Origin of the sequence: Pseudomonas sp. PS01270, from assembly GCF_029959775.1 — a bacterium.
GTDB classification, from domain to species: domain Bacteria; phylum Pseudomonadota; class Gammaproteobacteria; order Pseudomonadales; family Pseudomonadaceae; genus Aquipseudomonas; species Aquipseudomonas atacamensis.
In genome coordinates this window covers 1-55298 of the sequence record NZ_JASCPT010000020.1, presented here as the reverse complement: position 1 = coordinate 55298, position 55298 = coordinate 1, and the positions used below count along the sequence as shown (strand labels likewise).

58 protein-coding genes are annotated in these 55298 nt (G+C 60.5%); 36 read left to right on the top strand and 22 right to left on the bottom strand.

Annotation, left to right across the window (positions count from 1 at the left end; genetic code table 11):
- Positions 1 to 76: 76 nt before the first annotated feature.
- From QMX86_RS09180 to QMX86_RS09170, 3 genes are all read right to left on the bottom strand, one after another.
- Positions 77 to 256: a hypothetical protein gene (locus tag QMX86_RS09180; RefSeq protein WP_217878588.1), complete on the bottom strand. Its 180-nt coding sequence runs from the start codon at positions 254 to 256 to the stop codon at positions 77 to 79.
- 157 nt (positions 257 to 413) lie between these two features.
- Positions 414 to 1634, bottom strand: coding sequence for a CaiB/BaiF CoA-transferase family protein (locus QMX86_RS09175; protein WP_282385813.1), 1221 nt, complete (start codon positions 1632 to 1634; stop codon positions 414 to 416).
- A 14-nt stretch (positions 1635 to 1648) separates the two neighbouring features.
- Positions 1649 to 2830: an acyl-CoA dehydrogenase gene (locus tag QMX86_RS09170; protein ID WP_073470760.1), complete on the bottom strand. Its 1182-nt coding sequence runs from the start codon at positions 2828 to 2830 to the stop codon at positions 1649 to 1651.
- A 157-nt stretch (positions 2831 to 2987) separates the two neighbouring features.
- Here QMX86_RS09170 and QMX86_RS09165 point away from each other — a divergent pair, with 157 nt between their 5' ends.
- The 10 genes from QMX86_RS09165 to QMX86_RS09120 all read left to right on the top strand — a co-directional run bounded on the left by QMX86_RS09165 (position 2988) and on the right by QMX86_RS09120 (position 12840).
- A complete protein-coding gene (locus QMX86_RS09165) occupies positions 2988 to 3887 on the top strand; it encodes a LysR family transcriptional regulator (RefSeq protein WP_122705361.1) in 900 nt (299 codons plus the stop codon).
- A gap of 434 nt (positions 3888 to 4321) precedes the next feature.
- Positions 4322 to 5443: a Re/Si-specific NAD(P)(+) transhydrogenase subunit alpha gene (locus QMX86_RS09160; protein ID WP_282385817.1), complete on the top strand. Its 1122-nt coding sequence runs from the start codon at positions 4322 to 4324 to the stop codon at positions 5441 to 5443.
- A 15-nt stretch (positions 5444 to 5458) separates the two neighbouring features.
- Positions 5459 to 5779, top strand: coding sequence for an NAD(P) transhydrogenase subunit alpha (locus tag QMX86_RS09155; protein WP_003220416.1), 321 nt, complete (start codon positions 5459 to 5461; stop codon positions 5777 to 5779).
- Positions 5779 to 7212, top strand: coding sequence for an NAD(P)(+) transhydrogenase (Re/Si-specific) subunit beta (locus tag QMX86_RS09150; protein WP_282385819.1), 1434 nt, complete (start codon positions 5779 to 5781; stop codon positions 7210 to 7212). The genes QMX86_RS09155 and QMX86_RS09150 overlap by 1 nt, the downstream gene beginning before the upstream one ends.
- A gap of 214 nt (positions 7213 to 7426) precedes the next feature.
- Positions 7427 to 8920: an acetyl-CoA hydrolase/transferase family protein gene (locus QMX86_RS09145; RefSeq protein WP_282385821.1), complete on the top strand. Its 1494-nt coding sequence runs from the start codon at positions 7427 to 7429 to the stop codon at positions 8918 to 8920.
- 321 nt (positions 8921 to 9241) lie between these two features.
- On the top strand, positions 9242 to 9457 hold the full coding sequence (locus QMX86_RS09140) for a DUF1127 domain-containing protein (protein ID WP_007911656.1): 216 nt from the start codon (positions 9242 to 9244) through the stop codon (positions 9455 to 9457).
- A gap of 333 nt (positions 9458 to 9790) precedes the next feature.
- The gene (locus QMX86_RS09135) at positions 9791 to 10108 is read left to right on the top strand and encodes a DUF2388 domain-containing protein (RefSeq protein WP_016772298.1); all 318 of its coding nucleotides are present in this window, start codon (positions 9791 to 9793) and stop codon (positions 10106 to 10108) included.
- Positions 10109 to 10216: 108 nt separating this feature from the next.
- Positions 10217 to 10534 (top strand): DUF2388 domain-containing protein, encoded by a 318-nt coding sequence (locus QMX86_RS09130; RefSeq protein ID WP_122603580.1) that lies wholly within the window; start codon positions 10217 to 10219, stop codon positions 10532 to 10534.
- A gap of 27 nt (positions 10535 to 10561) precedes the next feature.
- The gene (locus QMX86_RS09125; protein ID WP_016770769.1) at positions 10562 to 10882 is read left to right on the top strand and encodes a DUF2388 domain-containing protein; all 321 of its coding nucleotides are present in this window, start codon (positions 10562 to 10564) and stop codon (positions 10880 to 10882) included.
- Positions 10879 to 12840 carry a DUF4105 domain-containing protein gene (locus QMX86_RS09120; protein ID WP_282385825.1) on the top strand — a complete coding sequence of 654 codons (1962 nt, stop codon included), beginning with the start codon at positions 10879 to 10881 and terminating at the stop codon, positions 12838 to 12840. Before QMX86_RS09125 ends, QMX86_RS09120 begins: the two co-directional genes overlap by 4 nt.
- Before the next feature lie 56 nt (positions 12841 to 12896).
- Here QMX86_RS09120 and trpA read toward each other — a convergent pair whose 3' ends face one another.
- Both trpA and trpB read right to left on the bottom strand, forming a co-directional pair.
- Positions 12897 to 13706, bottom strand: a complete 810-nt coding sequence (trpA, locus tag QMX86_RS09115) for a tryptophan synthase subunit alpha (RefSeq protein WP_122748179.1) — start codon at positions 13704 to 13706, stop codon at positions 12897 to 12899.
- Positions 13706 to 14938: a tryptophan synthase subunit beta gene (gene trpB / locus QMX86_RS09110; protein ID WP_282385828.1), complete on the bottom strand. Its 1233-nt coding sequence runs from the start codon at positions 14936 to 14938 to the stop codon at positions 13706 to 13708. The genes trpA and trpB overlap by 1 nt, the downstream gene beginning before the upstream one ends.
- 113 nt (positions 14939 to 15051) lie before the next feature.
- On the opposite strand from trpB, the gene QMX86_RS09105 reads away from it, so the two are divergent.
- Complete coding sequence (locus QMX86_RS09105; RefSeq protein WP_282385829.1) at positions 15052 to 15969, top strand: LysR family transcriptional regulator; 918 nt, start codon at positions 15052 to 15054, stop codon at positions 15967 to 15969.
- On the opposite strand, the gene QMX86_RS09100 is transcribed toward QMX86_RS09105, so the two are convergent.
- Complete coding sequence (locus QMX86_RS09100; RefSeq protein WP_282385830.1) at positions 15942 to 16268, bottom strand: DUF883 family protein; 327 nt, start codon at positions 16266 to 16268, stop codon at positions 15942 to 15944. The genes QMX86_RS09105 and QMX86_RS09100 overlap by 28 nt on opposite strands.
- A gap of 166 nt (positions 16269 to 16434) precedes the next feature.
- Between QMX86_RS09100 and QMX86_RS09095 the strand changes: the two genes are divergently transcribed.
- Together QMX86_RS09095 and QMX86_RS09090 are read left to right on the top strand one after the other, a co-directional pair.
- Complete coding sequence (locus QMX86_RS09095; protein WP_016772305.1) at positions 16435 to 16650, top strand: dodecin; 216 nt, start codon at positions 16435 to 16437, stop codon at positions 16648 to 16650.
- A 129-nt stretch (positions 16651 to 16779) separates the two neighbouring features.
- The gene (locus tag QMX86_RS09090) at positions 16780 to 17004 is read left to right on the top strand and encodes a DUF1161 domain-containing protein (protein WP_071173980.1); all 225 of its coding nucleotides are present in this window, start codon (positions 16780 to 16782) and stop codon (positions 17002 to 17004) included.
- 172 nt (positions 17005 to 17176) lie between these two features.
- On the opposite strand, the gene QMX86_RS09085 is transcribed toward QMX86_RS09090, so the two are convergent.
- Positions 17177 to 18178, bottom strand: a complete 1002-nt coding sequence (locus tag QMX86_RS09085) for an LLM class flavin-dependent oxidoreductase (protein WP_071173979.1) — start codon at positions 18176 to 18178, stop codon at positions 17177 to 17179.
- 240 nt (positions 18179 to 18418) lie between these two features.
- Between QMX86_RS09085 and QMX86_RS09080 the strand changes: the two genes are divergently transcribed.
- Complete coding sequence (locus tag QMX86_RS09080; RefSeq protein WP_016772308.1) at positions 18419 to 18850, top strand: OsmC family protein; 432 nt, start codon at positions 18419 to 18421, stop codon at positions 18848 to 18850.
- Positions 18851 to 19090: 240 nt separating this feature from the next.
- Entirely contained in the window at positions 19091 to 19330 is a 240-nt protein-coding gene (locus tag QMX86_RS09075; protein WP_071173978.1) for a DUF1161 domain-containing protein, read from the top strand.
- Positions 19331 to 19337: 7 nt separating this feature from the next.
- On the opposite strand, the gene QMX86_RS09070 is transcribed toward QMX86_RS09075, so the two are convergent.
- Together QMX86_RS09070 and QMX86_RS09065 are read right to left on the bottom strand one after the other, a co-directional pair.
- Positions 19338 to 19757 (bottom strand): hypothetical protein, encoded by a 420-nt coding sequence (locus QMX86_RS09070; protein ID WP_016772310.1) that lies wholly within the window; start codon positions 19755 to 19757, stop codon positions 19338 to 19340.
- A 39-nt stretch (positions 19758 to 19796) separates the two neighbouring features.
- A complete protein-coding gene (locus QMX86_RS09065; RefSeq protein WP_110644707.1) occupies positions 19797 to 20219 on the bottom strand; it encodes a hypothetical protein in 423 nt (140 codons plus the stop codon).
- Between the two features lie 58 nt (positions 20220 to 20277).
- Here QMX86_RS09065 and QMX86_RS09060 point away from each other — a divergent pair, with 58 nt between their 5' ends.
- Positions 20278 to 21354 (top strand): aminopeptidase, encoded by a 1077-nt coding sequence (locus tag QMX86_RS09060; RefSeq protein WP_282387858.1) that lies wholly within the window; start codon positions 20278 to 20280, stop codon positions 21352 to 21354.
- 99 nt (positions 21355 to 21453) lie between these two features.
- Here QMX86_RS09060 and QMX86_RS09055 read toward each other — a convergent pair whose 3' ends face one another.
- Positions 21454 to 22104, bottom strand: a complete 651-nt coding sequence (locus QMX86_RS09055; RefSeq protein WP_282386184.1) for an HAD family hydrolase — start codon at positions 22102 to 22104, stop codon at positions 21454 to 21456.
- Positions 22105 to 22132: 28 nt separating this feature from the next.
- Positions 22133 to 22678, bottom strand: a complete 546-nt coding sequence (locus QMX86_RS09050) for a gamma carbonic anhydrase family protein (protein ID WP_282386183.1) — start codon at positions 22676 to 22678, stop codon at positions 22133 to 22135.
- A gap of 89 nt (positions 22679 to 22767) precedes the next feature.
- Here QMX86_RS09050 and prlC point away from each other — a divergent pair, with 89 nt between their 5' ends.
- The 3 genes from prlC to QMX86_RS09035 all read left to right on the top strand — a co-directional run bounded on the left by prlC (position 22768) and on the right by QMX86_RS09035 (position 27244).
- Positions 22768 to 24819 carry an oligopeptidase A gene (prlC, locus tag QMX86_RS09045; RefSeq protein ID WP_051600831.1) on the top strand — a complete coding sequence of 684 codons (2052 nt, stop codon included), beginning with the start codon at positions 22768 to 22770 and terminating at the stop codon, positions 24817 to 24819.
- Entirely contained in the window at positions 24816 to 25106 is a 291-nt protein-coding gene (locus QMX86_RS09040; RefSeq protein WP_016772316.1) for a YheV family putative zinc ribbon protein, read from the top strand. The genes prlC and QMX86_RS09040 overlap by 4 nt, the downstream gene beginning before the upstream one ends.
- Positions 25107 to 25219: 113 nt before the next feature.
- Positions 25220 to 27244, top strand: a complete 2025-nt coding sequence (locus QMX86_RS09035; RefSeq protein WP_282386182.1) for a M3 family metallopeptidase — start codon at positions 25220 to 25222, stop codon at positions 27242 to 27244.
- Between the two features lie 5 nt (positions 27245 to 27249).
- On the opposite strand, the gene QMX86_RS09030 is transcribed toward QMX86_RS09035, so the two are convergent.
- The gene (locus tag QMX86_RS09030) at positions 27250 to 27897 is read right to left on the bottom strand and encodes a tyrosine-protein phosphatase (protein WP_282386181.1); all 648 of its coding nucleotides are present in this window, start codon (positions 27895 to 27897) and stop codon (positions 27250 to 27252) included.
- A gap of 280 nt (positions 27898 to 28177) precedes the next feature.
- Between QMX86_RS09030 and QMX86_RS09025 the strand changes: the two genes are divergently transcribed.
- The 3 genes from QMX86_RS09025 to QMX86_RS09015 are packed head-to-tail and all read left to right on the top strand — an operon-like array spanning position 28178 to position 32022.
- On the top strand, positions 28178 to 28921 hold the full coding sequence (locus QMX86_RS09025) for a gluconate 2-dehydrogenase subunit 3 family protein (RefSeq protein ID WP_282386180.1): 744 nt from the start codon (positions 28178 to 28180) through the stop codon (positions 28919 to 28921).
- 2 nt (positions 28922 to 28923) lie between these two features.
- Entirely contained in the window at positions 28924 to 30708 is a 1785-nt protein-coding gene (locus tag QMX86_RS09020; RefSeq protein WP_071173972.1) for a GMC family oxidoreductase, read from the top strand.
- Between the two features lie 12 nt (positions 30709 to 30720).
- Positions 30721 to 32022, top strand: a complete 1302-nt coding sequence (locus tag QMX86_RS09015) for a cytochrome c (protein ID WP_110644696.1) — start codon at positions 30721 to 30723, stop codon at positions 32020 to 32022.
- Positions 32023 to 32080: 58 nt separating this feature from the next.
- Here the strand turns inward: QMX86_RS09015 and QMX86_RS09010 are convergent, their stop codons facing one another.
- The gene (locus QMX86_RS09010; RefSeq protein ID WP_095182282.1) at positions 32081 to 32356 is read right to left on the bottom strand and encodes a hypothetical protein; all 276 of its coding nucleotides are present in this window, start codon (positions 32354 to 32356) and stop codon (positions 32081 to 32083) included.
- Positions 32357 to 32627: 271 nt separating this feature from the next.
- Between QMX86_RS09010 and QMX86_RS09005 the strand changes: the two genes are divergently transcribed.
- The 3 genes from QMX86_RS09005 (at position 32628) to QMX86_RS08995 (ending at position 36270) form a co-directional block, all read left to right on the top strand.
- Positions 32628 to 33686, top strand: coding sequence for a PA0069 family radical SAM protein (locus tag QMX86_RS09005; RefSeq protein ID WP_282386179.1), 1059 nt, complete (start codon positions 32628 to 32630; stop codon positions 33684 to 33686).
- A gap of 238 nt (positions 33687 to 33924) precedes the next feature.
- Entirely contained in the window at positions 33925 to 34653 is a 729-nt protein-coding gene (locus QMX86_RS09000; RefSeq protein ID WP_016772323.1) for a carbonic anhydrase, read from the top strand.
- 90 nt (positions 34654 to 34743) lie between these two features.
- Positions 34744 to 36270 (top strand): SulP family inorganic anion transporter, encoded by a 1527-nt coding sequence (locus tag QMX86_RS08995; RefSeq protein WP_016772324.1) that lies wholly within the window; start codon positions 34744 to 34746, stop codon positions 36268 to 36270.
- A 136-nt stretch (positions 36271 to 36406) separates the two neighbouring features.
- Here QMX86_RS08995 and QMX86_RS08990 read toward each other — a convergent pair whose 3' ends face one another.
- Entirely contained in the window at positions 36407 to 37057 is a 651-nt protein-coding gene (locus tag QMX86_RS08990) for a hypothetical protein (RefSeq protein ID WP_016772325.1), read from the bottom strand.
- 370 nt (positions 37058 to 37427) lie between these two features.
- Between QMX86_RS08990 and coxB the strand changes: the two genes are divergently transcribed.
- The 4 genes from coxB to QMX86_RS08970 all read left to right on the top strand — a co-directional run bounded on the left by coxB (position 37428) and on the right by QMX86_RS08970 (position 41950).
- A complete protein-coding gene (coxB, locus tag QMX86_RS08985; RefSeq protein WP_016772326.1) occupies positions 37428 to 38555 on the top strand; it encodes a cytochrome c oxidase subunit II in 1128 nt (375 codons plus the stop codon).
- A gap of 82 nt (positions 38556 to 38637) precedes the next feature.
- Positions 38638 to 40224 carry a cytochrome c oxidase subunit I gene (gene ctaD / locus QMX86_RS08980; RefSeq protein WP_016772327.1) on the top strand — a complete coding sequence of 529 codons (1587 nt, stop codon included), beginning with the start codon at positions 38638 to 38640 and terminating at the stop codon, positions 40222 to 40224.
- Between the two features lie 261 nt (positions 40225 to 40485).
- Complete coding sequence (locus QMX86_RS08975) at positions 40486 to 41037, top strand: cytochrome c oxidase assembly protein (protein ID WP_016772328.1); 552 nt, start codon at positions 40486 to 40488, stop codon at positions 41035 to 41037.
- 25 nt (positions 41038 to 41062) lie between these two features.
- Positions 41063 to 41950 carry a cytochrome c oxidase subunit 3 gene (locus QMX86_RS08970; RefSeq protein ID WP_282385624.1) on the top strand — a complete coding sequence of 296 codons (888 nt, stop codon included), beginning with the start codon at positions 41063 to 41065 and terminating at the stop codon, positions 41948 to 41950.
- A 9-nt stretch (positions 41951 to 41959) separates the two neighbouring features.
- Here the strand turns inward: QMX86_RS08970 and QMX86_RS08965 are convergent, their stop codons facing one another.
- Positions 41960 to 42163: a twin transmembrane helix small protein gene (locus QMX86_RS08965; protein ID WP_016772330.1), complete on the bottom strand. Its 204-nt coding sequence runs from the start codon at positions 42161 to 42163 to the stop codon at positions 41960 to 41962.
- Positions 42164 to 42233: 70 nt separating this feature from the next.
- On the opposite strand from QMX86_RS08965, the gene QMX86_RS08960 reads away from it, so the two are divergent.
- The 5 genes from QMX86_RS08960 to QMX86_RS08940 are packed head-to-tail and all read left to right on the top strand — an operon-like array spanning position 42234 to position 46142.
- Positions 42234 to 42974, top strand: a complete 741-nt coding sequence (locus QMX86_RS08960; RefSeq protein WP_110599623.1) for an SURF1 family protein — start codon at positions 42234 to 42236, stop codon at positions 42972 to 42974.
- Positions 42940 to 43533, top strand: coding sequence for a hypothetical protein (locus tag QMX86_RS08955; protein ID WP_056791251.1), 594 nt, complete (start codon positions 42940 to 42942; stop codon positions 43531 to 43533). Before QMX86_RS08960 ends, QMX86_RS08955 begins: the two co-directional genes overlap by 35 nt.
- 10 nt (positions 43534 to 43543) lie before the next feature.
- Entirely contained in the window at positions 43544 to 44623 is a 1080-nt protein-coding gene (locus QMX86_RS08950) for a COX15/CtaA family protein (RefSeq protein WP_122705388.1), read from the top strand.
- Entirely contained in the window at positions 44611 to 45510 is a 900-nt protein-coding gene (gene cyoE / locus QMX86_RS08945; RefSeq protein ID WP_071173963.1) for a heme o synthase, read from the top strand. Before QMX86_RS08950 ends, cyoE begins: the two co-directional genes overlap by 13 nt.
- Complete coding sequence (locus tag QMX86_RS08940; RefSeq protein WP_282385621.1) at positions 45507 to 46142, top strand: SCO family protein; 636 nt, start codon at positions 45507 to 45509, stop codon at positions 46140 to 46142. The genes cyoE and QMX86_RS08940 overlap by 4 nt, the downstream gene beginning before the upstream one ends.
- Positions 46143 to 46422: 280 nt before the next feature.
- Here QMX86_RS08940 and QMX86_RS08935 read toward each other — a convergent pair whose 3' ends face one another.
- The 3 genes from QMX86_RS08935 to QMX86_RS08925 form a co-directional block, all read right to left on the bottom strand.
- Positions 46423 to 47193: a MetQ/NlpA family ABC transporter substrate-binding protein gene (locus tag QMX86_RS08935; RefSeq protein ID WP_282385619.1), complete on the bottom strand. Its 771-nt coding sequence runs from the start codon at positions 47191 to 47193 to the stop codon at positions 46423 to 46425.
- A gap of 64 nt (positions 47194 to 47257) precedes the next feature.
- A complete protein-coding gene (locus tag QMX86_RS08930; RefSeq protein WP_016772337.1) occupies positions 47258 to 47932 on the bottom strand; it encodes a methionine ABC transporter permease in 675 nt (224 codons plus the stop codon).
- Positions 47932 to 48939 (bottom strand): methionine ABC transporter ATP-binding protein, encoded by a 1008-nt coding sequence (locus QMX86_RS08925; protein WP_016772338.1) that lies wholly within the window; start codon positions 48937 to 48939, stop codon positions 47932 to 47934. Before QMX86_RS08925 ends, QMX86_RS08930 begins: the two co-directional genes overlap by 1 nt.
- 262 nt (positions 48940 to 49201) lie before the next feature.
- Here QMX86_RS08925 and katE point away from each other — a divergent pair, with 262 nt between their 5' ends.
- Entirely contained in the window at positions 49202 to 51343 is a 2142-nt protein-coding gene (gene katE / locus QMX86_RS08920; protein ID WP_024014993.1) for a catalase HPII, read from the top strand.
- A gap of 80 nt (positions 51344 to 51423) precedes the next feature.
- On the opposite strand, the gene QMX86_RS08915 is transcribed toward katE, so the two are convergent.
- From QMX86_RS08915 to QMX86_RS08900, 4 genes are read right to left on the bottom strand one after another with little or no spacing between them, the layout of a single operon-like run.
- Positions 51424 to 52137 carry a PA5502 family lipoprotein gene (locus tag QMX86_RS08915; protein ID WP_110644680.1) on the bottom strand — a complete coding sequence of 238 codons (714 nt, stop codon included), beginning with the start codon at positions 52135 to 52137 and terminating at the stop codon, positions 51424 to 51426.
- A gap of 37 nt (positions 52138 to 52174) precedes the next feature.
- On the bottom strand, positions 52175 to 52963 hold the full coding sequence (znuB, locus tag QMX86_RS08910) for a zinc ABC transporter permease subunit ZnuB (protein ID WP_016772340.1): 789 nt from the start codon (positions 52961 to 52963) through the stop codon (positions 52175 to 52177).
- Positions 52956 to 53741 carry a zinc ABC transporter ATP-binding protein ZnuC gene (gene znuC, locus QMX86_RS08905; RefSeq protein ID WP_024014991.1) on the bottom strand — a complete coding sequence of 262 codons (786 nt, stop codon included), beginning with the start codon at positions 53739 to 53741 and terminating at the stop codon, positions 52956 to 52958. The genes znuB and znuC overlap by 8 nt, the downstream gene beginning before the upstream one ends.
- Positions 53741 to 54223 (bottom strand): Fur family transcriptional regulator, encoded by a 483-nt coding sequence (locus QMX86_RS08900; protein WP_024014990.1) that lies wholly within the window; start codon positions 54221 to 54223, stop codon positions 53741 to 53743. The genes znuC and QMX86_RS08900 overlap by 1 nt, the downstream gene beginning before the upstream one ends.
- A gap of 66 nt (positions 54224 to 54289) precedes the next feature.
- Here QMX86_RS08900 and QMX86_RS08895 point away from each other — a divergent pair, with 66 nt between their 5' ends.
- Positions 54290 to 55210, top strand: coding sequence for a zinc ABC transporter substrate-binding protein (locus tag QMX86_RS08895; protein WP_197889873.1), 921 nt, complete (start codon positions 54290 to 54292; stop codon positions 55208 to 55210).
- Positions 55211 to 55298 lie beyond the last annotated feature (88 nt).

The window sequence follows — 55298 nt, the reverse complement described above, 5'->3', positions numbered from 1 at the left end:
GCTGTCAAGTGATTATTTTCAGAAGTTTTCGAAGAATTCTTCAACAACTTCAACCACTTGCGCTTCCGATCTCTCGTTAGCGGGAGGCGAATTCTACAGCGTTAATCGCTGCTGTCAACACCTCTTTTTCTCCGCTTTCGACCGAGAAGATCGAACCGTTAAAAGAGCTACACATCACTGCCCTTTCAACTCCTTCCAGGCTTCGATGATCTGAAGCAAGCCGCTGTCGAAAACTGCGTAACTCTTTGAATTTCAAGGAGTTTTCCGTTTCGACTGCGCCGGAAGTGGGGCGAATTATAGACCTCTGGAATCTGCCGTCAACCGTTATTTTCGCTTTTCTTTCAATAACTTGCGTATTGGTTAAAAAACATTCAATCAGATGAGAAAAGAGCTTCTTCTATATAGAAGAAGACTTAAAGGACGCCTTCCTCCTTCAACATAGCCACCGCGCCTGCCCCCAGACCCAGCACCCGCTGCAGAACCTCTAATGTGTGCTCACCTAATAAAGGAGGCGCATGACGATATTCAACGGGCGTCTCCGACAATCGAATCGGGCTGGCCACCTGGGGCACCATCCCCGCCAATGCATGAGGCAGTTCGATCGCCAGACCGCGCGCCTTCACTTGTGGATCCTCAAACACTTGCGACAAATCATTGATCGGCCCACAAGGCACGCCCGCCTGTTCCAGTTGTGCAACCCACTCGGCAGTCGTCTTGAAGACCGTAGCTTGGCGGATCAACGGGATCAGCACCGCGCGGTTCGCTACCCGCAGCTTGTTGGTCGCGAAGCGCGGATCATCCGCCCACTGCGGTTGGCCAGCCACCTCTGCGAACTTGCGGAACTGCCCGTCATTACCCACGGTAAGAATGAAGTCACCATCCGCCGTAGGAAAGTCCTGATAAGGCACGATGTTGGGATGCGCATTTCCCAGACGCTTTGGCGCATTGCCGGTGGTCAGGTAGTTCATCGCCTGGTTCGCCAGACACGCGACCTGTACATCCAGCAACGCCATATCGATGTGCTGGCCGCCACCGTCGTGATCGCGATGAGCCAATGCCGCGAGGATCGCCACCGTCGAATACAGCCCGGTGAGAATATCCGTCAGCGCCACGCCCACTTTCACCGGGCCAGCGCCTTCATCTCCTTCAGGTCGACCAGTCAGACTCATCAAGCCGCCAAGGCCCTGAATCATGAAGTCATACCCTGCGCGCTTGGCGTAAGGGCCGGTCTGGCCGAAGCCGGTGATGGAGCAATAGATCAGATTCGGGTTGAGCGCCTTCAGCGACTCATAATCCAGACCATAGGCCGCCAGACCACCTACTTTGAAATTCTCAACCAGAATGTCCGACTTTGTCGCCAGGTCGCGCACCAGCTTCTGCCCTTCAGGGCGGGTGAAGTCGATGGTGACCGATTGCTTGTTGCGGTTTGCCGAGAGGTAATAAGCCGCTTCCGACGTGTTCTCGCCGTAAGCGTCTTTAAGGAAGGGCGGACCCCAGGCGCGGGTATCATCACCATTGCCCGGGCGCTCGACCTTGATCACTTCGGCGCCAAGATCGGCGAGGATTTGCCCGGCCCAAGGCCCGGCCAGCACTCGCGATAAATCCAGTACCCGTAGATGCGACAGCGCGCCCATGGTCCGCCCTCCTATTAATAGAACGCCTGCAGACCGGTTTGTGCACGCCCGAGGATCAGCGCGTGAACGTCATGGGTACCTTCATAGGTATTCACCACTTCCAGGTTGACGAGGTGACGGGCCACGCCGAACTCATCGGAGATGCCGTTACCACCGAGCATGTCGCGCGCCATCCGCGCGATATCCAGCGACTTGCCGCAGGAGTTACGCTTCATGATCGAAGTGATTTCAACGGCGGCGGTCCCCTCGTCCTTCATCCGGCCCAAGCGCAGGCAGCCTTGCAGTGCCAGGGTGATCTCGGTCTGCATGTCGGCGAGTTTCTTCTGTACCAGTTGCGTCGCGGCCAACGGACGACCGAACTGCTGTCGGTCCAGAGTGTATTGGCGCGCGGTGTGCCAGCAGAACTCGGCGGCGCCCAGTGCGCCCCAGGAAATGCCGTAGCGTGCGGAGTTGAGGCAGGTGAAAGGACCTTTCAGGCCACGGACATCCGGGAAGATGTTTTCTTCCGGCACGAACACGTTGTCCATGACGATCTCACCGGTGATCGAAGCGCGCAGGCCGACCTTGCCGTGAATCGCCGGAGCGCTCAGACCTTTCCAGCCTTTCTCCAGAACGAAGCCACGGATATCGCCGGCATCGTCCTTGGCCCATACCACGAATACGTCAGCGATCGGGCTGTTGGTGATCCACATTTTCGCGCCGGTCAGGCTGTAGCCGCCATCGACCTTGCGAGCCCGGCTAATCATCGCGCCCGGATCGGAACCGTGGTTCGGCTCGGTCAGACCAAAGCAACCGATCCATTCGCCGGAAGCCAGCTTCGGCAGGTACTTCTGTTTCTGTGCTTCGGTACCGAATTCGTTGATCGGCACCATCACCAGCGAGGATTGCACACTCATCATCGAGCGATAACCGGAGTCGACGCGCTCGACCTCACGCGCGATCAAGCCATAACTGACGTAATTCAGACCGCTGCCACCGTATTGCTCGGGAATGGTCGCGCCGAGCAGGCCGACTTCACCCATCTCGCGGAAGATCGCGGGGTCGGTGTTTTCATGCCGGAAAGCTTCGAGCACACGCGGCGCCAGACTCTGTTGAGCGAACTGGGCGGCGGTGTCGCGGATCATCCGCTCTTCTTCGGTGAGCTGTTGATCCAGCAGCAGGGGATCGATCCAATTGAAACTAGCTTTACCGCCCATGAGTGTGCCCTCGTAATCGGGTGAATTAACGTGGCATTGATCCTAGGCGCGGTTCGCCATCGCGGCAAACGAGGATTTCGCATCCTGTTGTGCTAATTTCTCACTCCGAAACGCCGCGAATTGCCTTTTATGCGGCGCATTAGTGAGGTTGACGTACATGCGCAGGAAGATCCCCAGCACCGCCGCACTGATCAGCTTCGAAGCAGCCGCCCGCCATGAGAGCTTTACCCGGGCCGCTGAAGAGCTGTCGCTCACCCAGGGTGCCATTTGCCGACAGATCGCCAGCCTTGAGGAATTCCTCAGCGTGGAGTTGTTCCGGCGCTCGCGACGTGGGGTGAAGCTGACGGAAGCGGGACTTTCATACAGTCGCCGGGTGGCGACTCAGCTCGATGCAGTGGAGCGCGACACCCTCTCGGTGATGGGCCAGCAGGGCACCAACGTCATCGAGCTCGCCGTCGTCCCGACCTTCGGCACGCAATGGCTCCTGCCACGGCTCAAGGATTTCCAGCTCAAGCACCCGGAAGTGACCGTCAACCTGACCAACCGCACTCGGCCATTCCTGTTTGCCGACACCGAATTCGATGCCGCGATTTACTTCGGCGACGCCGACTGGTCGGGTACCGAATCCCACAGGTTGATGGGCGAAAATCCGATGCCGGTGTGCAGCCCCGCCCTACTCGGCGATCGCAAGCAACTGACAGCGCAAGCCATCGCCGAGCTACCGCTGCTGCAGCAGACCACCCGACCTTACGCCTGGCGCCAATGGTTCAACTCGCAGCAACTGAATATCCCTCGCGACATGACAGGCCCACGCTACGAGCTATTCTCCATGCTTGCCCAGGCAGCCATGCACGACATGGGCGTCGCGCTGATTCCGCCGTTTCTGATCCAGCGCGAGCTGGCAGAGAAACGGCTGATGGTTGCCAACCCTCAAGCGCTCTCCAGCATCAAGGCCTATTACCTGATGATTCCGGAGCGAAAGGTCGAATCGGCATCGCTGAAGGCATTTCGCGACTGGCTGGTAAATCAAGCGCAGAGCTACAGCCTAGAAGAATAAAGGCTCTGCGCAATACTTAACCCCGTAGTCAGAAAAACCAAAGCCCTACAGATATAACTATTTGTCGCTTCTGCGCAGACTGTATCCGAAAGTCGTACAGACGTCCCACAAGCTGCCAAACACGTGGCTTTCAGCCTCTAATGGCGACTCATTACTGCCTATTCACGCCACCGATGCGAATTTTTTTCAAATTCAGCCAGAATCCATGCAGGGCACGGCCTGCAAGGGGTTCAACTGGCCATCTGCGACATTCGGTCACGGCATGACTTGTAGTTAATTTTCCGTCACCCGTCATAATCCCTTGAAGGGCATAAAGTTCGCCTGCAAAATGCCGCGCCCCGCCTTGATTCGGCGGGATCGTGCTGATCGGCCGCCCCAGTCGCACCATCCGTAGTGCATGGGTTTACTCAATAAGATCACGCAGGAGATTTGACGTGCACATTGGTGTTCCTCTCGAAACCCAGACCGGTGAAACACGGGTTGCCGCAACCCCGGAAACCATCAAGAAGCTGATCAGCCAAGGCCATAAGGTCACTGTGCAACGCGGCGCTGGCGTCAAAGCCAGTATCGTCGACAGTGCCTATGAAGCGGCCGGCGCAAGCATTGGCAGCGCCAATGACGCGTTTGGCGCCGAGCTGATTCTCAAAGTGATCGCGCCAAGCGATGCCGAACTGACGCTGATCAAGCGCGGTGCGGTGCTGGTGGGCATGCTCAACCCATTCAACAACGAGACCATCGCGAAGATGGCCGAGTGCGGCATTACCGCGTTCGCCCTCGAAGCGGCGCCGCGTACCTCGCGGGCGCAGAGTCTTGATGTGCTGTCGTCGCAGGCGAATATCGCCGGCTACAAAGCGGTGTTGCTCGCGGCTCACTATTACCCACGCTTCATGCCGATGCTGATGACTGCTGCGGGCACCGTGAAAGCGGCGCGCGTGCTGATTCTCGGCGCGGGCGTGGCCGGTTTGCAGGCGATTGCCACAGCGAAACGTCTGGGTGCGGTGATCGAAGCCTCCGACGTGCGTCCAGCGGTGAAGGAACAGATCGAATCCCTCGGCGCGAAGTTCGTCGACGTGCCTTACGAGACCGATGAAGAGCGCGAATGTGCCGTCGGTGTCGGCGGTTACGCGCGGCCGATGCCGGCGAGCTGGATGCAGCGCCAGGCGCAGGCTGTGCACGAGCGCGCCAAGCAGGCCGATATCGTCATCACCACCGCACTGATTCCGGGCCGCAAAGCGCCGACGCTGCTCAGCGCCGAGACCGTGGCACAGATGAAACCGGGCTCGGTGGTCATCGACCTCGCCGCCGCCCAGGGTGGCAACTGCCCACTGACCGTCGCCGATCAGGTCGTTGTGGAAAACGGTGTGACCATCGTCGGCCCGACCAACCTCGCCGGTGAAGTCGCTGCCGATGCTTCGGCGCTGTACGCACGCAACCTGCTGGACTTCCTCAAGCTGGTGTTCACCAAGGAAGGCCAGTTCGACGTCAACCTCGAAGACGACATCGTCGCCGCGTGCCTGATGTGCCGCGACGGCCAAGTCATCCGCAAAAACGCCTAAGCAGGGATTCAGACGATGGAAGAGCTTATCTCCCCCGGTATCTACAACCTGATCATCTTCGTGCTGGCGATTTATGTCGGTTACCACGTGGTCTGGAACGTTACGCCTGCGCTGCACACGCCGTTGATGGCGGTGACCAATGCCATTTCCGCGATCGTGATCGTCGGTGCCATGCTCGCCGCTGCGCTGACCGTCACGCCGCTGGGCAAAACCATGGGCACGCTGGCCGTGGCACTGGCGGCAGTCAATGTGTTTGGTGGCTTCCTGGTCACCCGCCGCATGCTTGAAATGTTCAAGAAGAAAGCCCCGAAAGCAAAAGAAGAGGCGCCGAAGTAATGAGCATGAATCTCGTCACGACGCTCTACCTGATCGCGTCGATCTGCTTTATCCAGGCCCTCAAAGGCCTGTCGCACCCGACCACTTCGCGGCGCGGCAACCTGTTCGGCATGCTCGGCATGGCGTTGGCGATCCTCACCACCGTCGGCCTCATCTATAAGTTGGGCGCCGAGCTGGGCACTGCCGGTATCGGTTACGTGATCGTCGGCCTGCTGATCGGCGGTACCGCCGGCTCGATTATGGCCAAGCGCGTTGAAATGACCAAGATGCCGGAACTGGTAGCGTTCATGCACAGCATGATCGGCCTCGCGGCGGTGTTCATTGCAATTGCGGCGGTGGTCGAGCCGCAATCGCTGGGTATCGTTAAACAACTGGGCGATGCGATTCCGGCAGGCAACCGTCTGGAGCTGTTCCTCGGTGCGGCGATTGGTGCGATCACCTTCTCCGGCTCGGTGATTGCCTTCGGCAAGCTCTCGGGCAAATACAAGTTCCGTCTGTTCCAGGGCGCACCGGTACAGTTCGCCGGTCAGCACAAGCTCAATGCGGTTCTGGGTCTGGCCACGCTGGTTCTCGGCCTGACCTTCATGTTCACCGGCAACCTCACGGCGTTCGCGCTGATGCTGGCGCTGGCGTTCGTGATGGGCGTGCTGATCATCATCCCGATCGGCGGCGCCGACATGCCGGTGGTGGTGTCGATGCTCAACAGCTATTCCGGCTGGGCGGCGGCGGGCATCGGTTTCTCGCTGAACAACTCGATGCTGATCATTGCCGGCTCGCTGGTGGGTTCGAGCGGTGCGATCCTCTCGTACATCATGTGCAAGGCGATGAACCGCTCCTTCTTTAATGTACTGCTCGGCGGTTTCGGCAATACGGCAGATGCAGGTCCTGCCGGTGCGCAGGAAGCCCGTCCGGTGAAATCCGGCTCGGCTGATGACGCAACCTTCCTGCTGACCAACGCCGACACCGTGATCATCGTCCCGGGCTACGGTCTGGCAGTGGCCCGTGCACAACACGCACTGAAGGAACTGACCGAGAAGCTGACCCATCGCGGCGTGACCGTGAAGTACGCGATTCACCCGGTGGCCGGTCGCATGCCTGGGCACATGAACGTCCTGCTCGCCGAGGCCGAAGTGCCTTACGATCAGGTGTTCGAGATGGAAGACATCAACTCCGAGTTCGGTCAGGCCGACGTGGTGCTGGTGCTCGGCGCGAACGACGTGGTCAACCCGGCCGCGAAGAACGATCCGAAGTCACCGATTGCCGGCATGCCGATTCTCGAAGCGTTCAAGGCCAAGACCATCATCGTCAACAAGCGCTCGATGGCCAGCGGCTATGCCGGTCTGGACAACGAACTGTTCTATCTGGACAAGACCATGATGGTTTTCGGCGACGCGAAGAAAGTCATCGAAGACATGGTCAAAGCGGTCGAGTAATTCACCGCTGCAATAGCGAACGCCCCGACTTGTCGGGGCGTTTTTGTTTGCGCCAGACGCTGGACAATTTGCCGCGTTGTTGCAGATCCGGTAACGGTGTTTTACTGCAAACCCGCGAAATAGAGGCCTCGTTTGCGACCTTGGTAGCGGGACAGGCGCCGGCCAAATTCACTAGACTGCGCATCCTGCTACTCGTTGCCCGAGATAATAATCCATGTACCGTGACCGTATTCGCCTGCCTTCGTTGTTGGATAAAGTGATGAGCGCTGCCGACGCCGCTGCTCTGATTGAGGACGGCATGACCGTCGGCATGAGCGGTTTCACCCGCGCCGGCGAAGCCAAGGCTGTTCCCCACGCACTGGCCGAGCGCGCCAAGGTCACGCCGCTGAAGATCAGCCTGATGACCGGCGCCAGCCTGGGCAACGACCTCGACAAGCAACTGACCGAGGCCGGCGTGCTGTCGCGGCGCATGCCGTTTCAGGTCGACAGCACGTTGCGCAAGGCAATCAACGCCGGCGAAGTGATGTTCATCGACCAGCATCTCTCGGAAACCGTAGAGCAACTGCGCAACCAACAGTTGAAGCTGCCGGACATTGCCGTCATTGAGGCAGTCGCCATCACCGAACAAGGCCACATCGTGCCGACCACTTCGGTGGGCAACTCGGCCAGCTTCGCGATTTTCGCCAAACAAGTGATCGTCGAGATCAACCTGGCCCACAATGCCAACCTCGAAGGCCTGCACGACATCTATATCCCGACATACCGCCCGACGCGCACGCCAATCCCGCTGGTGAAAGTCGACGATCGCATCGGCAGCACGGCGATCCCGATTCCGCCGGAGAAGATCGTTGCCATTGTCATCACTCAGCAGTCGGACTCGCCGTCCACAGTGTCGGTACCGGACGTTGATACCAACGCTATCGCTGAACACCTGATCACCTTCTTCAAGCAGGAAGTTGCGGCCGGGCGCATGACCAACAAGCTCGGCCCGCTGCAAGCCGGGATTGGCAACATCGCCAACGCGGTGATGTGCGGCTTGATCGACTCGCCGTTCGAAGACCTCACCATGTACTCGGAAGTGCTCCAGGACTCGACCTTCGACCTGATCGATGCCGGCAAGCTGAGCTTTGCCTCGGGCAGCTCGATCACCCTGTCCGAGCGGCGCAACAGCGACGTGTTCGGCAACCTGGAGAAGTACAAGGACAAACTGATTCTGCGGCCGCAGGAGATCTCCAATCACCCGGAAGTGGTGCGGCGTCTGGGCATCATTGGCATCAACACTGCGCTGGAGTTCGACATCTACGGCAACGTCAACTCCACCCATGTCTGCGGTACGCGGATGATGAACGGCATCGGCGGCTCCGGCGACTTCGCGCGCAATGCGCATCTGGCGGTATTCGTGACCAAATCGATCGCTAAGGGTGGCGCGATTTCCAGCGTGGTGCCGATGGTCAGCCACGTCGACCATACCGAGCATGACGTCGACATCCTGGTGACCGAAGTCGGCCTCGCCGACCTGCGTGGCCTGGCGCCACGGGAGCGTGCACGAGTGATCATCGACAACTGTGTGCACCCGGACTTCCGCCAGGCACTGAATGATTACTTCAGCGCTGCCTGTGCAATCGGCGGTCATACCCCGCACATTCTGCGCGAAGCACTGAGGTGGCATATGAACCTGGAAGAAACCGGGCGCATGCTGGCGGTGTGATTCACACAGATAACCACCGAGGCAAACACAGTTTTGCGTCGGTGGATGTTCGCAAAGAACAGGATCACCAAAAACTGTACTGCTGTACCGGTCTTTTCCTACCGCAAACTCCTACTCAACCTCCTGATACAAGCCGAAATGCACCAATCAAGTGCGGACAGGTACAGTTTGCTCAATTTCGACCCGTACACCATCCATAAACAGTTAACTGCTCACTCACAATACAAATGAACTGTATCTACAGAGACTATCCAAACGAGAGGATCATGGGCACCAGTCAAACCACTACCTGATCCCGCCACAAGCGGAAGGATGTCAACCATGGAACGTACACTCAGTTCCGAACTGTTCTTCGAAGACAAAGCTGTAAACACCCAGGCTTCCCTGCCTCTGCGCGTTATTGCCAACCTGATGTTGTGGCAGCGCCGCATCTCCAGCCGCCACCAACTGGCCCGTCTGGATTCGCGTCTGCTGGCCGACGCCGGTATCAGCGAAGCACAACGCTACGAAGAGCTGAGCAAGCCGTTCTGGCGCTAAGCAGCGTCGCTGGCTCTGGTCGTCAGACCCACCGCCAGCAACCCGAATTGCACAAGCAGAACCCGTCGTGGGCAACCACGACGGGTTTTGTCGTTTCAGGGGCCTTGAATGCTCTAAAACGCATATATGAACGAGTACAGGTACAATTTACGAAATACTTGAATATACCGGTACAGTTACCCAGAACCTTTGGAGTATCACTGGCCACCACTGGGCGAACCGCATCTGGCAGCCTAATATCCATGCAGAACGTGGCGAACGTTGCGCAACAGGCGTCTGACTCCTCAGATACCGAGCCACCTCTCACTACGGTTTATCCAAAGGAGTTCCATCATGACCCGTCTTCGCCTGCTCAGTGCCGCCGCCCTGCTGGCCGTGGCTGCCAACGCCAGCGCTACCAGCTTCATCGTCACCACCGACTCGATCGTCGGCGCGCTGAAAGCCACTTCCGACGCCACTTCCGATGTGACCTCCTCGTTCCGTGACGACAAGATCGTTCTTGCCGCCCGCGACGATGCCGCCAGCTTCGTGGCCAGCGAAGGCGATATCCGCGGGGTGAAACTGGAAAGTGCGCTCGATCACATCCGCCATCAGGCGCCACAACTCAATGCCACCGATGCCCAATTGGCTCAGGCCATTCTGACGCTCTGATCGTTTGCGGTATTGCGGGACACGCCAGCCGTGTCCCGATGTTTCAACGCTGGCTCTGACCCGGGCATTTGCGCTAGCCTTCAGGCTCGTTAACAGTTGTCGAGTCCCATGCGCTTTCTTCCAAACCTGCTCATCTCTTCTACTTTATTCACGGCCTGCTGGGCGATGTCCGCCAACGCCTTCGATGCTTTCAATGCGTCGACCCAAGGCACGGTGGTCAGCGGTTACGCGACCAGCATGGTGTCTTCTGCGCCGTTCGACCGTAAACTGCTGCGCGCCGCCCATGATGATGCGGCCGCCTTTGTTGCCAGTGACGGTGAATGGCGAGGCGCACGGCTGGAATCCGCGCTGCACTACCTGCGCAAAACCCGGCCGAAACTTCATGCCAGCGACCTTGAACTGGCAGAAGCAATTCTCGTCCAATAGTTATCCTTGTCCTTCCGGAGTCGTTCCATGCGTAGCCCGCTGATTGCTGCCGCCCTTGGCCTGTTTGTGTTGGCCGATGTGGCCCAGGCGCACACCCTGGTAGCCACCAGTAACATCATCGTTCGTGCCTCCCAGCGCAGCATCGATTTCACTTCCGATACCACCACGTCGATTCGCGATTCGAAAATCATCCGCGAAGCCCACGACGACGCCGCCAGTTTCGTCGCCAGCAACGGCGACATCCGTGGCGCGCACCTCGAAGCCGCCCTCAACACCTTGCGCAATCGCGTGCCGGAAGCGCGCGACGCCAGTGATCAGGTACTCGCCGAAGCCATTCTCGCGCTGTGAAGTCCGTTGGCGCCTGGCTGCTGGCCGGGGCATTGTTGCTGCTCGGCAACAGCGCCCACGCCGGCCTGCAATTGCGGCTCAAGACCGAGGGTCTGAGCCCGGCTCAACAACAGGCCAGTCAGGCGCTGATCGATGAGGCGATGGCGAAACTGCCGCCGAGCTTCATCGAGCGGCTGGATCGGCGCATCGACGTCGGCTGGACCGACGACATGCCTGCCAACGCTTACGGGCAGGCGACGCTGGTGTCCGAGCTCGATCTGAATCGCAAACTGCTCGCCGGTCTCACCGATGGCAGCGTGGCGAAAGAGAAAACCAATCGCCCCCACGGCACTGTGCGCCAGGAACTCCTCGCCACGGTGCTGCACGAAATCACCCACATTTATGATCGCGCGCGTTTATGGCCGAGCGCCGAGCGCACGTTGATCCAACGCTGCACCCGACGCTTCAACAGCGCCGGGCTGATCGGCATTCCCGATGAGTGTCGCGGGCAGAACGGTCGCCGCTTCACCATCAGCGACGACCCGCGCCTGCTTGACCTCGCCGGGTGGCAGCAATACGTCGGCCGCCGTGGCGAGCGTGAACAACACAACCGCCAGATCGCCCGCAGTCCGGATCTTTACGAGATCTCCAGTCCCAAGGAATTTGTCGCGGTCAACATGGAGTACTTCCTCCTCGACCCGAGCTACGCCTGCCGCCGCCCGGCGCTGTATCGCTACTACAAGGAACATTTCGGCTGGGCGCCGCCAGCGCAGGACAGCTGCAGCAAGAGCTTTGCCTTTCTCAATGCGGGCAATGACTTCGCCAAGCAGCCTCTGGGGCAAGTCGATCCGGAGCGCGTCTACGCTGTCGATTACCTGCTGGCCGAGGCCAATCAGAACTGGGTCAGCCGCTGGGGCCACAGCATGTTGCGCCTGGTGATCTGCGCCCCCGGTCGCCCGCGTGGCCCGGATTGCCGCCTCGACCTCGATCAACACCTGGTGCTGTCCTATCGCGCCTTCGTTGGCGATGTACAGCTGTCGAGCTGGGACGGACTGGTCGGCAAATACCCGTCGCGGCTGTTCGTGTTGCCGCTGGCGCAAGTGATCGACGAATACACCAAGACCGAGCTGCGCAGCCTCGCTTCGGTGCCGCTGAACCTGTCTCGCGAGGAAATCGAAGGCGTCGTCGAACATGCTGCCGAGATGCACTGGAGCTACGACGGCAACTATTTCTTCCTGTCCAACAACTGCGCGGTAGAGGGTTTGAAACTGTTGCGCAGCGGCAGCAATAACAGCCAACTGGTCGGGCTAGACAGCATCATGCCCAACGGCTTGCTGGAAGTGCTCAAGGGCCGTGGTCTGGCCGATACCAGTGTGCTCGACAATCCGAAAGAAGCGCTGCGCCTGGGTTACCGCTTCGACTCGTTCCGCGATCGCTATCAAGCGATGTTCGATGTATTGAAGAAGCAGCTGCCGATCAAGCAGACCACTGTCGAGGATTGGCTGTCACTCAGCGCTGAGCAACGCCGCGAATGGTTCGATCGCGCCGACCTGCGCACCAGTGCGGCCCTGTTGCTGCTGGAGCAAGCCAGTTTCCGCCGGCAGTTATTGCTGGCCCAGGACGAGGTCAAGCAACGCTACCTCGGCGCCCGCGAGCTGGAAAACGGCGGCATGGACAAAGCCAACGCGACCTTGCAGGAGATCCTCGCCAACAGTGGCTTCCTCAGCCGCCCGGCGGAACTGCTCGACTCCAAAGGTTACGGACTACCGCAGCCCAGCGAGTTCGCCCGACTGGAAGCGGAAAGCAGCCAGCGGCAGAAGAAGCTGCTGGCCCTGTCCGGCGATCTCGATACCGAAGTGCGCAAGCTGCTTGAACCCAAGCGGGCGGCCGAGATTGCCGCCAGCGAGGCCAACGTCAAGCAGATTGGCGAGCATCTGCGCAAACTGCACAAGGCCTCGGGCGGACTGCAATTACCCTGAGCACAAAAAAGGCTTCAGAACGCCTGTTCTGAAGCCTTTTCTATTTCCCTGCGGCTTTAGACGCGAGCTTTGCGCACGCCTTGGGACAGCGCCGAACACAGACTCAACACACCATCGATGGCCTGCTCAGGCGTATCGGCACTGGCGATGTGATCAATCAGCGCCGAGCCCACCACCACACCGTCAGCCAGACGCGCGATGGCCGCAGCCTGCTCCGGCGTACGGATACCGAAACCGATGCTGATCGGCAGATCGGTATGCCGACGCAGACGTGAAACCGCCTCTTCCACATGTTCCAGAGTCGCTGCACCGGCACCGGTGACACCGGCCACCGACACGTAGTAGACGAAACCGGAGCTGCCGTTGAGCACGCGCGGCAGACGCGCGTCATCAGTGGTCGGCGTGGTCAGGCGGATGAAGTCCAGGCCAGCAGCCTGCGCCGGGTCGCACAGCTCTTCGTTGTGCTCTGGTGGCATGTCGACCACGATCAGGCCATCGACGCCAGCCTCTTTGGCTTCGGCGATGAAACGCTCGACGCCGAATTTGTGAATCGGGTTGAAGTAGCCCATCAACACCAGCGGCGTGTCGCTGTTGCCTTCACGGAACTCGCGAACCATTTGCAGGGTTTTCGCCAGATTCTGTTTGGCGCCCAGGGCGCGAATGTTGGCCAACTGGATTGCCGGGCCATCGGCCATCGGATCGGTGAACGGCATGCCCAGCTCGATCACATCGGCACCTGCGGCAGGCAGGCCTTTGAGGATCGCCAGCGAAGTGTCGTAGTCAGGATCACCGGCAGTGACAAAGGTCACCAGCGCCGCGCGGTTCTGTTGCTTGAGGTCGGCAAAGCGGGTTTGCAGGCGGCTCATCAGTGTTTCTCCTGCTGCGACTGTTGCATATGGTGCATCACGGTTTGCATGTCCTTGTCGCCACGGCCCGAGAGGTTGACCACCATCAGGTGATCCTTCGGCAGCTTCGGTGCGCGCTTGAACACTTCGGCCAGGGCGTGGGCGCTTTCCAGGGCAGGAATGATCCCTTCCAGACGGCAGCATTTGTGGAACGCTTCGAGGGCTTCGTCGTCGGTCACCGAGGTGTACTGGACGCGGCCGATGTCGTGCAACCAGGCGTGTTCAGGGCCGATGCCCGGGTAATCGAGGCCAGCGGAAATCGAGTGGGCGTCGATGATCTGGCCATCGTCGTCCTGCAGCAGGAACGTGCGGTTACCGTGCAGCACGCCCGGCACCCCGCCGTTCAGGCTGGCCGCGTGCTTGCCGGTTTCGATGCCGTAACCGGCGGCTTCGACGCCGATGATCTCCACGCTCTTGTCATCGAGGAACGGGTGGAACAGGCCCATGGCGTTGGAACCGCCACCGATGCACGCCACCAGGCTGTCCGGCAGACGACCTTCCTGAGCCTGCAGCTGATCGCGGGTTTCCTTGCCGATGACGGCCTGAAAGTCGCGGACCATTGCTGGATAAGGGTGTGGGCCGGCCACAGTGCCGATCAGATAGAAAGTGTTGTCGACGTTGGTCACCCAGTCACGCAGGGCTTCGTTCATCGCATCTTTGAGAGTGCCGGTGCCGGCCACGACCGGAATGACTTCAGCGCCGAGCAGCTTCATGCGGAAGACGTTGGCCTGCTGACGTTCGATGTCGGTGGTGCCCATGTAGATCATGCAATCGAGACCGAAACGCGCAGCAACGGTGGCCGTGGCCACGCCGTGCATGCCGGCGCCGGTTTCGGCGATGATGCGCTTCTTGCCCATGCGCCGCGCCAACAGAATCTGGCCGATGCAGTTGTTGATCTTGTGCGCGCCGGTGTGGTTCAGCTCTTCACGCTTGAGGTAGATCTTCGCGCCGCCGCAGAACTCGGTCAGGCGTTCGGCGAAATAAAGCGGGCTCGGACGTCCGACGTAATCACGCTGGAAGTAGGCCAATTCTTCCTTGAATGCCGGATCTTCCTTGGCCGCTTCGTATTCGCGAGCCAAGTCGAGGATCAACGGCATCAGGGTTTCCGCTACATAACGGCCACCGAACGCACCGAACAGGCCGTTGGCGTCAGGGCCGTTACGCAGATCAGAGGTGTTCGAAGTCTGGGTCATGGGTCGCTCCAGGTGAATTCGGTCAGAAGACAATGACGACCACTCTACCCCTGACTTTCCAGGCTGAAAACCGATAAGATCGCCGAAACCTGTCAGGAAAACTCACAGATACCATGAGCCATGACCTTCCCCCGCTGAATGCCTTGCGCGCCTTCGAGGCCACCGCTCGTCTGAACAGTGTGAGTCAGGCTGCCGAACAGCTGCACGTCACCCACGGCGCGGTCAGCCGCCAGCTCAAGGTGCTTGAAGAACATCTCGGCGTGAGCCTGTTCGTCAAGGACGGACGCGGCTTGAAACTCACAGATGCCGGAGCGCGTCTGCGCGATGCCAGCGCGGAGGCGTTCGATCGGTTGCGCAGTGTTTGCGCCGAACTGACGCAAAGCACAGCGGATGCGCCGTTCGTGCTGGGTTGTTCGGGGAGCCTGCTGGCGCGCTGGTTTATTCCGCGTCTGGGGCGGCTGAATGCCGATTTGCCGGATCTGCGTCTGCACCTGTCTGCCGGTGAAGGTGATCTCGATCCCCGGCGCCCGGGCCTTGATGCGTTGTTGCTGTTCGCCGAGCCACCGTGGCCGGCCGATATGCAGGTCTATGAACTGGCGGCGGAACGCATCGGCCCGGTGATGAGCCCGTTGTATAGCGGTTATCAGAAGCTGCACACCGCTGTGGCCGCAGATCTTTTTGATGAGCCCGTGCTGCACACCACCTCTCGCCCACAAGCCTGGCCCAGCTGGGCGCAGCAAAACCACCTCGATCCCAAGGCGTTGAAGCTCGGGCAAGGTTTTGAGCATTTGTATTATTTGCTGGAGGCGGCTGTTGCAGGTCTCGGCGTGGCAATCGCGCCGGAGCCGCTGGTAATCGAAGATCTGAAGGCGGGTCGCCTGGTTGCGCCGTGGGGCTTCTGCGAAACCCCGGCGCAACTGGCGTTGTGGCTACCCAAGCGCGCCGCAGACGGACGCGCCCGGCAACTGGCGCAATGGCTCAAAAACGAGCTGCGCCAGACTGATCACTCACCGCGTTTGAACACAAAGTAGGCAGCGAGCAGACCGATTGCGCCGACAGCCACACCGGCTGTGGTCCACGGGTGTTCCTGCGCATAGTCACGAGTGGCAATGCCGGTCTCGCGGGTTTTCACTTTGACTTCTTCGTACGCGTCGCTGAGCAGATGACGGGAATGTTTCAGTGCACTTTCGGCATTGCTTTTCAGCGCCTTGAGGGTCTTGCGCGACTCGTCCGAAGCATCGTCTTTCAAGCTTTCCAACGATTTGAGCAGACTCTCGATCTCGGCTTCCATGCTTTGCAACGAGGCTTTACGTAAAGAGGTGTTGGCCATGGTGGCTCTCCTGCATTGGTGATGAGTGGCGTGTGTTGGTTGGGACTTCACCACTTCGAGAAAGTGCAGAAATTCTGAACTTCGGCAGCGCAGCGGCGCCGAAATCATCAGTGCAATTGCCTGCTAGGCTCAATTTCACACGCCATTCCAACCCAAGGAGATCGCCATGAGTGACCATCACACCTACAAGAAAGTCGAGCTGGTCGGCTCGTCCACCACCAGCATCGAAGACGCCATCAACAATGCACTGGCCGAGGCGAACAAGACCCTGCGCAATCTGGAATGGTTTGAAGTGACCGAAACCCGTGGCCACATCGAAAATGGCCAGGTAGCGCACTTTCAGGTCACGCTGAAAGTCGGCTTCAAGATTGCCGCCAGCTGAGTTTGAGCTAGTCTTCTGAACTTGCGCGCTGGCCGAGTGCCATAGGGAATGGCAAAGCGCTACAAGGTGAGCGCATCGGGTGGATGACTCGATGCCCGCCTCTTTCAATCCGACCAGGGAGTGCGACCGATGAAGAAGTTCATGTTGGCAGTAGGTTTGTTGAGCCTTGCGGGTGGTGCGTTTGCAGCCGGCAAGCCATGTGAAGAGCTGAAAAGCGAAATCGCCGCGAAGCTCGACGCCAAAGGCGTTTCCGGTTATTCGCTGGAGGTTGTCGACAAGGGTGCGGCGGCTGATGGTGACGTCGTCGGCAGTTGCGAAGGCGGCAGCAAGGACATCGTCTACAAACGCGGTTGATTGCGCCTGAAATACAAAAGCCGACGTGGATGCGTCGGCTTTTTTGTGGGCTCCATGTGCCCGATGTGGGAGCGAGCTTGCTCGCGAAACCGGTGGGTCAGTCGACATATCGAGTGCCTGACACTCCGTCTTCGCGAGCAAGCTCGCTCCCACAAGGTATGTGTGGTGAATCTTAGCCCTTCATCACCTGCGCCAGCAGCTCGTACGAGCGCACGCGATCAGCATGCTCATACAAATCGCTGGTGAAAATCAGCTCGTCCGCCTGGGTCTGCTCGATCAGCACCTCAAGCTTGGCGCGGATCTTCTGCGGGCCGCCGACCATGGCGAGGCCGAGGAAATCGCCCACCGCTTCACGTTCGTGGGGCAGCCACAGGCCGTCCATGGTTTTCACCGGTGGGCGCTGCACCAGGCTCTGGCCACGCATCAATGCAAGAATGCGCTGGTACACCGACGTCGCCAGGTAATCGGCTTGCTCATCGGTATCCGCTGCCACCAGCGGCACGCCGAGCATTACGTACGGCTTGTCGAGCACCGCCGACGGTTTGAAGTGATTGCGGTAGATGCGGATCGCCTCGTGCATGAAGCGCGGCGCGAAGTGCGAGGCGAAGGCGTAAGGCAAGCCGCGCTCACCCGCCAATTGCGCACTGAACAGGCTTGAGCCGAGCAGCCAGACCGGCACGTTGGTGCCGGTGCCGGGCATGGCGATCACCCGTTGCTCAGGGGTGCGCGGGCCGAGGTAGCGCATCAGTTCGGCAACGTCTTCAGGGAAGTCGTCAGCGCTGCCCGAGCGCTCACGGCGCAAGGCGCGGGCGGTCATCTGGTCAGAGCCGGGCGCGCGGCCCAGACCCAGGTCGATGCGTCCCGGGTACAGGCTCTCGAGGGTGCCGAACTGCTCGGCAATCACCAGCGGCGCATGGTTGGGCAGCATCACCCCGCCGGAACCGACGCGGATCGTCGACGTGCCTCCGGCCAGATAGCCGAGCAACACCGAAGTGGCCGAACTGGCGATGCCGTCCATGTTGTGGTGTTCGGCGACCCAAAAGCGCGTGTAGCCGAATTTCTCGGCATGCTGCGCCAGGTCCAGCGAGTTGCGCAGCGATTGCGCCGCGCTGCCGTTTTCGCGCACCGGCACCAGGTCGAGAGTGGAAAATTTAACGTCGGACAGTTTTTTCATGAACCTGCATCTCCGGGTGGGGAGGCAGGTTTTTCTTGCGAACGAAAACCTGCCAAATCCATAAGCGTGTTTTATGGAATGAGGGCATATACCCGAGATTCAATAGCAGCGACGAAATTTCCTACTAAAAAAGTCAACGATTCAGCCAGGCTGAACTTTGTTCCGCCGTCTATCCTCAGAAGCCTTGCTAGTAAAAACCGCGACGGCGCGGCGTTCCGCGCCATATTTGAGGAGGCAGACATGGCTATCGTGAAAAAGGCATCGGCGCATTGGGAAGGCGACCTGAAAACCGGTCTCGGCTCGATCTCCACCGAAACCGGCGTACTGCGCGAAGCACCTTACGGCTTCAAGGCGCGCTTCGAAGGCGGCAAAGGCACCAACCCGGAAGAACTGATCGGCGCGGCCCACGCCGGCTGCTTCTCCATGGCGTTTTCGATGATTCTCGGCGATGCCGGCCTGAAGGCAGACAGCATCGACACCAACGCCGAAGTCACCCTCGATCAGGTTGACGGCGGCTTCGCGATCACTGCGGTGAAGCTGATTCTCAAGGCGAAAATCCCGGGCGCAACTCAGCAGCAGTTTGAAGAGCTGAGCAACAAGGCCAAGGAAGGGTGCCCGGTTTCCAAGGTGCTGAATGCGAAGATCACCCTTGAGGCTTCGCTCGTCAGCTGATTCGGCGTTTGCCGGGCTGACGCTTTCGCGAGCAGGCTCGCTCCCACAGGGGATTTGTGCACGTCGCAGATCCAGTGTGTGAGCGAGCCTGCTCGCGAAGGCGGCCTCTGATTCAACTCAGCAACCGGCAATCAGTACAAGGTGTGAGCAAAGTCAGAACCCGCTCAGCAGAAATGTGGTCGAATAATCGACAGCAGCTTCAGCGCACACCCGTGCGCGCTGCCTCAAGGAGCTTCATCGATGAAACGTATTGGCTTGGCGATTCTTTGCAGTGCACTGGCCACGTCCGCTATCGCAGCCCCCAAAAAATGCGAGGAGCTTAGAAAGGAGATCGAGATCAAGATCCAGGCGAAGGCGATCCCAACGTACACCCTTGAAATCATCACGGCAGAAGAGGCGAAGCAGCACGACTCGGCCATGATCGTCGGTTCTTGCGAGAACGGCACCAAGCGGATTATCTATCAGAGAAACGATAGCTGATTGCCTATCACGGCACGCAATTGATCTGCCGCTCGTTGGCAACGATCTGCCCCTGACGATTGATCAAGCGTGCACTTGGCGTGAAGGCCAGCGATCGGGCCTCAAGGCGGTAACGCTGCCCGGCCTCGAAGTGTTCATAGGGCACCGTCATGTAACACAGCCGCTCTTGCGGATCGGTATCCATGCCCTGACCACCCCCGAATACTTCGAAGTCAAAGCGCACGGTGAGCTCATGACTACCGGGCGTCACCTGAAAAAACCGTCCGTCGCGCAAGCGCTGTTTATCCAGGCGCTCGGCCATCAGCACCTTGCCGCCGGGGGTAGGCATGGCGAAGTCGACCCAGGCTTTGTCTGGATCGGCCGCTGGCAACGGGCTCTGACAACCGGCGAGCACACTGGCGGCCAGCAATGTCGTCAACTTGCGCATGATCGATATCCTTTGACGGGATTTGCAGCATAGCGCCGATCAACTGCTCTGACAGCCCGCCGGTGTGCCCTGGCCGACAACCTTGCGCTGTTCGTCATAAAGCTTGGCCCAAGGCCGGAAGCCGATACTGCCCGCCTGCAACTGATAGCGCTGGCCGGCGTTGAAATCCTTGAATTTCACGCTCATCTGGCAATCGCGCCACAGCGGTTCGGCATTCGGGCCGATGTTGGTGGCCTCGACCGGGAATTGGTAGCGCACCTTCAGCTCATGGCTGCCGGGCTGCACTTCGAAATAGCGTTTGTCGATGGCCTGGGTAGCATCGACTTGCACGGCTTGCAGCGCCGTGTCGTGTTGGCGAGCGTCAAGATCGATCCAGGCTTGCGAAGGGTCGGGGTCGGGCATTCCGAAACCGGCACAACCGGCCAGCATCAGCAGGCCTCCTGTCAGCATCAACATGCGCATAGCGGTGCTCCTTGAGGCGGGATAGTCTTGGGGCAGACTTTCCGGGGAATTTCTTATTTTGATCAGGCCGTTTTCCAGCCTTGGGTTACTTGATCGCGTTTTTCCGATTTTGTTTCCGGGTGTGTTGTTTTTGTTGCTCAACGGTTGCACCAGCGTCAGCTATTACAGCCAGTTGGCCAGCGGCCAACTGCAATTGCTGCGCGCACGGGAGCCGGTCGAAAAAGTCATTGCCGACCCCAGCCGCGATGCCAAATTGCGCGCGCATCTGGCTCAATCACAAAAGGCCCGCACGTTCGCCAGCGAGCATCTGCACTTGCCGGACAACCAGAGCTATCGTCTGTACGCCGACATCGGTCGCCCGTTCGTGGTGTGGAACGTGTTCGCCACCGCAGAGTTTTCCCTGACGCCGCAGAATCACTGCTTCCCGATTGCCGGCTGCGTGGCCTATCGCGGCTACTACAGCCAGAGCGCCGCCCGTGGCGAAGCGGCGCTTCAGCGCTTGCAGGGCATGGACGTGTCGATCGGCGGGGTCGAGGCGTACTCGACGCTCGGCTGGTTCAATGACCCGATTCTCAATTCGATGATGGGCTGGGGCGACGAACGGCTGGCCACGTTGATCTTTCATGAACTGGCGCACCAGAAGTTCTATGTGAAGGACGACACTGAATTCAACGAGTCTTTCGCCACCTTCGTCGAGCAGGAAGGCACGCGGCAATGGCGCACGTTTCGCGGGCTACCGGCAGAGTCGGATTCCAGGCTCAAGCAGCGTGACCAGTTCATCGAACTGGTACTCGACACGCGTTCAAGACTGGAGAAGCTCTATGCGCAGCCGCTGTCGGTTGAGCAGATGCGTGAGCGCAAAGCAGCTGAATTCGAGCGCTTGCGCCGGGAGTATCGGGTCATGCGCGACAGTCAGTGGGCCGGGGACAAACGTTATGACGCCTGGGTCAATGCGCCGCTGAACAATGCGCGGTTGTTGCCGTTCGGGCTGTATGACCAGTGGGTGCCGGCGTTTGCGGCGCTGTTCAGGCAGGTGGGTGAGGATTGGCTGAGGTTTTATGCCGAGGTTGAGCGGTTGGGGCGATTGCCGGTTGATGAGCGTAAGGCGGCGCTGGAAGCGCTGGCCCAGTCCTAAGGAACTCGGAGGCATAACGGCTCTTTCGCGAGCAGGCTCGCTCCCACATTGGATCGCGCTGCCTCTGTGGGAGCGAGCCTGCTCGCGAAGGCTATTTCATCAGCGCTGCAAAAACGCCTGATGCAACTCGTCCAAGGTTTCAAAGTGATAAGCCGGCGCCTCGGCATTCAGCTCTTCAAAACTGCCAAACCCATAGCCCACCGCCGCCGCATCCAGGCCATTGCTGCGCGCGCCGATCAGGTCGTGCTTGCGATCGCCGATCATCAGGGTCTGCGCCGGGTCCAGGCCTTCTTCCTCAAGCAAGTGCGCAATCAGCTCAACCTTGTTGGTCCGCGTGCCGTCCAGCTCGCTGCCGTAGATCACCTTGAAGTGGCGGGCGAAGTCAAAGTGCCGGGCGATCTCGCGGGCGAACACCCACGGCTTGGACGTTGCGATGTACAACTGCCGCCCCTGCCCGCTCAAAGTCTCCAGCAACGGCGTGACCCCGTCGAACACCCGATTCTCGTAGAGGCCGGTGACCTTGAAGCGCTCGCGATAGAAATTCACCGCTTCCCAGGCCTTGGCCTCGTCGAAGTCGTAGAACTGCATGAACGCTTGCAGCAGCGGCGGGCCGATGAAGTGTTCCAGTTTGCTCAGGTCCGGTTCGTCGATGCCGAGATTGGCCAAGGCAAATTGAATTGAGCGGGTGATGCCCTCACGCGGGTCGGTCAGGGTGCCATCGAGGTCGAACAGTACGGTCTGGTAATGCATGAGAGTTCCTGAGCTGGTGTAGGGCAATTCAGAGCTGGTCGTAGCCTTCGGCCAGATGCAGGTCCTTGAGCTTGACGTAGTTCGCCGCGCTGTACGTAAAGAAGGCGTTTTCCTTATCGGTCAGCGGGCGCACTTGCTTGACCGGGCTGCCAACATACAGGAAGCCGCTCTGCAGGCGCTTGCCCGGCGGCACCAGACTGCCGGCGCCGATGATCACGTCGTCCTCGACCACGGCGCCGTCCATGACGATGCTGCCCATGCCGATCAATACGCGGCTGCCAACGGTGCAGCCGTGCAGCATGACCTTGTGGGCGATGGTCACGTCATTGCCGATCAGCAAGGGAAAACCGTCCGGGTTGAACGGGCCGGCGTGGGTGATGTGCAGCACGCAGCCATCCTGCACGCTGGTGCGCGCACCGATGCGGATGCGGTGCATGTCGCCACGGATCACCGTCAGCGGCCAGACCGAGCTGTCTGCGCCAATTTCGACGTCGCCGATCACCACCGCCGAACCGTCGACGAATGCGCCGTTGCTCAGGCGGGGGGTGTGATTCTGGTATTTGCGAAGGGACACGATTAGTTCTCTCTCTGTCGCCGATAGCTGCGGTGAGTGTCGATTGTAATTAAGATGGGCGCATGTTTCTTCCAGCCAAGGTGCCAACCGTGAGCGTGAACAACCCTCTTTTGCAGTCCTACGACCTGCCGCCGTTCTCCACGATCCGTGCCGAACACGTCCTGCCCGCCATCGAAACCATCCTCGCGGACAACCGCGCCGCCATCGCCGAGATCCTCAAGACCCAGGGCAAGAACCCGACCTGGGCCGGTCTGGTATTGGCGATGGACGAACTCAATGATCGCCTCGGTGCGGCATGGAGCCCGGTCAGCCATCTTAACGCCGTGTGCAACAGCGCCGAATTGCGTGAAGCCTATGAGTCGTGCCTGCCGGCCCTGAGCGCCTACTCCACCGAAATGGGCCAGAACCGCGAACTGTTCCAGGCGTATGAGGCGTTGGCCAACAGTCCGGAAGCTGCCAGTTTCGACGTCGCGCAAAAAACCATTCTGGAACACGCCCTGCGCGATTTCCGTCTGTCGGGTATCGATCTGCCGGAAGCCGAGCAGAAACGTTACGCCGAAGTGCAGAGCAAGCTGTCCGAGCTCGGCAGCCGCTTCTCCAACCAATTGCTCGACGCCACTCAGGCGTGGACCAAACACATTACCGATGAAGCCGCCCTCGCCGGCCTGACCGATTCGGCCAAGGCGCAGATGGCTGCCGCCGCCCAGGCCAAAGGTCTGGATGGCTGGTTGATCACTCTGGAATTCCCCAGCTATTACGCGGTGATGACCTACGCGCAAGACCGCGCGCTGCGCGAAGAAGTCTACGCCGCCTACTGCACCCGTGCCTCGGATCAAGGCCCGAATGCCGGGCAGAACGACAACGGCCCGGTGATGGAAGAGATCCTCGACCTGCGCCAGGAACTGGCCCGACTGCTGGGCTTCGCCAGTTTCGCCGAACTGAGTCTGGCGACGAAAATGGCCGAATCCAGCGATCAGGTGCTGAGCTTCCTGCGCGATCTGGCCCAGCGCAGCAAGCCGTTCGCCGCGCAGGATCTGCAACAGCTGCGCGCTTACGCTGCCGAACAGGGCTGCGCCGATCTGCAAAGCTGGGACAGTGGTTTCTACGGCGAAAAACTCCGCGAGCAGCGTTACAGCGTCGCTCAGGAAACCCTGCGAGCCTACTTCCCGATCGATAAAGTCCTCAGCGGCCTGTTCGCCATCGTCCAGCGTTTGTACGGCATCGAGATCGCCGAACAGAAAGGCTTCGACACTTGGCACCCGGACGTACGCCTGTTCGAGATCAAGGAAAACGGTCAGCACGTCGGCCGCTTCTTTTTCGACTTGTATGCCCGCGCCAACAAGCGTGGCGGCGCGTGGATGGACGGCGCCCGCGACCGTCGCCGCACCATCGACGGCGTGCTGCAAAGCCCGGTGGCCAATCTGGTGTGCAACTTCACTCCGGCCGACAGCGGCAAACCGGCGCTGCTGACCCACGATGAAGTGACCACCCTGTTCCACGAGTTCGGCCACGGCCTGCATCACCTGCTGACCCGCGTCGAACACGCTGGCGTATCCGGCATCAACGGCGTGGCCTGGGACGCGGTCGAGCTGCCGAGCCAGTTCATGGAAAACTGGTGCTGGGAGCCGGAAGGCCTGGCGCTGATTTCCGGCCACTACGAGACTGGCGAGCCACTGCCGCAGGACCTGCTGGAAAAAATGCTCGCGGCGAAGAACTTCCAGTCCGGGCTGATGATGGTGCGTCAGCTGGAGTTTTCGCTGTTCGACTTCGAACTGCATGCCACCCATGGCGATGGCCGCAGCGTGGCGCAAGTGCTCGAGGGCGTGCGTGACGAGGTGTCGGTGATGCGTCCACCGGCTTACAACCGCTTCCCCAACAGCTTTGCGCACATTTTCGCTGGTGGTTACGCGGCGGGTTATTACAGCTACAAGTGGGCTGAAGTGCTGTCCGCCGACGCCTTCTCGAAATTCGAGGAAGACGGCGTGCTCAACGCTGAAACCGGTCGGGCGTTCCGCGAGGCGATTCTGGCGCGCGGCGGCTCGCAGGCACCGATGGTGCTGTTCGTCGACTTCCGTGGCCGTGAGCCGTCGATCGACGCGCTGTTGCGCCACAGCGGCCTGAGTGAGGACGCGGCAGCATGAGCGACGGCCCTGTGATCACCAAGAAGCGCTTTATCGCCGGTGCGGTCTGCCCGGCGTGCAGCGAGCCGGACAAGTTGATGATGTGGAACGAAGACGGCGTGCCGCACCGCGAATGCGTGGCTTGCGGATACTCCGACACCCTCAACGAGCAGGGCCTGTCGGTGCCCAAAGAACTGGGCACGCGGGTCAATACCAGTGCGCTGAAGCCTGCCGCCGACAAAAAGGTCCAGGCCGTGCAGTTCTTCCCCAACCCCAAGTTGAAGAAAAAGCCCGACGAGCAACAGTGACAACTACCGCCACCTGCCGATGATCGTCGTCAGGTGGCGGTAACTATCTACCACCTCGCCCCCGCGCTTCGTGATTAGGCTGGTCAATCCAGCCCTCTCTCACGGAAGACGCCATGCCTGACACCAACCCACTCCTGCAACAATGGCAGTTGCCGCCCTGGTCGGCGATACGCGCCGAACATCTGCTGCCGGCAGTCGAGCGCATCGTTGCCGACAACCTGCTGATCATCGAAAACGTCATCGCCACTCAGGTTGAGCATCCCAACTGGGACGACGTGGTCATTGCCATCGATGAAGCCGATGCGCGCCTGGATGAAACCATGGCGATCATCGAATTCCTTTCGGTCAGACATGCCGATGATCCCGAGTGGTTGGCGCAGGAAGCGCTCAGCACCCACGCTGCGCAGCATTACAAGGCTGCGAAGGCCGGCAATCGACAGTTGCTCCAGGTTTATCAACGATTGGCACAGAGCTCCATAGCCGCCAGCTTCAGCGATGCACGCAAAGCCTCGCTGGCGAAAATCCTGCGCAGGTTTCACTTGGCCGGCAGCGAATTGTCGAGTGCGCAGCACAAGGATCTGACGCGATTGAACGGCGAAATCGATCTGCTGGAAAAGCGCTTCATGAGCAATCTCAGATCGGTCAACGCTGCATGGAGCAAGGACATCGACGATGCAGCGCTGTTGGCAGGACTTTCGGCCGAAACGCAGGCGCATCTGGCCGCCAATGCCAACAAGGCCGGCCTGTCCGGGTGGCGGCTGACCCTCGATCAGAACACTTACGATCAGGTCATGAAGCGGGCGCGGCACCGCGGTTTACGTGAAGAGTGTTTCAAAGCCTGGTGCACCCGCGCTTCGGATCAGGGGCCATACGCCGGCCGCTTCGACAACGGACCGGTGCTGCACAAGCTGCTGGCGGCGCGTCATGCCAAAGCCCGGCTGTTGGGTTTCGACAACTTCGCTCAGCTGCGACTGCTCGATCGCATGGCCGTGGATACTGACCAGGTCCGCCGTTTTCTGCAGCAGCAGATCGCCCTCAATGCAGCGGCGCTTGCGCGCGAAACCGATGACCTGCAAGCCTCTGCACGCCAGTACGGTATTGATCAGATAGAAGCGTGGGATCACGACTTCCTCGCCGAGCAATTGCGCCTGAAGCAGTTGGGCGGCGAGATGCAGGACCTGCGCCTGTTTTTTCCGCTGGACGCCATACTGCAGAGCCTGTGCCGCTTCAGTGAGCACATGTTCGGCATCAGGATCAGCGAAAATATTCGCCTGGAGACTTTCAACGAAAACGTGCGCCTGTTCGAAGTCAGCGAGCATGAGCAAGCGGTCGGCTTCATCTACATCGACCCGTTCCACCGCGCCGCTGGCGCCGACTACGCCTGGACAGGTGTACTGCGCAACCGACGGATCAATGCGGAAGGCCGGCCATCACTGCCGATAGCCTCGCTTCAATGCAATTACACGGCCGCCGCCGACGGGCTGAATCTGCTGGCACATCAGGATCTGCGCGTGCTGCTGCACGAATTCGGCCATTGCCTGCATCACGTGCTGACACGTTCGCCGCACTACAACCTGTCCGGCATTTCGCATCTGAGCCGCGACGCTGCCGAGTTTGTCGGGCAGCTGTTCGAGAAATGGGCGCTATCCGGGCAATTCCTGCGCTGGCTGGGTACGCATCATCAGAGCGGTGAGCGCCTGTCGCAAACGCAGGCCGACGCCGCGTTTTCCACCACCGACATCCAGCGCAGCCGAGAGACGGCGATGCTGCTGCTGAGCGCGCTGTTCGACTTCGAACTGCATCGCAGTCACGGCGACGGTCGCACTGTTCAACAAGTGATGGCGGATGTGCAAAGCGCATTCCCGGGCCTGCATATTCCAGCCTACTGCCGCTTCGCCAACAGCTGCGATTATCTGGTCACCGGTTACGAGGCTTCGCTTTACGCCTACAAATGGTCGGGTGTGCTGGCGAGCGAGGCATTCAAACGCTTCGAACGTGAAGGTCTGTTCAATGAACAGACGGGCCGGGACCTGCGCAAGCACCTGCTGTCGGGAGACAGACAGTCACTCCCCGCCGCGCTGCAAGCGTTCTTGGGTAAACCGATCGACAGCGCGCTGTTTCCTGCACCAGTCGATTGAGCTGATCAACGCTGGACGTGCGCCGAGTCGAACCAGCTCTTCATCGAACACATGGCGAATGCACTGGTGCTGCATTCGCCATTGATCAGGGCTTCGTGCAACCGATCGACATCAGCCTGCATCACGTAGCGCACGCTGTCGTGGAAATGCTGACTGTCACCAAAACCGCCCTCGGTCATTTCCTTGAGCGCCTGCTCTTTGCTCCAGCCCTGCACCACCACGCGGTACATCGCCGCCATCAGACCGGTGCGGTCAGAACCGTGCTTGCAGTGCATGAGCACCGGGCCGTCGGCTTCGGCGGACTGAATCGCGCGCAGAGCCTTGAGCACATCGCTGTCGTCGACGTGGTTGGTGCGATACGGCAGTTGCACCTGCTTGATGCCCGGCGCGGAGAGCCAGTCGCTATCAGCGTCAGGCAGGAAGTTGATTACGGTGACGACATGCAGATCGTTCAACAGCGGCACCGCGCTACGGTCGGGCAAGGCGCTGCGATACAGCGTCGGTGACATGCGGAACAGGTTGAACTGCGCCTCTACCGGTTGCGCCCACTCGGCCGGGCGAGATGGCGTGGCGTCGGCCGCCCGGGCGGCAATGCCATGCAACAGTGCAACAAGCGAAAAACATAACGCGGGGAAAAAGCGCACTCGAGACATGCTGGGCTGACCGTTTCGGCAATCTTCATGGGAGGAATTGCAGCTTCGCTTTTGAGCGGTCAACGCGCCGTGAGCCGGCCGTCAAAGAAACGTGAATCGTCGCCGCGCCGGGCTTTTTTCCGTGCAAACGGTTTTTCTTGATGCTTAGCCTGCTACCATTTGTCACATGATGTTGCAGAGGGAACGGCTTTTACCCGACCGAACCCTGATCGTCGCAACGCAAAATTCCTCGAGCTGCTCGCAGAAGCGGCTGACTTCTATGCCTGATGAGGTGCCCCCCATGTCTGATCAAGATCGAGACAACCCGCGGCGTGAGTTCTTGCGCAAATCCCTGACCCTGATTCCGGTGGTCACGCTTGCCGGTACCGGCCTGGGCAGCAGCGTGCTGCAAGCCGCACCTGAAAGCACACCGGCGCCGGCCGCAGCAAAACCGGCCTCTGTCGCTGGTGACTATCAGCCGAGCTTTTTCACCGCTGAAGAATGGGCATTCATCAATGCCGCCGTCGCCCAGTTGATCCCCAGCGATGCGCAGGGCCCGGGCGCGCTTGAAGCCGGCGTGCCGGAATACATCGACCGCCAGATGAACACGCCGTACGCCGCCGGTGCCCTGTGGTACATGCAAGGCCCATTCAATGCCGACGCTGCGCCGGAGATGGGCTGGCAGAGCAAACTGGTACCCAAAGACATCTATCGCCTCGGCATCGCCGCCACGGATCAGTGGGTAAAAGGTCTCAGCGGTAAAACATTTGCCGAGCAAGACAGCGCTACCCGAGACGATTTGCTCAAGCAACTCGAAGCCGGCAAGCCGCAGTTCGATGCGGTGCCGGCGAAGATCTTCTTCAATCTGCTGCTGCAAAACACCAAGGAAGGTTTCTTCTGCGACCCGATCCACGGTGGCAATAAAGGCATGGTCGGCTGGACCATGATCGGTTTCCCCGGCGCCCGCGCCGATTTCATGGATTGGGTGGAACGCAACGAGCAATACCCCTTCCCGGCAGTGTCGATTCGCGGCGAGAGGGCGTAAGCATGGCAACGGTATTGAAGAAGGTTGATGCAGTCATCGTCGGTTTCGGCTGGACCGGGGCGATCATGGCCAAGGAACTCACCGAGGCGGGCCTCAACGTGCTGGCGCTGGAGCGCGGGCCGATGCAGGACACTTACCCCGACGGCAACTATCCGCAGGTGATCGACGAACTCACCTACAGCGTGCGCAAGAAACTCTTTCAGGACATCTCCAAAGAGACGGTGACCATTCGCCACAGCGTCAACGACATCGCCCTGCCCAACCGCCAGTTGGGCGCGTTTTTGCCGGGTAACGGCGTCGGCGGCGCCGGTCTGCACTGGTCTGGCGTGCACTTTCGCGTCGACCCGATCGAGTTGCGCATGCGCAGCCACTATGAAGAACGCTACGGCAAAAGCTTCATCCCCAAAGACATGACCATTCAGGATTTCGGCGTCAGCTATGAAGAGCTGGAACCGTTTTTCGACTTCGCGGAAAAAGTCTTCGGCACCTCCGGCCAGGCCTGGACGGTGAAGGGCCAACTGGTCGGTCAGGGCAAGGGCGGCAACCCCTACGCGCCGGACCGTTCCAACCCGTTCCCGCTTGAAGCGCAGAAGAACACCGTATCCGCACAGCTGTTTGGTAAAGCGGCTACAGAGGTGGGTTACAAACCTTACAACCTGCCTTCGGCAAATACCTCTGGGCCGTACACCAATCCCTACGGCGCACAGATGGGGCCGTGCAATTTCTGCGGTTTCTGCAGCGGCTACGTCTGCTACATGTATTCCAAGGCCTCGCCGAACGTGAACATTCTGCCGGCGCTCAAGCCCCTGCCGAATTTCGAACTGCGGCCCAACTCCCATGTGCTGCGGGTCAACCTCGACAGCAGCAAGTCCAAAGCCACCGGCGTCACCTACATCGACGGCCAGGGCCGCGAGATCGAGCAGCCGGCGGATCTGGTGATCCTCGGCGCCTTCCAGTTGCACAACGTGCGTCTGATGCTGCTGTCCGGGATCGGCAAACCCTACGACCCGATCAGCGGCGAAGGCGTGGTCGGGCGTAACTTCGCCTACCAGAACATGGCCACCATCAAAGCCTTTTTCGACAAGGACACCCACACCAACAACTTCATCGGCGCTGGCGGCAACGGCGTGGCGGTGGACGATTTCAACGCCGACAACTTCGACCACGGCCCGCACGGCTTTGTCGGTGGCTCGCCGATGTGGGTCAACCAGGCTGGCAGTCGACCGATTGCCGGCACCTCGAACCCGCCGGGCACTCCGGCCTGGGGCAGCGCGTGGAAACGCGCCACCGCCGATTACTACACCCACCAGGTGTCGATGGACGCCCACGGCGCGCATCAGTCCTACCGTGGCAACTACCTCGATCTCGATCCGGTGTACCGCGATGCCTACGGCCTGCCGCTGCTGCGCATGACCTTCGACTGGCAGGAAAACGACATCAAGATGAACCGCTTCATGGTCGAGAAGATGGGCAAGATCGCCCAAGCCATGGGCCCGAAAGCCATTGCGGTGATCGGCAAGCAGGTCGGCGACCACTTCAACACCGCCTCGTACCAGACCACCCACCTCAACGGTGGCGCAATCATGGGTACCGATCCGAAGACCAGCGCGCTGAACCGCTATTTACAGAGCTGGGACGTGCACAACGTATTCGTCCCGGGCGCCTCGGCGTTCCCGCAGGGCCTGGGCTACAACCCGACCGGACTGGTGGCGGCGCTGACCTACTGGTCGGCGAAAGCGATCCGCGAGCAATACCTGAAAAACCCCGGCCCGCTGGTGCAGGCTTAAGGAGCGATGACCATGAAAACTTTCGTTATCGCCACCCTCGCCCTGCTCGGCAGCACCGCAATTTATGCGGCCGATGTTGATCAAAATCTGATCAAGCAAGGTGAATACCTCGCCCGCGCCGGTGACTGCGTGGCCTGTCACACCGCCAAGGGCGGCAAGCCGTTCGCCGGCGGCCTGCCGATGGAGACGCCGATCGGCACGATCTACTCGACCAACATCACCCCGGATAAAACCGGCCTTGGCGATTACAGCTTCGAGGACTTCGATCAGGCCGTGCGCCACGGTGTGGCCAAAAACGGCAGCACGTTGTACCCGGCGATGCCTTACCCGTCCTACGCGCGGGTCAACCAGGCCGACATGCAAGCGCTGTACGCCTACTTCATGCACGGCGTCGAACCGGTGGCGCAGGAGAACAAGGCCAGCGATATTCCCTGGCCGTTGAGCATGCGCTGGCCGCTGATGGGCTGGCGCTGGCTGTTCGCACCGAAGGTCGAGGATTACCAGGCCACGTCGGCCGATCCGGTGATCGATCGCGGGGCATATCTGGTCGAAGGCCTCGGCCACTGCGGCGCCTGTCACACCCCGCGCGCGCTGACCATGCAGGAAAAATCCCTGAGCGCGGCGGACGGCAGCGAATTCCTCGCCGGCAGTGCACCGCTGGAAGGCTGGATCGCCAAGAGCCTGCGCGGCGATCACAAGGATGGCCTCGGCAGCTGGAGCGAAGAACAACTGGTGCAGTTTCTCAAGACCGGGCGCAGTGATCGCAGCGCAGTGTTCGGCGGCATGAGCGATGTGGTCACCCACAGCATGCAGTACATGAGCGATGCCGACCTCACCGCGATTGCCCGCTATCTCAAATCACTGCCGGCCAATGACCCGGCGGATCAGCCGCATCGGTACGACGAGAAAGTAGCCAAAGCGCTATGGAACGGTGACGACAGCCAAAGCGGCGCGTCGGTGTACATCGACAACTGCGCGGCCTGCCACCGTACCGATGGTCATGGCTACACCCGGGTGTTCCCGGCGCTGGCGGGCAATCCGGTGCTGCAGACGGATGACCCGACATCGCTGATCCACATCGTGCTCAAGGGCGGGACTTTGCCGGCAACGCACACCGCGCCATCGACCTTCACCATGCCCGGTTTCGCCTGGCGCCTGTCGGATCAGGAAGTCGCGGATGTGGTGAGCTTCATTCGTGGCAGCTGGGGCAACAAGGGTGCGCCAGTGAAAGCTGCCGATGTTGCCGAGTTGCGTACAGAGGATATGAAGCAGACCTCCGGTGACGATCTTGGGCAGCTCACCTCGCATAACTGAGCGAAATGTGTCGACAGACCGCTGGCACGACATGACTCGCATGTTGAGTCAGCGGTGTTCATCGAGTCGACTTCAGACCTCTGAACTGCACAAACGCATCCGCCAACTGCAAGTACAGTCTCTTGTCATGGTTATCGATATCGCCATCCCCGTCGCTATCGATAACCTCTTCGGAAAGGAGGTCATAGCGATCGTTTGCCTGCGATGAAGAGGCAAATAGCGCGTAGTCGTAGTCCATCATTTCGGTGGCGTTATCGCCGTAATGATAAAAAACAACCTCGGGACTTCCGTCGCGTTCCATGTCTGCAATTTCAAGCAAAATTCTGATTGGCATCACATTCAATCCATTCCGGTTGGCAAGCCACTATTAGTCATACGGCTTTAACGTAAGACGGCGCTTGCAACCACGTCTACTGTCATATCTGACAGGGTGTATGTGCACACAGTTGTAGGAACGTCGGTTACGATCAGAGATAGCCTTGGATGCTGTCCCCCTCCCCGAACGTAGCGGACATGAACAACCACAACTGACCACTCGCCCGACGGCACTAGCCAGATGAGGATCGCCCCGATACTGTGCGCATATACAGTATCGGGGCGTTTTCATGTCTACTCCATTGCCACCTCGCGGTCGCGGCACCGCAACCAACCCGCACAACCGCTTTGCGCCGAGTCGTTCGGTGGTCGAGGACGATGGCTGGTATCAGGAAGTGCCAGAGACGCAAAACACCGAAGTGATCATCGAGAAGGCCAAATCGGTCATCAGCCGCAACACCTCGCCGGATCTGCCCTTCGACCGTTCGGTAAATCCCTACCGCGGCTGCGAACACGGCTGCATCTATTGCTATGCACGGCCCAGCCACGCCTATTGGGACATGTCGCCGGGCCTCGATTTCGAAACCCGGCTGATTGCCAAGACCAATGCCGCCCAGGTCCTCGAAGAACAGCTGAGCAAACCCGGCTATCAATGTGCGCCGATCAATCTCGGCTCCAATACCGACCCGTATCAGCCCATCGAGCGCGAATACAAAATCACCCGTCAGACCCTGGAAGTGCTGCTGCGCTATCGCCACCCGGTGACCATCATCACCAAAGGTTCGCTGATTCTGCGCGATCTCGATTTGCTCACGGAGCTGGCGCAGCAACGGCTGGTGGCGGTGATGATCAGCCTGACCACGCTGGATGATGAACTCAAACGCATCCTCGAACCCCGCGCCGCTGCGCCCAAGGCACGCCTGCGTGCGATCCGGGTGATGCGTGAAGCAGGCATTCCGGTCGGCGTGCTGTGTTCGCCGATGATTCCGATGATCAATGACAGCGAAATCGAAAGCCTGCTCACCGAGGCCCACACCGCCGGTGCGCAAAGCGCCGCCTACATGATGCTGCGCCTGCCGCTGGAAGTGGCGCCGCTGTTCGAGGAGTGGTTGCAGGCGCACTATCCGCAACGTGCCGCCCATGTGCTGAGCCTGATCCGCCAGAGTCGCGGCGGAGAACTCTACGACAGTCGTTTCGGTGCGCGCATGCGCGGTGAAGGACCGTTTGCAGACCTGCTCGCACAAAGATTTGCCAAGGCCATCAAAAAGCTTGGCCTGAACAAACGCGAAGGCTATAACCTCGACTGCTCGGCCTTCTGTCCGCCGGGTCGCCAGATGTCGTTGATTTAGCGACAATTGGCTTTGGGTTGACGGGTTGGAATCCTTCCGCCGAAACACGCCGGTCACGTTTTTTGTGACCTGGAACACACGTTCTAGAGCGTTTGATTCAGTTTCAGTTAAGTTTCGGCGGCTACCTTGTTCATCGAGTGACTGACGGGTCGGGATGACCCGGATGGTTTAAACAGCCACTGGCTTCATACCGGAATACCGGGGGAAGACTCCCTGAATCCGCACAAGAGGATGAATCATGAGTGACAAGGATAAACAGTCGTTGGCTGCCTCGGCGCAAAGCCCTGAAGCACAATCCGCCGATGCAGCACTGCGACAGATCGTTGATGGCTTTTTACGCTTTCACCATGACGTTTTTCCGCAGCAGGAAGAATTGTTCAAGAAGCTCGCCACCGCTCAGGCGCCCAAGGCGATGTTCATCACCTGCGCCGACTCGCGCATCGTTCCCGAGCTGATCACCCAGAGCTCGCCGGGCGATCTGTTCGTTACCCGTAACGTCGGCAACGTGGTGCCGCCCTACGGTCAGATGAACGGCGGCGTCTCCACCGCGATCGAATACGCGGTACTGGCGCTGGGCGTGCAACACATCATCATTTGCGGACACTCCGATTGCGGCGCCATGCGCGCGGTACTCAACCCCGACAGCCTGGAAAAAATGCCGACGGTCAAAGCCTGGCTGCGCCACGCTGAAGTCGCGAAAACCATGGTGCACGACAACTGCAACTGCACCGACGAAAAAGACAGCATGCCGATCCTCACCGAGGAAAACGTCATCGCCCAATTGCAGCACTTGCGTACCCATCCTTCGGTAGCCTCGCGCATGGCGAACGGTCATCTGTTCATCCATGGCTGGGTCTACAACATCGAAACCAGCGAAATCAAAGCTTACGACGCGGACCAGGGTCGTTTCCTGCCTCTCGACGGCAGCCATCCGATTCCTGTGGCGACGCCCAAAGCGCGCTTCTAAATCTTCCCAACAATCTGTGTGGTATGACGCCGGCCGCTGATTCAGCGGTCCGGCCTCGCCACGCCTGAAGAAAACTTCGGGAGAATCGCCATGCGTGCGGCTCAATTGAAAGCTGTGTTGCCACGGGAGCTGCTCGCCTCCGTGGTTGTGTTTCTGGTCGCCCTGCCGCTGTGCATGGGCATCGCGATCGCCTCAGGGCTGCCGCCGGCCAAGGGTCTGATCACCGGCATCATCGGTGGTCTGGTGGTCGGTTGGCTGGCGGGGTCGCCGTTGCAGGTCAGCGGTCCAGCGGCGGGTCTGGCAGTGCTGGTTTTCGAGCTGGTGCGCCAGCATGGCGTCGAGATGCTCGGACCGATCCTGCTGCTCGCCGGTTTTCTGCAACTGGTCGCCGGGCGACTGAAGCTTGGCTGCTGGTTTCGGGTCACGGCGCCAGCGGTGGTCTACGGCATGCTCGCGGGCATTGGCGTATTGATTGTGCTCTCGCAAATCCATGTGATGCTCGATGCCAAGCCGCAGCCTTCCGGGCTCGACAACCTCACGGCGTTCCCAGCGGCCGTAGCGCAAGCCTTGCCATCGTTCGGCTGGCAGGCGGGTCTGCTCGGTCTGTCGACGATTGCGGTGATGTGGCTGTGGGAAAAATTCCGCCCGCATTCGCTGCGCTTCATTCCCGGCGCATTGCTCGGTGTGGGTCTGGCGACGGTGGCGAGCCTGATGCTGGCGTTGCAGGTCAAACGCGTCGAGGTACCGGCGAATCTGGCCGAAGCGATCGATTGGCTCAAGCCGGCCGACCTGATGAATCTGGCCGACCCGACGCTGCTGATCGCCGCGTTCGCCGTGGCGTTTATCGCCAGTGCCGAAACCCTGCTATCCGCTGCGGCGGTGGATCGCATGCACAGCGGCGTGCGTTCGGACTTCGACCGTGAACTGTCGGCGCAAGGCGTCGGCAACATGCTCTGCGGTCTGGTCGGCGCGCTGCCGATGACCGGAGTGATCGTGCGCAGTTCGGCCAACGTCCAGGCCGGTGCGACCACGCGCTACTCGACGATTTTCCATGGCCTGTGGCTGCTGGCATTCGTGCTGTTGCTGTCGAGCGTGCTGCAAAGCATTCCGGTGGCGAGCCTGGCGGGGGTGCTGGTGTATACCGGTTTCAAACTGGTCGACCTGAAAGCTTTCCGTGGTCTGGGTCGGTACGGGCGGATGCCGATGTTCACCTATGCTGCGACGGCGCTGGCGATCATCTTCACTGATCTGCTCACCGGTGTGCTGATCGGTTTCGGCCTGACCATGTTGAAACTGGCATTCAAGGCTTCGCGCCTGAAGATCAGCCTGATCGACTTGCCGCAGGACGGCGAGATGGAACTGCGTCTGGTTGGTGCAGCGACGTTCCTCAAAGTGCCGGCGCTGACTCAAGTGCTGGGCAGCATTCCCCACGGCACGACGGTGCATGTGCCGCTGAACAACCTGAGCTACATCGACCATTCGTGTCTGGAGTTGCTTGAGGAATGGGGCCGGGCGAATGCGGCGAAGGGATCGAAGCTGTTGATCGAATCGCGCGGGTTGAAGCGACGGCTTGAGGGGCGGGTTCGGACCAATACCGGGATTGGTGCGGCGGGTTAGAAGTCGACCTCAAAACGCAAACCCTGTGGGAGCGAGCCTGCTCGCGAAAGCGGTGTATCAGCCAACAGAGATGTTGAATGATCGACCGCATTCGCGAGCAGGCTCGCTCCCACACTGGATTTATGACACAAGAAAATCAGGCAGCAGGCTGATCCAGCTCAAGCCCCACACCCAACCGGCGGCCCATGCACGGCCAGCGTTTCCACGCCGCGCCAGTGTCCGGACTGCTGAGTTTTTCGCGGTAGGCTTCGACCGACTCCAAAGCAAAACTCTCTTCGTTGAGCATCTCGTCGATCGCGTGATGCACCGCTTCATCCAGTTGGTTGGCAAATTCCTCACCGATCAATTGGTGAGCAATCAGGTTGGCGACCGTCATGTCCAAGGGGATCAATGGCTGGCCGAAATGCTTGATGTACAGGTCGTTGACCTCTTCGACAAAACGATGTGCCAGATAGGCCTCGTCGAGCAGGCTGTCCAGGCCGACATGCCCGGCCATGATCGCCGGCGGCTGGAGGAAATACTGCTCGGCGATTTTCAGCACCGGTTTGATCTGCGATTCGATTCCCGCTTCCCTGGCGACTTCATTGGCTGCATCCAGCAGGTCCGGTACTTCATCGATGTAGGCGGCGACAAAACGTGTCAGCACGCCTTGGGCGTCGGCTTCCGGCAACTGGATCGCCGGGTGCAGGTGAGGCAGCTTGCTTTCCAGCTGACGGGTCAGCAGGCCGGTGTCTTTTTCGTGCTGTTGGGCTTTTTGGATCTGCTCGCGCAATGCGGCGGTGTTCATGAAAACTCCAGGAAACAAGGCAATGAAATAGGGAAGACATAACTTAGCTGGCTTACGAAAAACGCTAAGACGCATTTGTCATAATTATTTCATCCTTGATGCAGCTGCGTTATATCCATTCGCCACCACTCGTCTGCATCCTTCTCCATTCGGGCACTTGAACGCAAGCGCCGGGTGTTTCAGCTCATTTACGTGCCCGGGTTGCAATTCCCGGGCGCTGTCTATACTCGCCAATGAATGGAGTTAGCTGATGACGCCCGACTGCACCCGCAGCAAGGCCCGGCGATTCAAGTTCGTAGTCTGATGCAGCCGCTCCCTTGCCGCAGGCGATACGCCGGCGGGATAACAAGAACGATAAGGGGAACCCGCAATGATGCGACATCCACATGTCTGGATGGGCCTCCTGTTGTGGTCGATTTTCAGCCCGGCCAACGCGGCATGGACTGTGAATATGGCGCCTGGAGCGACTGAAATCAGTCACGCAGTATTCGACCTGCACATGACCATTTTCTGGATCTGTGTGGTGATCGGGATCATCGTCTTCGGCGCCATGTTCTGGTCGATGATGGTGCACCGCCGCTCTACCGGCCAGGTCGCGGCCAAATTCCACGAAAGCACCGGCGTCGAGATCATGTGGACCATCGTGCCGCTGCTGATCCTGGTGGCCATGGCCGTGCCGGCCACCGCGACGCTGATCAAGATGTACGACACCAGCGAGCCGGACATCGATATCCAGATCACCGGTTATCAGTGGAAGTGGCACTACAAATACTTGGGCCAGGACGTCGAGTTCTTCAGCAACCTGGCCACCCCCGCCGAACAGATTCACAACAAGGAAGCCAAGGGCGAGCATTACTTGCTCGAAGTCGACAAGCCGCTGGTGCTGCCGATCGGCGCCAAGGTGCGCTTTCTAGTGACTTCCGCCGACGTCATTCACTCCTGGTGGGTACCGGCGTTTGCGGTCAAGCGCGATGCGATTCCCGGGTTCGTCAATGAGGCCTGGACGCGCATCGACAAGCCTGGCCTCTACCGTGGCCAGTGCGCCGAATTGTGCGGCAAGGACCATGGCTTCATGCCGATCGTGGTCGAGGTCAAGGAGCAGGCCGACTACGAAAAATGGCTCGCCGAGCGCAAGGCCGAGGCCGCGCAACTCAAAGAACTGACCAGCAAGGAATGGACCCTCGACGAGCTCAAGGAGCGCGGCGACAAGGTTTACCACACCACTTGCGTGGCCTGTCACCAGGCCGAAGGTCAGGGCCTGCCGCCGATGTTCCCGGCACTCAAGGGCTCGAAAATCGCCACCGGGCCGATCAAGGATCACCTGAGCATCGTCTACCACGGCAAACCCGGCACCGCCATGGCGGCGTTCGGCAAGCAGCTGTCGGAAGTCGATATCGCAGCGGTCGTGACTTACGAACGTAACGCCTGGGGCAACAACAAGGGCGACATGGTCACGCCAAAAGAAGTGCTGGAGCTGAAACAGGCGGAAAGCAAATGAGCCGGTCAATTGCGTATTCAGTGAACCGGTCGGGGCAGCGCGCCCTGGCCTGCCCCGTCCACTTTCGTGAAGGAGACCGGCCATGAGCGCTGTCATCGATGACCACGGTCACGCCGACCACGCCCACGGCCCCGCCAAAGGCCTGATGCGCTGGGTGCTGACCACCAACCACAAGGACATCGGCACGCTGTACCTGTGGTTCGCCTTCTGCATGTTCCTGCTCGGCGGCTCGTTCGCCATGGTCATTCGCGCCGAGCTGTTCCAGCCCGGCCTGCAGATCGTCCAGCCGGAATTCTTCAACCAGATGACCACCATGCACGGTCTGGTCATGGTGTTCGGCGCGGTGATGCCGGCATTCGTCGGCCTCGCCAACTGGATGATTCCGCTGATGGTCGGCGCGCCGGACATGGCCCTGCCACGGATGAACAACTTCAGCTTCTGGCTGTTGCCGGCGGCGTTTCTGCTGCTGGTCTCGACACTGTTCACCCCGGGCGGCGGACCGAATTTCGGCTGGACCTTCTACGCGCCGCTGTCGACGACCTACGCACCGGAAAGCGTGACGTTCTTTATCTTCGCCATCCACTTGATGGGCATCAGTTCGATCATGGGCGCGATCAACGTGGTCGCGACCATCCTCAACCTGCGCGCGCCCGGCATGACCCTGATGAAAATGCCGCTGTTCGTCTGGACCTGGCTGATCACCGCGTTTCTGCTGATCGCAGTGATGCCGGTGCTCGCCGGCTGCGTGACGATGATGCTCATGGACATCCACTTCGGCACCAGTTTCTTCAGTGCTGCCGGCGGCGGTGACCCGGTGCTGTTCCAGCATGTGTTCTGGTTCTTCGGCCACCCCGAGGTGTACATCATGATCCTGCCGGCGTTCGGCGCGGTCAGCCAGATCATCCCGACTTTCGCCCGCAAGCCGCTGTTCGGCTACACCTCGATGGTCTACGCCACGGCGAGCATCGCGTTCCTGTCGTTCATCGTCTGGGCGCACCACATGTTTGTGGTCGGCATTCCGCTGGTAGGCGAGTTGTTCTTCATGTACGCGACCATGCTGATCGCCGTACCTACGGGTGTGAAAGTGTTCAACTGGGCGAGCACCATGTGGCAGGGCTCGATGACCTTCGAGACGCCGATGCTGTTTGCCGTGGCGTTCGTCATCCTGTTCTCCATTGGCGGTTTCTCCGGGCTGATGCTGGCGATCGCCCCGGCGGACTTCCAGTATCAGGACACCTACTTCGTGGTCGCGCACTTTCACTACGTGCTGGTGCCGGGGGCGATCTTCGGCATCTTCGCCTCGGCCTATTACTGGCTGCCGAAGTGGACCGGGCACATGTACGACGAAACCCTCGGCAAGCTGCACTTCTGGCTGTCGTTCGTGGGCATGAACCTGACCTTCTTCCCGATGCACTTCGTCGGTCTTGCGGGGATGCCGCGACGGATTCCGGACTACAACCTGCAGTTCGCCGATTTCAACATGGTCTCGTCGATCGGCGCATTCATGTTCGGCGCCACGCAGATCTTCTTCCTGTTCATCGTCATCAAGACCATCCGTGGCGGCGCACCGGCCCCGGCGAAACCATGGGACGGCGCCGAAGGGCTGGAGTGGAGCGTGCCGTCGCCAGCGCCGTATCACACCTTCACCACGCCGCCGGAAGTGAAATGAACACCTGCTGTTTTTTGCAATGTGTGCAGAGGCACAGATCCCCAGTGGATGCTCACAGATCTCCTGTGGATGTACACAGATCCCTTGTGGGGAGGGGATTTATCCCTGTTGGGCTACGCAGCAGCCCCAAAACCTGCAATCGAAATTCATCAGGTAGACCGTGTGCGCTGGATTCAGGGCCGCTTCGCAGCCCAACGGGGATGAATCCCCTCACCACAAAAGCATCACCGGCCACCAGGGAACACGAGGGAGGCATGAATCATGGCTGACTCGATCTCGCTGAAGAAACTCGTCACCCGCCTGTTGCTGGTGGTAGTGGCGATGTTCGTCTTCGGTTTCGCCCTGGTGCCGATCTATGACGTGATGTGCAAAGCCTTCGGCATCAACGGCAAGACCGGCGGCCAGTATGCGGGCGAGCAAGTGGTCGACACCTCGCGCCAGGTGCGCGTGCAGTTCTTGTCGACCAACACCGCCGACATGCCGTGGGACTTTTACCCGAAACACGACGAGCTGACCGCCAATCCCGGCGCGGTGAACGAGATGGTCTTCATCGCGCGCAATCCCACCGACAAACCGATGAGTGCGCAAGCGGTGCCGAGCATCGCACCGAGCAACGCCGCGGCGTTTTTTCACAAGACCGAATGCTTTTGTTTTACCCAGCAGGTGCTGCAGCCCGGTGAACAGATCGAAATGCCGGTGCGTTTCATCGTTGACCGCGACATGCCCAAGGAAGTGAAGCACCTGACGCTGTCCTACACGCTGTTCGATATCACCGCCCGACATCCGCCGGTGGCTGTTAACACTGGCGGTTGAGCGTGGCCGATAAGGAGAACAATAAATGGCAACTCATGAGCATTATTACGTCCCGGCCCAGAGCAAATGGCCGATCATCGCCACGCTCGGGATGTTCGTCACCGTGTACGGCCTCGCCACCTGGTTCAACGATCTCAAGGCCGCACGCCCGGATTCCCACGGCCCGCTGATCTTTTTCGTCGGCGGCCTGCTGCTGGCGTACATGCTGTTCGGCTGGTTCGGTGCGGTGATCAAGGAAAGTCGCGCGGGGTTGTACAGCCCACAACTGGACCGTTCGTTCCGCTGGGGCATGAGCTGGTTCATCTTTTCCGAAGTGATGTTCTTCGTCGCGTTTTTCGGCGCGCTGTTCTATGTGCGCCATGTGTCCGGGCCGGCGCTGGGCGGTGAGGGGCCGAAAGGCATCGCGCACATGCTTTGGCCGAACTTCGAATTTGTCTGGCCGCTGCTGCACACGCCCGACCCGAAACTGTTCCCCCCACCCAAGGACGTCATCAGCCCTTGGGGCCTGCCGCTGCTCAACACGATCCTGCTGGTCAGCTCCAGCGTGACCATCACCATCGCCCACCATACGCTGAAGAAAGGCCATCGCGGTGCACTGAAACTGTGGCTGGCGATTACCGTACTGTTGGGCATCGCGTTCCTCGGTTTCCAGGCCGAGGAATACATCCACGCCTATAAAGAGCTGGGCCTGACCCTCGGTTCGGGCATCTACGGCGCGACGTTCTTCATGCTTACCGGGTTCCACGGCGCCCACGTGACCATCGGCACGATCATCCTGTTCGTGATGCTGATGCGGATCATGAAGGGCCACTTCGACAACGAGCACCAGTTCGGTTTCGAAGCGGCGAGCTGGTACTGGCACTTCGTCGATGTGGTGTGGATCGGTTTGTTCTTCTTCGTTTACGTCCTCTGACTGCTGGCGCTACCAGGGCGCATGGGACACCAACTGGCCGCTGTAGAAACCCCAGGCCATCAGGCCGACGGTGACCACGGCCAGTGCCACCCGAACACTCAAGGCGATGACCAGCCGATTGGAGCTGCTGTCGTCCTTGACCAGGAAAAACAGGCCGCTGAACAGGCTGACGACCGTGGCAATCAGCATCAGGACGATCGCTGCTTTGAACATGGCAAGACTCCGGGGGACAGGCGATGCACTTGAGTATAGCGATCGCGATGACTGACTTTATGGCGCGCCCATGAAGCGCTTTCGCCCGGGCGTGATTCCTACTGTCGTGGTGGCGCTGTTGCTGCCGCTGATGGTTGCGCTGGGCTTCTGGCAACTGGGCCGGGGCGCGGAGAAAACCGCGCTGCTGGCCAGCTATGCCGAACGTCGGGTGGCCGAACCGCTGTCCAGCAGTGAACTGCTTGGCAGCGCCGACCCGGCTTACCGCCGCGTGCGCCTGCACGGCCAGTTCGACCCCGCCCACACGCTGTTGCTGGACAACCGCCAGCGTGGCGGCAAGGTCGGCGTCGAATTGCTGCAACCGTTTCAGGACCAACGCAGCGGCCTCTGGCTGCTGGTCAATCGCGGCTGGCTGCCATGGCCCGATCGCCGCGTGCCGCCGCAATTCACGACACCGGCCGAGGCGCTGACGCTCGACGCCTGGGTCTATGTCGCCCCCGGCGCAACGTTCCAGTTGCACGCCGATCCGGTCAGCCATGTCTGGCCGCAAACCATTACCGCCGTCGAGCCGGGCAAATTGTGGCAAACCCTGGAGCGCGACGGCTTCGCCTACGAATTACGCGCCGAACCCGGCCCGGCCAGCTACCAGACCGATTGGCCGGTAGTCGCGATGGGCCCGGAAAAACACCTCGGCTACGCCGTGCAATGGTTCGCCATGGCCACGGCGTTGCTCGGGCTCTACCTCTATTTCGGCTGGCACCACGCAAAGGAGAAACGCCATGGGAAGCGCCATGAATCCACCCAGCATGTCTGAGGCCAAACCCGTTCCCAGCCGCCGGCGCGGGCGCATTCAGTTGTTGCTGATCGTGCTTGGCGTGGTCGGGCCGATGCTGCTCGCCACCGGCATGTACAAACTGCAGTTCTGGGTGCCGGAAGGACGCAGCTACCACGGCGAGCTGATCGGCAACGGCCAGACCCGCGCCGACCTCGGCGTGCAGGCCGATGAGCAGCGCTGGCAGATTCTGGTCACAGCGCCGAAGGATTGTGCCGTCGATTGCCAGCAACTGGTTTATCTGGCGCGGCAGATCCAGATCAGCCTCGGCCGTGAAGCCGGGCGCGCCAGCCACGCCCTCGCCGCCGCGCAACCACTGAGCGCTGATTACGCCGCCAAACTCGACCGCGAATATCCGCAGTTGCAGCGCTATCCGCTGGATGCCGGGGTGTTCGCCAGGACCACCGGCGATAAAGCTGTGCCGCAGCTGTGGATCGTCGACCCGCACGGCAATCTGGTGCTGCGTTACGAGCCGAATGTGAAGGGCAAGGATCTGCTTAACGACCTGCGGCATCTGCTGAAACTGTCGAACATCGGATGAGGGCATCGTCATGGCCAAACCTGGATTTCGCCTCGCGCTGTTTGCCACCCTGCTGGCACTGATTGTGGTGTTGCTCGGCGCCTATACGCGCCTGACCCACGCCGGCCTCGGCTGCCCGGACTGGCCAGGCTGCTACGGCTTTATCAGCGTGCCGAAAAGCGAGGCGCAACTGGCTCATGCCGAACTGCATTTCCCTGACGCGCCAGTGGAGGCGCACAAGGGCTGGAACGAGATGATCCACCGCTACTTCGCCGGCACCCTCGGTTTGCTGATTTCAGTGCTGGCCGGGCGCGCCTGGGTCAACCGGCGCCATCCGGGCCAGCCGGTGAAACTGCCGCTGTTTCTGCTGGCGGTGGTCATCGCCCAAGCGGCGTTCGGTATGTGGACGGTGACGCTCAAGCTTTGGCCGCAAGTGGTCACCGGGCATTTGCTCGGCGGCTTTGCCACGTTGAGTCTGCTGTTCCTGCTGACGCTGAGGTTGTCCGGCGTGCTGCCGGCGCTAACGGTACCGAAGCGCCTGCAATACTGGGCGACGGCAGGGCTGCTGCTGGTGATCGGCCAGATCGCCTTGGGCGGCTGGGTCAGTTCCAACTACGCAGCGGTGGCCTGCATCGACTTCCCCACCTGCCACGGCCAATGGCTGCCGCCGGCGGACTTCGCCAATGGTTTTCACCTGACCCAGCACATCGGCCCGAATTATCTCGGCGGGCAACTCGATAGCGATGCGCGCACGGCGATTCACCTGACTCACCGCATCGGCGCCTTGCTGCTGACGGTGGTGCTGCTCGGTCTGGCCTGGCAGTTGAAAGCGGTAGGCATGACCCGATTGGCCGGATTGCTGCTGATCGCCCTTGCGGCGCAGATCACCCTCGGCATCAGCAACGTGCTGTTTCATCTGCCGCTGCCGGTGGCCGTCGCCCATAACGCTGGCGGTGCGGCGTTGTTGCTGACGCTGGTACTGGTCAATTACCACGCCCGCACCAGCCTGTTGCGGGTGAGCCAACCGGTGCTGGCGCGCTGGCGCTTCAGTGCGCACAAACCTGTCGTCGCGCCCATCGCATTGAAAGGAGAAACGCCATGGCGAGTCTGATCGGCCAGCGTGCGGCGCAAGCGCTGTGGCGCGATTATCTGGAGCTGACCAAACCGAAAGTCGTGGTGCTGATGCTGATCACCTCGCTGGTCGGCATGTTCCTCGCTACCCGCGCGGGCGTGCCGTGGACAGTGCTGGTGTTTGGCAATCTGGGCATTGCCTTGTGCGCCGGCGGTGCGGCGGCGGTCAATCATGTGGTCGATCGGCGCATCGATGCGGTAATGGCGCGCACGCACAAACGGCCGCTGGCCGAAGGCCGGGTTTCACCTGCGGCGGCGCTGACCTTCGCCTTGGTGCTGGCATTGCTCGGCCAGGCGCTGCTGCTGACCTTCACCAATCAGCTGACCGCTTGGCTGACTCTCGCCTCGCTGCTCGGTTACGCGGTGGTCTACACCGGTTTCCTCAAACGCGCGACGCCGCAGAACATCGTCATCGGCGGCCTCGCTGGCGCCGCGCCACCGCTGCTGGGCTGGACCGCCGCCACCGGCCATGTCAGCGCCGAACCGCTGTTGCTGGTGCTGATCATCTTCGCCTGGACTCCGCCACATTTCTGGGCGCTGGCGATTCATCGCAAAGAGGAATACGCCAAGGCCGACATTCCGATGCTGCCGGTGACCCATGGCGAGCACTACACCAAAGTGCACATTCTGCTGTACACCTTTGCGTTGCTGGCAGTGAGCCTCTTGCCCTACGTGATTCACATGAGCGGCGTGCTGTATCTGGTCTGTGCGCTGGCGTTGGGCGCAAGGTTTCTGCAATGGGCCGTGGTGCTGTACCGTGGCACTCGGCCGCACGCGGCGATCAACACCTTCAAGTACTCTATTTATTACTTGTTCCTGTTGTTCATCGCCCTGCTCGTAGACCACTACTTACTGTTGAACCTATGACCCGAACCCAGAAAACCGTCTTCATCCTCGTCGCCGTGATCGCGTTGATCCTCGGGCTTACCGTGAATAAAGTGCTGAACGGCAAAGGCCAGGGCGACCCGACTGCGCTGATCGACGCCGGGATCATCCTGCTGCCGCAGAGCCGCAACCTGCCGGACGTGACCATGACCGATCAGGACGGCAAACCGGTGGCGATTGACGAGTTGAAAGGCAAGTGGAGTCTGTTGTTCTTCGGCTACACCTTCTGCCCGGACATCTGCCCGACCACCCTGGCGCAACTGCGGCAGATCAAGAGTGAATTGCCGAAAGAGGCTGTGGATAAATTGCAGATCGTGCTGGTCAGCGTTGACCCCAACCGCGACACGCCGAAGCAGTTGAAACAGTACCTGGGCTACTTCGATCCGCAGTTCATTGGCCTGACGCCCACGTCGATCGAGGAGCTGCAAAAGGTTGCGAACGCGGTGAGCATTCCGTTCATTCCGGCTGATACCAGCAAGCCGAATTACACCGTGGACCACAGCGGCAACCTTGCGGTGATCGGGCCGGATGGTACGCAGCGTGGGTTTATTCGGGCGCCGTTGAATAACACCAAACTGGTGGCGCAATTGCCGGTGATGCTCAACCGCAAATAAACGCAGAAAGCGAAAAGCCCCTCACCCTAACCCTCTCCCAGAGGGAGAGGGGACTGATTGGGGGATGCTGAAGCAATACGCCGGCTTGTAAGCGCTGTGCTGAATCCATAATCGACTGGATCTTTCAGGTCGATGCATAGCGCCAGACACCTCGGTCGGCCCCCTCTCCCTCGGGAGAGGGCTGGGGTGAGGGGCAGCTTCAAAGCAGGTCCAAAGCCAGACACCAGACACAAAAAAGGGGACGCCATTGGCGTCCCCTTTTTCATTGCAGCCATCCAAATCAGAACGCCGGCAATACCGCGCCTTTGTACTTCTCGGTAATGAACTGCTTCACTTCCGGGCTGTGCAGCGCAGCAGCCAGTTTCTTCATCGCGTCGCTTTCCTTGTTGTCCGCGCGGGACACGAGGATGTTCACGTATGGCGAGTCGTTGCCTTCGATCACCAGCGCATCCTTGGACGGATCGAGCTTGGCTTCCAGCGCATAGTTGGTGTTGATCAGCGCCAGATCGACCTGGGTCAGCACGCGCGGGATGGTCGCGGCTTCCAGTTCACGGATCTTCAGGTCTTTCGGGTTTTGCTCGATGTCTTTGAGGGTCGACAGAATGTTGGTCGGGTCCTTCAGGGTGATCACGCCGGCCTTGGCCAGCAGCAACAGCGCACGGCCGCCATTGGTGGCGTCGTTCGGGATTACCACGTTGGCACCACCGGGCAGATCTTTCAGATCCTTGAGCTTGCTCGAGTACGCGCCCAGCGGCTCCAGGTGCACGCCGGTCACGGCGACCAGATCAGTGCCCTTGGCCTTGTTGAACTCATCGAGGTACGGCTGGTGCTGGAAGAAGTTGGCGTCCAGACGCTTTTCAGCGACCTGTACGTTCGGCTGAATGTAATCGGTGAAGACCTTGACCTTCAGATCCACGCCTTCCTTGGCCAGGGCCGGTTTGACGAATTCGAGGATTTCCGCATGCGGCACCGGGGTGGCGGCAACGGTCAGGGTCTCGGCGTGGGCCGAAAACGCCGCAACAGCGGCGAAAGCAGCGATCAGTTTTTTCATTCAGCTAACTCCTTGTGAGGGCGCCCGCCAGCGAATGGCCCGCGCCTCTTGATTAAAAAACCGCTTATTTGCGCGAGAAATGCACGACCAGGCGGTCGCCAACCATTTGCAGCACTTGCACCAGAATCAACAGCAGCACCACGGTGACGATCATCACGTCAGTCTGGAAACGCTGGTAGCCGAAACGGATCGCCAGGTCGCCCAGACCACCGGCGCCGACCACACCGGCCATCGCCGTGTAGGACACCAGTGTAATCGCTGTCACCGTAATCGCTGCGAAGATGCCCGGACGGGCTTCCGGCAGCAGGGCGTTCATGATGATCTGCCGCGTGGTCGCGCCCATCGACTGGGTCGCTTCGATGATGCCGCGATCGACTTCACGCAACGCAGTTTCCACCAGACGCGCGAAGAACGGCGTGGCGCCCACCACCAGCGGCGGGATCGCCCCGGCCACACCCAGCGAGGTGCCGGTGATCAGCACGGTGAACGGGATCATCACAATCAGCAGAATAATGAACGGCAGCGAACGCAAAATGTTCACCACCAGCGACAGCACGGCGTAGAGGCCACGGTTCTCCAGCAACTGACGCGGGCTGCAGAGAAACAGCAGCACGCCCAGCGGCAGGCCGAGCAGCACGGTGAACAGCAGCGAACCGCCGAGCATAAGCATGGTGTCGCCGGTGGCCAGCCAGATTTCGTACCAGTCGATATTGGCGAAGAAACTCATCAGATCAGCCATTAGCGCAACACCTCCATGTGAACGTCAGCGGCGGTGAAGCGGGCAAACGCCGCCTCCATGTCGCCACCGGTGACAGCGAGGGTCAGTTGCCCGTACGGAATGTCTTTGATGCGGTCGATGCGACCGGCGAGGATGCTGTAGTCGACGCCGGTTTCCCGGGCGACGGTGCCGAGCAACGGCGCGTAGGTCGCCTCGCCCTGGAAGGTCAGACGCACGATACGCCCCGGCACGTGGGCGAAGTCGTCACGCTGCTCGCTCTCGTCGATCTGCTCGCTTTCCTGGACGAAACGCTTGGTGGTAGGGTGCTGCGGATGCAGAAACACATCGGCCACCGGACCCTGCTCGACGATCACGCCGGCGTCCATCACCGCGACCTGATCGCAGACGCGACGGATCACGTCCATTTCGTGGGTGATCAGGACGATGGTCAGTTTCAGTTCGCGGTTGATTTCGGCCAGCAGTTGCAGAACCGATGCCGTGGTCTGCGGGTCGAGGGCGCTGGTGGCCTCGTCGCACAGCAGAATTTTCGGCTTGGTCGCCAGCGCACGGGCGATGCCGACGCGTTGCTTCTGGCCGCCGGACAATTGCGCCGGGTACTTTTTCGCATGGTCGGACAGACCGACCCGCGCCAGCAGCTCGGCCACCCGCTGATTGATTTCACTGCTCGACAGCTCACCGGCCAGGGTCAGCGGCAAGGCGACGTTGTCGGCGACAGTCTTGGAGGCGAGCAGGTTGAAGTGCTGGAAGATCATCCCGACCTGCTGGCGGAAACGGCGCAGGCCGTTGGCATCCAGTGCGGTGACTTCTTCGCCGTCGACGATGATCTTGCCGCCACTGGAGTCTTCCAGGCGATTGATCAGACGCAGCAGGGTACTTTTGCCCGCACCGGAATGGCCAATCAGGCCGAACACCTGGCCGTTCTCGATGGCGAGACTGGTCGGGTGCAGCGCGGGAATATCCTTACCGGCAACGCGGTAAGTCTTGTGGACGTTTTGAAACTCGATCACGTAGCGAACCTTGTGGGGCGCGTTGGAAAAGGATCAGCGGTTAGCCGGGCGCGCATTTTAGCCTGTCCGTATAGAGGTTCTTAGCATTTATTTCGCAATTAACCTTCAATTTGGCAATAACGCGATCAAAGGTCAGATAAACGGAACGGCTGAAACGCTCATCAGTCACTAAGTAAGCGACTTGAAACCCTGGGTGCCGTGCCCGGGAATCACTCAAGGGTCTGCGGAAGGCATCCGGGGCCAAACGAGGAGTTTACGTCTGATGAGCATCAAAAAGCCTGCACCTGATAAAAGCGAGATGGCCGGAACCGACACCCCGGATCGCGCCAACACCAACGCCAAGCTCGACAGCCTGGAAGAATTCCGTTCGGACGCCACCGGTCAGGCACTGCGCACCAATCAGGGCGTGAAGATCGCCGACAACCAGAACACCCTCAAAGCCGGGCCGCGCGGGCCGTCGCTGCTGGAAGACTTCATCATGCGTGAAAAAATCACGCACTTTGACCATGAGCGGATTCCGGAGCGCATTGTCCATGCGCGCGGCACCGGCGCGCACGGTTTCTTTCAGACCTACGAGAACCATGCAGCGCTGACCAAGGCCGGTTTCCTACAGGATCCAGGCAAGAAGACGCCAGTGTTCGTGCGCTTTTCCACGGTGCAGGGGCCACGTGGTTCCGGCGATACCGTGCGTGACGTGCGTGGCTTTGCGGTGAAATTCTTTACCGACGAGGGTAACTTCGACCTGGTCGGCAACAACATGCCGGTGTTCTTCATTCAGGACGCGATCAAGTTCCCGGACTTCGTCCACGCGGTGAAACCCGAGCCGCACAACGAAATCCCGACCGGCGGCTCGGCGCACGACACGTTCTGGGACTTCGTCTCGCTGGTGCCGGAATCGGCGCACATGGTCATCTGGGCGATGTCCGACCGGGCGATCCCGAAAAGCCTGCGCAGCATGCAGGGCTTCGGCGTTCACACCTTCCGCCTGATCAACGCCGAGGGCAAATCGCGCTTCGTCAAATTCCACTGGCGCCCTACCGCCGGCACCTGCTCGCTGGTGTGGGACGAGGCGCAGAAGCTCGCCGGTAAAGACACCGACTACCACCGTCGCGACCTGTGGGAAGCGATCGAGATGGGCGACTACCCGGAGTGGGAACTGGGCGTACAGATCGTCGAAGAAGAGAACGAACACGATTTTGACTTCGACATCCTCGACCCGACCAAGATCATCCCCGAAGAAATCGTTCCGATTACGCCGCTGGGCAAAATGACCCTGAACCGCAACCCGGACAACTTCTTCGCCGAAACCGAGCAGGTCGCCTTCTGCCCGGGCCATATCGTGCCGGGCATCGACTTCTCCAACGACCCGCTGCTGCAAGGTCGTCTGTTCTCCTACACCGACACGCAGATCAGCCGACTCGGCGGGCCGAACTTCCATGAGCTGCCGATCAACCGTCCGGTGGCGCCGTTCCACAACGGCCAGCGTGACGCGCAGCACCGCACCACCATCGACAAGGGCCGCGCTTCTTACGAGCCAAACTCGATCGACGGCGGCTGGCCGAAAGAAACCCCGCCGGCGGCACAGGACGGTGGTTTCGAGAGCTACCCGGAGCGCATCGACGCAGCGAAGATCCGTCAGCGCAGCGAATCGTTCAGCGATCATTTCTCCCAGGCCCGCTTGTTCTTCAACAGCATGAGCGACCACGAGAAAGAGCACATCATCGCTGCCTACAGCTTCGAGCTGGGCAAGGTCGAACGTGAGTTCATCCGCGCCCGTGAAGTGAACGAGATCCTTGCCAATATCGACCTGACCCTGGCCAAACGCGTGGCGGAAAACCTCGGCTTGCCGGCGCCAGCCAAAGGCACGGTCGAAGTGCGCAAGACCTCGCTGGAGCAGTCGCCAGCGCTGAGCCAGGCCAACCTGCTGCCAGGCAATATCAAAACGCGCAAAGTGGCAATCCTTGCTGCCAATGGTGTTGATGCTGCGGCCATCGACGCGATGAAAAAAGCGCTGGAAGCCGAGGGCGCCCACGCGAAACTGCTCGGCCCGACCTCGGCGCCAGTCAAGACCGCTGACGGCAAGGCATTGCCGGTGGATGCGTCGATGGAAGGCATGCCTTCAATTGCGTTCGATGCGGTGTTCGTACCGGGTGGCGCGGCGTCGATTACCGCGTTGAGCGGCGACGGCGTGGCGCTGCATTATCTGCTGGAGGCCTACAAGCACCTGAAGGCGATCGCGCTGCACGGCGAGGCCAAGCAGTTGCAGGACTTGCTGAAGCTCGACGCGGATGCGGGGCTGTTGCAGGGCGCGGATGTGGGGGCGTTGACCAAGCCGTTCTTCGCCGCGATTGGCGAGCATCGGGTCTGGGCGCGGGAGCCTAAGGCCAAGGCGATTCCAGCGTAAAAGCAAAAGATCGCAGCCTTCGGCAGCTCCTACAGGATGTACTCGATCCCATGTAGGAGCTGCCGGAGGCTGCGATCTTTTTATGGTTTACGCGGGCTTAAAACCATCTGCGCCGGTACCGTGCGCAAGATCTGCTTCTCGATCTGCAAATCAAAATCAGGATCGAGCTTCTTTACTCGCTTGCTCAGCAACGTCGCCAGCCACGGATAATCCGCGGTGCGCGGCGCCTGGATGCTGACGGCGCATTCGTAATTCACCACATCAGCGGCGATAGCATCGAGTTGTCGTTGCAGCTTGTGAATATCGCCGATGTTCAACGCAACAGTGGTGCTCTCGGCGGTCGCGTCAATGACCTTGGCTTTCGGCCTGGCTTCAGCTGCCAGCAGTGCGGCCTCAGCCTTTTCCAGCTCGGCCTTGCGCGCTTCGGTGATCGCGCCGTTGACGCCGCCGGTCAGCGCCGGCGCCTTGGGCATCAGAGCACGGGCGCGGCTGAGCGCGGTGGCGGCAGCGTTGACATCGCCTTTCTGCAGGACGATCTGGCTGCGGCGCAGGTACGCCTCGGCCAGCTGCCGCTGGTATTGCTCAAGGGATTGATCGTTGGGGGTTGCGGCCTGCAACGCGGCCAACTGGTCTTCGGCGGTGGCCAGTTCGCTGCTGGCCAGGCTTTGCTCCAGCTGCGCGATGGCCGTAGCCCGCGCATCCGGGACTTCAGCCACCGGCGGCGTGCTTTGGCAGGCGCCCAGCAGCACTGAAAATGCGACAAGGAGCAGATAACGGGAGGCGAACGGCTTCATTCCTGCGACTCTCTAATTGCGCAAAAAGCGGCCAAGTCTACACCCCACGACGGGGCAGAACAAAACTCAACAGAAACAGCGCGGCTGCCGTCACCACGATCGACGGCCCCGCCGGGGTGTCCTTGAACCACGACAACGCCAGCCCGCCGCACACCGCGAGCATGCCCAGCAGGCTCGCCCCCAGCGCCATCTGCTCCGGCGAACGGGCGTGACGCTGTGCCGCAGCCGCCGGGATGATCAGCAGCGAAGTGATCAGCAGCACCCCGACGATTTTCATCGCCACGGCGATCACCACCGCGATCAACAGCATCAGCGCCAAGCGCAAACCCGCAACCGGCAGGCCTTCGACCCGCGCCAGTTCTTCGTGCACGGTGACCGCCAGCAGCGGTCGCCACAGCGTCACCAGCAACACCAGCACCGCCGCAGTGCCGCCGAGAATCCACGCCAGGTCGCTCGGACTGATCGCCAGCAAGTCGCCAAACAGATAGGCCATCAGGTCGATCCGCACTTCATGCATGAAGCTTAGTACCACCAGGCCGAGAGAGAGCGTGCTTGGCGCAAGAATTCCCAACAGCGTGTCGGACGCCAGTGGCTGGCGCTGTTGCAACGTCACCAAGAGAACCGCCAGCAGCAGGCAGCCGACCGTCACCGCCACGGTCGGGCTGACGTCCAGCAAAAAGCCCAGCGCCACGCCGAGCAGTGCGGCGTGGGACAGCGTATCGCCGAAATAGGCCATGCGCCGCCACACCACAAACGAGCCGAGCGGCCCGGCCACCAGCGCCAGCGCCAGACCTGCAAGCAGGGCATACAAAAGAAAATCAGCCATGCTTGCAGCCGTCTCCATGAACATGAGGTTGCCCGCCGAGCGGGCCCTTGACCACCGAACCGTGCAGGTCGTGGGCGTGGTCGTGATGGTGGTGATAGATCGCCAGACTCGGCGCGTTCTTGCCGAACAGCTCGACGAATGCCGGGTCGCCGCTGACCTGCTCGGGGTGCCCGGAGCAGCAGACGTGGCGGTTGAGGCAGACCACCTGATCGGTGGTGCTCATCACCAGATGCAAATCGTGGGACACCATCAGCACGCCGCAACCGTGGCGGTCGCGCAGCCGGGTGATCAGGCTGTACAGCTCGGCCTGCCCGGCCACGTCGACGCCCTGCACCGGCTCATCGAGCACCAACAGTTCCGGCTCGCGCAGCAGTGCCCGAGCCAGCAGCACGCGCTGCATTTCGCCGCCGGAAACGCTCTGCACCGGGCTGTCGATCACGTGTTCGGCGCCAACTTCCTTCAACGCGGCCAAGGCACGCGAACGATCGACGCCGGGCACCAGGCGCAGGAAGCGCAGCACTGACAGCGGCAGGGTCGGGTCGACATGCAGTTTCTGCGGCATGTAGCCGACGCGCAGCTTCGGTTTGCGCCAGACGCTGCCACTGTTCGGCTTCAACAGCCCGAGCACGGCGCGTACCAGCGTGGTCTTGCCGGCGCCGTTGGGGCCGATCAGGGTGACGATCTGCCCCGGCTCGACGCTCAGCTCGATGTTGTCCAGCACGGTCTGCCCGGCAAACGTGACGGCGACCTGCTCCAGACGGATCAGCGCGTTGCTCATCAGGCCCCCTGGCAACCGGCGCACAGACCAACCACTTCGACCGTCTGCGCTTCGACGATGAAACCGACATCTTTGGCGCTGCTGATGATCGCGTCGCTGATCACTTTTTGCTCAAGTTCGATGGCGGCGTGGCACTCGCGGCAGATCAGGAACTGGCCCTGATGCGCGTGTTCAGGATGCACGCAGCCAACGAAGGCGTTGAGCGACGAGATGCGATGGACCAGGCCGTTTTCCAGCAGGAAATCCAGCGCGCGGTACACCGTAGGCGGCGCGGCGCGGCGGCCGTCCTGCTCGCTGAGCACCGCGAGGATGTCGTAGGCACCCAGCGGCTTGTGGCTTTGCCAGACCAGTTCCAGCACGCGGCGGCGCAGGGCAGTCAGACGCAGACCTTTCTGCGCGCACAAGGTATCGGCCTCGGACAAAGCGCTGTGCACGCAATGGGAGTGGTCGTGGGGACGGCTGGCAATCGGGGTAATAGGCATGAGCGGCGACGAGATTTGCTGGAGACGTTATTATGTTACCCGTTCTCGCTTCCTTGAGTGGTCATCGTGTCCCGACTTTTTTCTGTTTTTGTGGCTTTTGTTGCCAGTTTTCTGCTGATCGGTACGGCTCAGGCCGAGGTCAAAGTGCTCACCAGCATCAAACCGTTGCAGTTGATTGCCGCTGCCGTGCAGGACGGCGTGGCGATTCCCGAGGTGCTGCTGCCGCCGGGGGCCTCGCCGCACAATTACGCCCTGCGCCCATCCGACGTACGGAAGGTGCAGTCGGTCGATCTGCTCTACTGGATCGGCCCGGACATGGAAGGTTTCCTGCCGCGCGTACTCGGCGGTCGCAGCCTGCCGAGCGTCGCGGTGCAGGATCTGCCAGGCCTCAACCTGAGGCATTTCGGCGCGGACAACCATTCCCATGCCGAAGAAGCCGACGAGCATGATCACGATCATCGCCCCGGCTCGCTGGATGCACATTTGTGGCTGTCACCGGTCAATGCGCGGGTGATCGCCGACAAAATGGCTGCCGACCTCAGCGCCGCCGACCCGGCCAATGCCCAGCATTATCAGAGCAATGCCAAAGCCTTCGATGAACGTCTGGATGCGCTCGATCAGCGTTTGAAGAAGCGCCTGGCCAATGTCGAAGGCAAGCCGTACTTCGTCTTTCATGAGGCGTTTGATTATTTCGAAGACGCTTACGGCCTGAAGCACGCGGGCGTGTTCGCGGTGGCCGCCGAAGTACAGCCCGGCGCCCAGCACGTCGCGGCGATGCGCAAGCGTTTGCAGGAAGTAGGCAAGACCTGTGTGTTCAGCGAACCGCCATTGCGTCCGCGCCTGGCGGAAACACTGGTGGCTGGCCTGCCGGTGAAACTGGCGGAACTGGATGCGTTGGGCGGGTACACCCCGGCGACAGCTCAGGGCTATGAGCAGGTGCTGGAAAAACTCGGCAATGATCTGGCCGGGTGCCTGGAGTCGCTGTAACAACACAAACCCTGTGGGAGCGAGCCTGCTCGCGAAAGCGGTGGGTCAGTCAGCAAAAATGCTGAACGGGCCGCCGCCTTCGCGAGCA

Coding starts and splice junctions, on each gene's coding strand:
- QMX86_RS09175 (WP_282385813.1), bottom strand. CDS start 1,634: ATGGGCGCGCTGTCGCATCTACGGGTACTGGATTTATCGCGAGTGCTG.
- QMX86_RS09170 (WP_073470760.1), bottom strand. CDS start 2,830: ATGGGCGGTAAAGCTAGTTTCAATTGGATCGATCCCCTGCTGCTGGAT.
- QMX86_RS09165 (WP_122705361.1), top strand. CDS start 2,988: ATGCGCAGGAAGATCCCCAGCACCGCCGCACTGATCAGCTTCGAAGCA.
- QMX86_RS09155 (WP_003220416.1), top strand. CDS start 5,459: ATGGAAGAGCTTATCTCCCCCGGTATCTACAACCTGATCATCTTCGTG.
- QMX86_RS09150 (WP_282385819.1), top strand. CDS start 5,779: ATGAGCATGAATCTCGTCACGACGCTCTACCTGATCGCGTCGATCTGC.
- QMX86_RS09145 (WP_282385821.1), top strand. CDS start 7,427: ATGTACCGTGACCGTATTCGCCTGCCTTCGTTGTTGGATAAAGTGATG.
- QMX86_RS09140 (WP_007911656.1), top strand. CDS start 9,242: ATGGAACGTACACTCAGTTCCGAACTGTTCTTCGAAGACAAAGCTGTA.
- QMX86_RS09135 (WP_016772298.1), top strand. CDS start 9,791: ATGACCCGTCTTCGCCTGCTCAGTGCCGCCGCCCTGCTGGCCGTGGCT.
- QMX86_RS09130 (WP_122603580.1), top strand. CDS start 10,217: ATGCGCTTTCTTCCAAACCTGCTCATCTCTTCTACTTTATTCACGGCC.
- QMX86_RS09125 (WP_016770769.1), top strand. CDS start 10,562: ATGCGTAGCCCGCTGATTGCTGCCGCCCTTGGCCTGTTTGTGTTGGCC.
- trpA (WP_122748179.1), bottom strand. CDS start 13,706: ATGAGCCGCCTGCAAACCCGCTTTGCCGACCTCAAGCAACAGAACCGC.
- trpB (WP_282385828.1), bottom strand. CDS start 14,938: ATGACCCAGACTTCGAACACCTCTGATCTGCGTAACGGCCCTGACGCC.
- QMX86_RS09105 (WP_282385829.1), top strand. CDS start 15,052: ATGAGCCATGACCTTCCCCCGCTGAATGCCTTGCGCGCCTTCGAGGCC.
- QMX86_RS09100 (WP_282385830.1), bottom strand. CDS start 16,268: ATGGCCAACACCTCTTTACGTAAAGCCTCGTTGCAAAGCATGGAAGCC.
- QMX86_RS09095 (WP_016772305.1), top strand. CDS start 16,435: ATGAGTGACCATCACACCTACAAGAAAGTCGAGCTGGTCGGCTCGTCC.
- QMX86_RS09090 (WP_071173980.1), top strand. CDS start 16,780: ATGAAGAAGTTCATGTTGGCAGTAGGTTTGTTGAGCCTTGCGGGTGGT.
- QMX86_RS09085 (WP_071173979.1), bottom strand. CDS start 18,178: ATGAAAAAACTGTCCGACGTTAAATTTTCCACTCTCGACCTGGTGCCG.
- QMX86_RS09080 (WP_016772308.1), top strand. CDS start 18,419: ATGGCTATCGTGAAAAAGGCATCGGCGCATTGGGAAGGCGACCTGAAA.
- QMX86_RS09075 (WP_071173978.1), top strand. CDS start 19,091: ATGAAACGTATTGGCTTGGCGATTCTTTGCAGTGCACTGGCCACGTCC.
- QMX86_RS09070 (WP_016772310.1), bottom strand. CDS start 19,757: ATGCGCAAGTTGACGACATTGCTGGCCGCCAGTGTGCTCGCCGGTTGT.
- QMX86_RS09065 (WP_110644707.1), bottom strand. CDS start 20,219: ATGCGCATGTTGATGCTGACAGGAGGCCTGCTGATGCTGGCCGGTTGT.
- QMX86_RS09055 (WP_282386184.1), bottom strand. CDS start 22,104: ATGCATTACCAGACCGTACTGTTCGACCTCGATGGCACCCTGACCGAC.
- QMX86_RS09040 (WP_016772316.1), top strand. CDS start 24,816: ATGAGCGACGGCCCTGTGATCACCAAGAAGCGCTTTATCGCCGGTGCG.
- QMX86_RS09035 (WP_282386182.1), top strand. CDS start 25,220: ATGCCTGACACCAACCCACTCCTGCAACAATGGCAGTTGCCGCCCTGG.
- QMX86_RS09030 (WP_282386181.1), bottom strand. CDS start 27,897: ATGTCTCGAGTGCGCTTTTTCCCCGCGTTATGTTTTTCGCTTGTTGCA.
- QMX86_RS09025 (WP_282386180.1), top strand. CDS start 28,178: ATGTCTGATCAAGATCGAGACAACCCGCGGCGTGAGTTCTTGCGCAAA.
- QMX86_RS09020 (WP_071173972.1), top strand. CDS start 28,924: ATGGCAACGGTATTGAAGAAGGTTGATGCAGTCATCGTCGGTTTCGGC.
- QMX86_RS09015 (WP_110644696.1), top strand. CDS start 30,721: ATGAAAACTTTCGTTATCGCCACCCTCGCCCTGCTCGGCAGCACCGCA.
- QMX86_RS09010 (WP_095182282.1), bottom strand. CDS start 32,356: ATGCCAATCAGAATTTTGCTTGAAATTGCAGACATGGAACGCGACGGA.
- QMX86_RS09005 (WP_282386179.1), top strand. CDS start 32,628: ATGTCTACTCCATTGCCACCTCGCGGTCGCGGCACCGCAACCAACCCG.
- QMX86_RS09000 (WP_016772323.1), top strand. CDS start 33,925: ATGAGTGACAAGGATAAACAGTCGTTGGCTGCCTCGGCGCAAAGCCCT.
- QMX86_RS08995 (WP_016772324.1), top strand. CDS start 34,744: ATGCGTGCGGCTCAATTGAAAGCTGTGTTGCCACGGGAGCTGCTCGCC.
- QMX86_RS08990 (WP_016772325.1), bottom strand. CDS start 37,057: ATGAACACCGCCGCATTGCGCGAGCAGATCCAAAAAGCCCAACAGCAC.
- coxB (WP_016772326.1), top strand. CDS start 37,428: ATGATGCGACATCCACATGTCTGGATGGGCCTCCTGTTGTGGTCGATT.
- ctaD (WP_016772327.1), top strand. CDS start 38,638: ATGAGCGCTGTCATCGATGACCACGGTCACGCCGACCACGCCCACGGC.
- QMX86_RS08975 (WP_016772328.1), top strand. CDS start 40,486: ATGGCTGACTCGATCTCGCTGAAGAAACTCGTCACCCGCCTGTTGCTG.
- QMX86_RS08970 (WP_282385624.1), top strand. CDS start 41,063: ATGGCAACTCATGAGCATTATTACGTCCCGGCCCAGAGCAAATGGCCG.
- QMX86_RS08965 (WP_016772330.1), bottom strand. CDS start 42,163: ATGTTCAAAGCAGCGATCGTCCTGATGCTGATTGCCACGGTCGTCAGC.
- QMX86_RS08960 (WP_110599623.1), top strand. CDS start 42,234: ATGAAGCGCTTTCGCCCGGGCGTGATTCCTACTGTCGTGGTGGCGCTG.
- QMX86_RS08955 (WP_056791251.1), top strand. CDS start 42,940: ATGGGAAGCGCCATGAATCCACCCAGCATGTCTGAGGCCAAACCCGTT.
- QMX86_RS08950 (WP_122705388.1), top strand. CDS start 43,544: ATGGCCAAACCTGGATTTCGCCTCGCGCTGTTTGCCACCCTGCTGGCA.
- cyoE (WP_071173963.1), top strand. CDS start 44,611: ATGGCGAGTCTGATCGGCCAGCGTGCGGCGCAAGCGCTGTGGCGCGAT.
- QMX86_RS08940 (WP_282385621.1), top strand. CDS start 45,507: ATGACCCGAACCCAGAAAACCGTCTTCATCCTCGTCGCCGTGATCGCG.
- QMX86_RS08935 (WP_282385619.1), bottom strand. CDS start 47,193: ATGAAAAAACTGATCGCTGCTTTCGCCGCTGTTGCGGCGTTTTCGGCC.
- QMX86_RS08930 (WP_016772337.1), bottom strand. CDS start 47,932: ATGGCTGATCTGATGAGTTTCTTCGCCAATATCGACTGGTACGAAATC.
- katE (WP_024014993.1), top strand. CDS start 49,202: ATGAGCATCAAAAAGCCTGCACCTGATAAAAGCGAGATGGCCGGAACC.
- QMX86_RS08915 (WP_110644680.1), bottom strand. CDS start 52,137: ATGAAGCCGTTCGCCTCCCGTTATCTGCTCCTTGTCGCATTTTCAGTG.
- znuB (WP_016772340.1), bottom strand. CDS start 52,963: ATGGCTGATTTTCTTTTGTATGCCCTGCTTGCAGGTCTGGCGCTGGCG.
- znuC (WP_024014991.1), bottom strand. CDS start 53,741: ATGAGCAACGCGCTGATCCGTCTGGAGCAGGTCGCCGTCACGTTTGCC.
- QMX86_RS08900 (WP_024014990.1), bottom strand. CDS start 54,223: ATGCCTATTACCCCGATTGCCAGCCGTCCCCACGACCACTCCCATTGC.